A 55570-nucleotide genomic window follows, 5' to 3' on the forward strand; every position below is an offset into this window, starting at 1 on the left:
ACCTGTGGAACGTGGTCGACTGGGACGAGGTCGCCGCGCGCTTCGCCGACGCCCGCGCCGGTTACAACGGCCTCCGTCTCCCCAACGCCTGACGGGCCGAACCACCGCGCCGACAGTTCTCGCCGGTCATTAGCCGTGGTCCGTTGAACAGCCACAACTGCCCGAAAGACGCGCGGCACCCAGGACTCGGTGGTGAGTGCTCCGACAAGCCCACTGCCGACGCTTCGGGGCCTTCCTCCGGGAGGGCCCCGAAGTCATTTCCGGCCTGAAGTCATTTCCGGCCCGAAGTCGTTTCCGGCCCCGCAGACGACCGGGCCCCGGTCTCCCGAAGGAGGCCGGGGCCCGACCCGTTCCCGAACTGACTACCGCTCCCACCACGAAGCGGATGATTTAGGTTAGCCTAACCTCCGCGATCGGGCAACCTCTCCGCCCACCGAACCAGCACCGCGCTGACGCCATGCCAGCACCGCGGCCCCGCCGAGCGCAGCGGCCAACGACGCCAGACCGCCCAGCAGGATCGGCCAGCGTGGCCCGAACGCCTCGGCGATCCACCCGGAAGCCAGCCCACCCAGCGGTTTTCCACCCAGGAACAGCAGCATGTACAGGCCCATTACGCGGCCGCGCATGGTCGGCTCCACGGCCAGCTGGACGGTCGAGTTCGCACCGGTGGTGAACGTCATGACGGCGACCCCGACCGGGATCAGCGCCACCGCGAACAGCTCGTAGGTCGGCATCAGCGACGCCGCCGCCTCCAGCACGCCGAACACCGCGGCACCCAGCAGCATCAGCCTCAGCCGCGGCACTCCGCGCCCACTTCGGCGGGCCGCCAGCGCCGCCCCGGTCAACGTCCCGATCGCGAGCATGGTGATCAGCAGGCCGTAACCGTCGGCGTCCCGCTCGAAGGTGTTGCGCGCGATCACCGCGAACGTGCTCTCGAAGTTCATGCCGAAGGTGCCGAGGCAGAACACCAGCACCATCACCACGATCAGATCCGGACGCCCGCGCACGTAGCGCAGCCCGGCGCGCAGTTGGCCACGTTCCTTCGGCGGCGGCTTGACCCGGTGCAGTGCCGCTTGATCCATCAGCGCCAGCCCGGCGACCACTGCGACGGAGCTCAACCCGTTGGCCAGGAACACCCAGCCGGTGCCGATCGCGGTGATCAACACCCCGGCGATGGCCGGGCCGACGATGCGGGCCAGGTTGAAGGTCATCGAGTTCAGCGCGACGGCGTTGGTGAGCTGCGCTTGCCCGACCATCTCGACGACGAACGACTGCCGCACCGGTGCGTCCACCGCCGCGAAGCACCCGAGCACGAAGCACAGCACGAAGACGTGCCAGAGCTGCACGAGGCCGGTGACGTTTAGCAGCCCGAGCACCAGCCCACACGCGCCCAGCGCGCTCTGGGTGCCGATGAGCATGCGCCGCTTGTCGAAGCGGTCCGCGACGACTCCGGCCCACAGTGTCAGCAGCAGCGTCGGGATGAACTGCAGGGCGACCGCCAAGCCGAGCGCGGCGGGGCTGCCGCCGGAGAGTTCCAGCACCAACCAGTCCTGCGCCGCGCGCTGCATCCACGTGCCGGTCAGCGACACGACCTGGCCGGAGGCGTAGTAGCGGTAATTTCGCTCCCGCAGGGAGCGGAACATGCCGCCACCGGAGTCGGTGGCGGCGGCGGATCCGTCCGATGTGGACGACGATGTGAGGTTGCCCGGATCCTCGCTCGGGTCCGCTTCCGCGCGCGATGCGGATCGGTCAACCACGCTCGTACTTACCGCCTCTCACTGACGTTTCGTCATCGGCTGGCCAGTCGGTCGATGATCTCGGCCGCCTGGGACAGCACCCGGCGCTCCTCTTCGGACAGGTCCACGAGCTGCTGGTCCAGCCAGCGCTCCCGGACCGAGACCTCTTCGTCTATGCGGGCCCGACCGGCCTCGGTAAGCTCCACGATGGCCTGCCGGCCATCGGTCGGGTGGGCTCGACGGGCGACCAGCCCGGCGTCTTCCAGGGCGGCGATCACTCTGGTCATAGACGGCGGCTGGACACCCTCCTTCGCTGCCAGCTCGCCCGGCGTCATCGCACCGGTCTTGTGCAGGCAGGACAGCGCCGACAGCTGGGACAGCGTGATCTTCGAGTCGGCGCTCTGCGCGCGCAGCCGCCGATTCAGGCGAACGACCGCGAGGCGCAGACGACTCGCCAGGGTGCGCTCTCGCTCCGCAATATCGGACACGTCGTTAGTCTACCAAACTATTTCGGGGAATCGGACAAAGTGATCACGCGGATCAGTGGCCGCCCACAATAGCCAGGTCGCGCCCCCGAAGCCTGGATCGCAACCCAATCGACGCACTACTGCGATCGGAGCATCCTAGCGCTGCCGAAGTCCGGCGGACGCGGGTTCCGCCTGGTCAGGAGGTGTGAGCACTTTGTGCTGCCATAGCGCGCAATAACGGCACAAAGCGCTCACCGGCGCGAACGCCGAGCGGAGCGGGCAGATCAGATGCCGAAGAGCGCGCGGAACGGACCGGAGCAGAAGTAGAGCACGAACGCCGCCGAGACGACCCACATCAGCGGGTGCACGGTGCGGACGCGGCCGGTGAACACCTGCAGCAGCACGTAGCTGATGAAACCCGCGCCGATGCCGTTGGCGATCGAGTAGGTGAACGGCATCACCACGATCGTCAGGAACGCGGGCAGCGCGATGCTGAAGTCCGACAAGTCGATCTGCCGGATCTGGGTCAGCATCATCGCCCCGACCACCACCAGCGCCGGAGCCGCCGCCTCCACCGGGATGACCTGGTAGAGCGGGGTGAAGAACATCGCCGCCAGGAACAGCAGGCCGGTGATCACGTTCGCCAGCCCGGTCCGCGCCCCCTCCGCGATGCCGGACGCGGACTCCACGAACACGGTGTTGGAGCTAGCCGAGCCCAAGCCGCCCGCGACCGCGCCGATGCCCTCGACGGCCAGTGCCTTGCCAATGCCCGGCAGGTTGCCGTCTTTGTCGGCGAGCCCGCCTTCCTTGCCGAGCCCGGTCATGGTGCCCATGGCGTCGAAGAAGTTCGCCAGCACCAGCGTGAACACCAGCATCGCGGCGGCCAGCGCGGGCAGCCGTGTCCACGCGCCGAAGGAGACGTCGCCGACCAGCGACAGGTCCGGCAGCCCGACGACCTGCCCCGGGATCGCCGGGTAACCGAGGTTCCAGCCGTAGGGGTTGGTGCCCTTCGACGGGCCCGCGTGGAAGACGGACTCGACGATGATCCCCAGCACTGTGGTGACGGCCACGCTGATCAGGATCGAGCCCCGCACCTTGCGCGCCACCAGCACCGAGGTCAGCACCAGGCCGAAGACGAACACCGCGGTCGGCCAAGAGGCGATCGAACCGTCGATGCCCAGCCCCACCGGCACCGTCGTGTTGGCCGCGTCCGGCAGCCGCCGTACGAACCCTGAGTCGACCAGGCCGACGAAGGTGATGAACACGCCGACGCCGACCGCGATCGCGGCCTTGAGCGCGGGTGGCACCGCGTTGAACACCGCTGTCCGGAAGCCGGTGGCGACCAGGATCAGGATGATGATGCCGTCCACCACCACCAGGCCCATGGCCTCCGGCCACGTCACCTGCGGCGCGATGGTCACCGCCAGCAGCGTGTTGATGCCGAGCCCGGCGGCGATCGCGAACGGGTAGTTGGCGACGAGTCCGAAAAGGATCGTCATCACACCCGCGACCAGCGCGGTGGTCGCGGCGACCTGCGAGACCGGCAGGATATTGCCGAGCACGTCGCGCTTGGCGCCGGCATCCTCGGCGGAGTAGCTGCCGAGGATCAGCGGGTTGAGCACGATGATGTACGCGACCGTGACGAAGGTGACCACGCCACCGCGAACTTCGCGACCGACGCTGGACCCGCGTTCGGTGATCTTGAAGTACCCGTCCAGCAGCGACTTCTTGGAAACGTCTTGATCCACCATCAGTACTTCCCGATCACCGCGCCTTCGCGCGCGCCGATCACCGCGCCTGCGCGCGCGTTTATTACCGGGAGTAGCCTGCCTGACGTGGCAATGGACAGCGAATCCGCCCCCTCCGCGCCGGGTCACCGGCCGGTCCCGCCGCTGCCGCGGCGACTGGCGGACCCGACCCCGGTGGTGCTGTTCGGCACGGCGCTGTGGTTCGCCGGAGCGGTCCTGTTCGGCATCCGTGACTGGACCGGCGGCCCCTGGGAGATCCAGTTCTGGACCTGCCTGGCAGGCGGCGTGCTCGGCATCATCGGCTACGGGGTGTTCCGCTGGCAGCGCTCGGCGGCGCGGCGCGGCTCTCGAGGGGCCTGGAAGGGCCTGTCCGGGCTCGACGGCTGAGCCTGCACCATTCGTGCTCCGAACGGCCCCGCAACCGGTTAGTCTGCACAGTCGTCACCAGATCCGACGCGCAACTCTGACCTAACGCGGGAGCGCAGTACCAGTGCCCAAGCTCGACGTCGACCGACTCGAATTCGCGATCCTGGCCGAACGCGCCGGACTCACCCGAATCCCGATGATCGCGTCGTACAGCAACTACGGGACAACCGTCAAAGACATACCGCGCGAGTTCGACGCAGCCGAACAGCGGGTCCGCGACCGCGGCCTGATCAACCCGGGCGGCGTGAACGACCGCGTCATGGAACTGCTGGGCACCTACGCGCACACGACGGTCGAGTACGACCTGCGGTTTTCGTCCAAGAAGGGCAGCGAGCTGCGCGCGGCGGTGTCCAAAGCGAACAAGACGGCGGTGCGCACGGTCGTCGACTGCGACCGGATCATCCTGGAGCCGGTGCACCCCAACGACCTGATCCCGGCCCTGGTGTCGGTGCTACCGGAGCACCCGCCGGCCCGGATCCGTCCGCCGCTGAGCGTCGACCTGGCGGAGATGCGCGCGGCGATGACCGAGGTGCGCCGCCGCGGCGACGAGAACACGCAAGCGATCGAGCTGAGCCTGCGCGCCCGCGGCGTGAACGTGGCGAGCTTCCGCAAGATGACGCAGCTGCTGGACGGACCACGCCTCGGCCTCGGTGAGATCGGCATCACGATCTGGGGCGACCGCCGCAGGGAGCGCCGCGGGGACCAGACGCTCCGCATCATCGACCTGGAGCAAGGTCGCACAGCGGTCTACAACAGCGGAACGCAGCGGATGTTCGCGGGGGCGGACATGAGCACGTTCACGCGAGTGCTCGGCGAGCTGACGACGAAGACCCAGCGCGAGGCGGCCTGGTAGCGACGAAGGTCACGCTCACCACTAGCGACTATCAGGCTCCCAGATGGGACGTCAAGTTAGGGGTGTGGAGGCCGGTTATCGGGTCCGGGGCCGTATTTGCGTAGAAGCCCTCGTGCTGGGCGGAGCAGCCGCCAGCCGGTGATCATGTTGAGGGTTGAGAGCAGACATGGCACCACCAGCAGCACCAGGTAGGCGACGACCGGCGGGCTGTAGTCGAGCTGCATGTGGGCTGGCCAGCGTTTCGATGCGTTGACGGTGCCGGTGAAGATAAAGACGGAGATGCCCGTCGTAACGACAGTGCCGCTCCACAGCGTGACGAGCACTCGGCGCGCATTGGTGGCGAAGGTCGCGTTCAGGTACCCATCGTTCACGAAGGAGCGGCCCGTGGTCAGGGTCATGCCGGAGAAGAAATAGAAGAATGCGGCGAGGCCGCCCATGACGACGGTGAAAAGCGTCGTTCCTACCGTAGCCGCGGGGAGCCAGTAGCGGCTCCAGACGATCAGGATTCCGATGATGATGCTCAAAGGCATCGACAACGATCCGATCAGGGTGCAGGTTAACCGGATCTTTCGCGCGAGTCGCGGCGGCAGCACCATGAACAGGTGGTGACGAGGGGAGACGGGGCGGTAGTGATACTGCCGTGGTGGTGGTCCGCCAGCGTTCATTGGTTGACTCGCCAATCTGAGCCGTCACCGTCGCTGACGCTGCCATCGGAGAGCTCGCGGTCCGAGCGCGACCAGGTCTTGCCCACATCGTGGATCTTCTGCTTGAGGGCGGCTGGGGCACCGCCAGGGTCGGCCGTGCCATCCTCAGCGCCGGGAGGTGGATCAGCATCAGGTGCCGGATCGTCCAGCTCCCCAGGGGCCTCGAACTCCGACAGTGGGTCGTACTCGAACTCCCAATCCTCCGCCCCACGCCTGCCGTAGCTCATCCGACCGTCCTCGCCAGATTACCGAGTGCCGCGCCAGTCTGCCCGCGAACCGCGACCCCCGTGCAAGAGGCTCGGCCAGGGCGAACGTCCCGGGCGCGAGGCGGCGGCCTGCAGCAACCAAGGTCACTCCGCCAAAAGGACCAATCAGGCAACGAGTTGGGAACCGATCTCGACTGAGGATCGTCACACCCGTGCACGGATGAGCGCAGACCTGGCAAGCTAAACGTGACGTGTACCTGTGTCAGGGGACAAAGGGGGTAGTGAGAGGTGTCATTCTTCGAGGGGGTCGGCAACGCCGTCGTCACGGCGGGGCAGAAGGTTGCGCGGTCAGCGACGATTCACACCGCGATCAACTCTGGCGGCACTGCGAAGGCAGCGTCGTTCCAGGTCGACATCGAGCAGATTCCGGGGCTGATCGCGTCGTACAAGGACGCGCAGGACAAGCTGGATGAGATCTTGGAAAAGGCTCAGCAGCTGACGGCGATCGCACCTCCGGGCGACGACGAGGTGAGCGAGCGTCTAGCGTCGGCATTGGGCGATATGGCAGGCCACAACGAAGGTTGCCTTTCGTGGGCCGTCGACGATGCGAAGAAGCGCCTGCAGGTGCAGATCGAGCAGCTCCAAGCCGCGTCGCGCGACTACCAGAACATTGACGAAGACTCCCGTATTCGCCAGGTTTAAGGAAGATCTCACGTGCAACGCCGCGCCACTCTGACGGCCCTGTCCCTGTTCGCAACCTTGGGCGTTTCGGCTTGTTCGCCCGAAGGGACAGGATTTCAGCCGTCCCCACCTCAGACCAAGCCGCCAACGGCAACCACGTCGGCGGTGCCAAAGGTTGAGAACCCGAAAAATCTCAAGGCTGTTTCCGACGCATGCAGTCTGCTGACACCTGACCAGTTGTCGCAGCTCGGGGGCGGCGGTGAACCCAAAGGCAGTATCTCCGAGTACGGCGAAACTCAGTGCTCTTGGCGCAACGACAACTTCCGAACCAACGTTGCGATCAACACCAAGCACGGAGGCTTGGCAAAGATCACGGAAAACTCGGGCTCCAGGGACAACTTCAAACCAACGCAGGTCGATGGTTACCAGGGCGCGCGTGTCGATGAGCAGAGCACTCTGTGCCGCGTCGAGCTTGCGATCGCCGACGACCAGTCCATCGAGATCAACTTCAGCCTCCGGGGCGGCGACACTCCCGAGATGAAGGACCCCTGCGGCTACGCCGAGAAGATCACCAGTGAAGTCCTGAAGAACATCCCGGACGCCTGATCGCGTCCGCGTACCACGACGACGATTACTAACAAGGGGGTGTGACCGTGGTTTTACCGATCATCGTGGGTGGCTATCTGCTCACACGTGAATCGGACCGTGGTAACACGGACGAGATCATGCAGAAGGTGGGCTTCAACCACCCGGAGAAGTACCGGCAGCTCCATGAGGGCAAGGGCGCCAACGATCTGTCTAAGTCCGTCCGCGACTGGAAGGGCGAGATCGCCGACCTGTTTGATCAGGTTGCCAGTGACCTCGACACTGCCAACACCAAGGCGGGCCTTGCCTGGGCCGGCCAGGCAGCCGAAGAGCATGGCAACAAGCTCAGCCCGATGACGAGTTACATCCGCGACGCGAAGGAAGTTTCGACGTCGGTTGGCGACTCGGCTGAGCAGCAGGTCCACAACTTCGGCACCGTCAAGAACAGCATGCCCGAGCCGGTGGAGGTCACTGCGACCGACAACCTACTTGAGAAGGGCGGCGCTTGGCTGATCGGTGGCGAGACGGACCTGCAGAAGCAGGAGCGCGAGGCCACTGAGAAGGCTCAGGAAGCCAAGCAGCACTACGACAACTACAGCCAGAGCACCACGAACGTCTCGCAGAACCTCGCGTTCTACCCGAAGGCCCCGGAGATGGCGTACGACCAGGGCGGGGACAGCACTGGTACGAACCCGGCGGTCGGCAGGATGCCGAACAGTTCCAGCATCCCCGGTGGCGGCGGCACGCCGGGCGGCGGCGGTGGCGGCGGCAGCTGGGTCAGCGGCACCGGTGGCAGCGGTCACAGCGGCACCGGCACCGGCACCGGCACCGGCACCGGCACCGGCACCGGCGACTACAGCACGACTCCGTCGCAGAGCACTTCGCAGTGGTCTTCTCCGCCTGTTCCCAATGGTCCGGGCTTGCCCGTGAACACCGGCCCCGGTATGGGTCCGAACACCGGCGGTCCCGGGTTCGGGATGATGCCCGGCGGACCCGGCCTCGGCGGCGGCTCCGGCGCTGGAGCTGGGGCTGGTCGTGGGCTCGGTGCCGGTGGCGCTGGCGGCCGTGCGGGTCTGGGTGCTGGTGGGCGCGCCGGCCTCGGAGGTCTCGGCTCTGGTGCTGGCGGTGCCGGTGGTGCTGGCGCGGCCGGTCGTGGTGGCGCGGGTGGCATGGGCGCCGGTGCTGCTGGCCGCGGCCGGGGCAAGGAGAGCGAGGAAGACATGGAGCACGAGGACAAGTACTGGGTTGACACGGATGAGGCTTGGGAAGACCTGGGCCTCCCCAGGGTCGCCCCGCCGGTCTTCGGCGAGTGACCAACACCCGCTGAAGTCGACTGAAGCAAACTGGCCGCGCACCGAATCCGGTGCGCGGTCAGCGCTTTTAGCTGTTACCGCACTGCGAAGATCGGCGTTGGAGCAGCGCCGGGGCCCATGTACGCGCCGTAAACCACGCCCTTGCACCAATGCAGGTTGTAATTGAATATCAAGGTGTTCAGATCCGGAAACAGCCCGCTGATCGGTTTGGGGCTTCCGCCGTTGAGCGGAATCTCGAACACCTGCGACGGATTCTCATACGTGTGCTCGTTGATCGCGAGCACACTGTGGTCCGTAACGGCGAACGGTCTGCCCGTGATCTTCGGCCCGAGGGTGACATCCCAGTGCTGCTGGCCGGTTTTCAGGTCCACCGCGACGATCTTGTTGGTTTCCCGGTACGCGGTGACCGAGGTTGACCACGTCTCTCCGATCAGCATTCCATCCTTGATCATGATCGGATACCCATGGCGGGCCGAGTTTTCCACGCTTGAGTCAACGGGATTGACGTTGAGCCGTCCAGCGGGCAGGTTCGCCGGAATCTCGGCCACCTGGCGTCCCGTGTCGTCGAAGACGAGCAGGCTCCCCGGGTCTTCCACGCTGGAGTTGACCGACACGATCGGCGGATCGGCCGCGATCACGCTAACACGGCTATCCGTTTCGACCCGGGTCCTGCCCTTCACGCTCCCGGTCGAGGGGTCGAGAAAAAGCAGCTCGCGGGACTCCTCGCCGAGCGGGCAGTAGATCGGATACACCAACGTTCGCTCGCTGATGGCGGGCCCCCAAAGTTTGCAGTAGCGGCCCGGCTCCTGGTCGTACCGCCAGACTTCTTTCCCATCGGCCAGGCTCATGCCGTAGACGACGTCATGCAGCGCGAACACAACCAGGTCACCGACGATTTCCGGGTCGGTGAAGTTCGTGGCGCCTCGGTTCTCGACTACTGGCAGGTCGAACTGCCGCTTGATGGCGCCGGTCTTGACGTCGACGACGGCGATCGTCGAGCAGCCGGTGCCGCCGTAGGTGTCTTTCTTGTACGGGCCATAGGCGATCACGCCGAGGCCGTTTTTGACTTCGTGGCTCATGCCGCAGAACCGGCTCAGCTTGGCATCGTCCCCGGGCCGCAGCGGCGGTTCCATGTCCCAGGCTTTTTCGCCGGTGTCGGCGTGGAACGCGTCGAGCCAGTCTTCGTGCATCACCGCGACGATGCCGTCAGAAGCCCAGCTGTTGAAGGGCTTATCCTCCATCACCGGGCGCGCTTTCCAGAGCAGCGCCGCCGACGGCCGCTGGTCCTCGCCCCTCGGTCCGTATCTGGCGCGCAACGCCAACCAGCCGGTTACTCCGCCGCCGACCAGAACCACGACGAGCCCGACGATCAGGAACGGAACCCATGTCCGGCGCTTCTTGGGCGGCATCGGCGCTGGCCCGGCCGGGTACTGCGGCGGGTACGGCTGCTGTGGGTAGGATTGTCGGCCGTGGTTTTCGGGCCAGCCTTGATAATTCACTCGGACATGCTCCCCTCGCATGAACGTGCTCTCGCAGAACTCGGAGCACTCCCCCAAACGGCCAGCGATCAGGCCGGACGGCATTATGCAGGACCTAGATGTCGGAAAAGCGGCTTTCAGCCGACGGTCACCGGACGGACCTCGACTCGTCCACTTCGGACCTCTGTCGCGCAGACGGAGCAGGTGAGGCGCTGGTCTCTGCCGCCTATGTCCTCGGGAGCCGTCATGACGCCGCACACCGCGATCAGATCCGGCCCATCGCGCCGCGGGTCATCGTCCGGAATCACGTGGTTCTGGTAGCCGAAGGCGGCCCAGCGTCCGATCTTGACGTTCGACTCGTCTTCTGAATGCGTCATCGCGTTCTTCCCGAAGCACAGGTGGTCGGTGACCGGGCGCGCGGGGAGGGACATTCGCGCCCGGTCACCGGGGAAGGGCTGGTGCGGCGGAGGTCGGGGAAGGACACCACACCAACCCGGTCTGGGTGATTTTTTCGAATCAGGTGCGGAGGTGGTGCCGCCCGGTCGGCGCATCGCAGTCGCCGGGCTCGTCCGGGTCTGCGGTGGGGAATCCCGGTTGTATGTGGGGATGTTCTTGTTCCGCGCGGTGTTCTTCTGTCGCGGCGCGGGTTTCGGCTTCGATGTCGGCTATGAGGTGCCAGACCGTGTAAGCGCCTTCGCCGCCTCCGGCGTGCTGGCCCGTTGAGAAAGCGATGACTCTCGCGGGCAACTGGGTGGCGAGCATGGCAACGATCAGCATGTTGAACAGGACGAACGTGCTGAATTGAATCCAGAACATGGTGAGGTTCCTTCCGAAGTGCGGGCGGGTCGATTTCGCGCGAAATCGCTTGTCCCTGGGGTGTTACAGGCGGGTGGTGAGGGTGTGCCAGCAGCGCATGCAGGTGTCCTCGCGGATCCAGTCCACTTCGGACCGATCGTGCAGCTCCGCCGCATCCGCTTCTGCTCCGCAAAACGCCCTTACTCGGTCCAGGTCGGGGGCTTTCGTTGCTGCGATGGGAAACGCGTGACGACCACCGGTGACGGGGCGCCAGACGTAGGTCAAGTAGTCAGCCATGGGGGTTCCTTCCGGGTTTCTGCGTCAATGAGACCGTCCCAAAACATTCCAAGCAATCTTGTTCACCGAATTGTGTAATGGCGCTGTCTCAGCGCCTGAAATAGCGTGGTCATATGACAACTGCACGTTCTCGCGGACTCGGCGCCGAAGTACGCAATCTGCGCAAGAACGCTGGCCTGCGACTTGAGGAATTGGCCGAACTCTGCGGCTGGTCAAGGGCAACGTTCGGACGGATCGAATCGGGTGACAAGATTCCGACCGACACTGAGATAGCCATCATCCTGGGGACCCTTGGCATCAAAGGCGATGAACGAAAGCGCCTGCTGGAGCTGGCTCATGATGCGCACCAGCCGAACTGGTGGGAGATCGGCTACAGCGGGCTGCCGTCTCAGCTGGCTTCACTGCTCGAATTCGAACGCGTCGCCACCAGGATCACGAACGTTGCACTCGGGTTCGTCCCCGGGCTGCTGCAAACGGCCGACTACGCGCGAGCAGTCATCCGCAACGGCGGACTGTCCGAAAGTGAAGTGGAGTCACGAGTATCGCTGCGACTTGGCCGACAGAGCATCCTGACTCGGTCAAAGCCAGTCACGCTGCACGCTCTCATCGATGAGTCGATACTTCACCGCCCGGTGGGCGGAGGCGCTGTGATGGCAGAACAGCTTCGCCACGTTGCGCGCATGAGTGAGCGGACACACATCATCGTCCAGATCGTCCCCTACGCCGCAGGTGAGCATCACGGGATGAACGGAAGCAACCTGATCCTTGAGTTCCAACGGCAGCGACCGATAGTTCATCTGGAGCATCGCCGCTCTGGAGTCTTCATCGATGATGCCGCGGACACCTTCCTCTACCTCGAAGCCGCATCTACTGTTGAGAAAGCGGCTTTGAGCCCAGCAGATTCTGCAGACCTCATCTTGGCTTGCGCGAACGCGCTGGAAGGACACGATCGAGATGCTCTTTGAGTGGCGGAAGTCCAGCTACAGCGGCGTCGAATCCGACTGCGTCGAGGTCGGATGGCGGAAGTCCAGCTATAGCGGCGAGGAAAGCGACTGCGTTGAGGTCGGGTCAGGGCCCGACCTGGTCGGGGTTCGGGACACGAAGGATCGGAATGGTGGGACCTTGGTGTTCGGGCAGCCGACCTGGGGGCGGTTCTTAGCCGCCGTGAAGGCTGAGCGGTTCCGTTGAGCCGCTCAGCGCAGGAGGGTTGCCGCTTCCGGGTCGGCTAGCAGGGCCATCAGGGCGAACCTCTCGTTCCAGGCTCCCGATGCCCAGGCGAGGGCTCGGGCTAGGCCGTCCGGGGTTCGCTCCACGTGGAGCTTTCCTGTGCTTTCGACCCACCAGTGGACGCGATGTTCTCCGGTCGAGGACCTGACTTTCAGCACGTCGTGGATGGTTACCTCGCCCGTTGGCAACGTGATTCCGAGGAGTTCGCAGGCAGCCCGGACGCGTGCCACCTCCGGCCAGCGCTGGAGGCGGCCCGGGCCCACCACCTGCATCGTGTTCTCCTCGGACGCCAGCGGCAGGTCCAGGAGTTCCGCCAGCGCCTCCGCGTCGAACTGGTCCGGGCTGCCGCCCGCGATCACCAGCGGCGCTTCCAGCACTCCCAGCATCCACGGCTCGTCGAGCACCACCGCTCGCCCGGTGCTGACCACCGCACCGGAGACCGAACGCACCATCTCCGGCGGGTCGAACTCGCCCGCGTCCACGACGCCGCCCGCAACCGCGTCCGCCAGCGCTTGGTGCGCGCGCAGCGCCGTTCCGGCGCGCACCGCGCGGTCCGGGTCACCGAGTCGTTCCAGCAGGTCTTCGACGTCGTCGGCGTCCTCGATGACGAGCTCGCTGCGCACACCCGCGATGCGCAGGTGCTCGTCGTCGAGCTCGACATCGGGCACCACGTCGTACAAGCCCGCGAGTTCTTCTGCCACAGCGAGGCGCCAGTGCTTGGGCGGGTGTCCTTCGAGCAGCGCGTAGCGCGCGATCCACCAGGCCGAGTAGCTGCGCGGTTCGCGCAGTGCCCGCAGGGTGTCCGGGTTTCGCACCAGCAACCGGATCGCCGCCGGCCAGGCGTCGTCGGCGACCAGGTCGAGGTCGCGGATGCCCATGAACCTGGCGGGCGGCCAGTTCTCGGGCTGCGCGGCTTGCTGCTCCGCCCACCAGTGGTGCGAGTCGGGGAAGTCGTCATCCGCTTCGACCGGGTCTTCCTCGACGTGCACCGCGAAGCCGTCCAGCACGCCGATCGACCGCAGCAGGTCCGCCGGCCGGTCGGCCGCGAAGTCCTCGTCCAGCACCGCGAGCGGCGCGTCCTCGCCTATGTACTCGGGGTCGATGACGTCCAGCAGCGCCGCATCGGGCAGCAGGAGTTCGTCCGCCCGGCGGAAGTCACCATCCGCGTCGGGCAGCGCCAACGCGCCCAGCCAGTCGCGCGGCTGCGCGCTCGCGACCAGCCGCAACACCGCCTCCGCCAAGGGCTGCACGTCCGCCCCGGACCGCGCGTCGGAGACGCTGCTGCGCACCGCCTCCTCCAGCGACGGGGCGTCGAGCAGCTCCGCCGGGCCGGCCGGGTGCGCGCCGAGCTTCTCCAGCAGCGGATGCGTCGCTTCGGGGTGCGCGATGCGCAGACCCGAGATGTCCAGTGTGGACAGCAGCGCCGCCGGGTCTGGGTCCGCATCTCGGTGGCTCAGCAGGACATCCCGCACACCGGTGACCGTGCGACCGTCCGCCAGCGGTACCGGCAGCGCGGAGAACTCCTCGCGTGCCAAGGGATCCGCGCCTTCGATCGGGGTTAGCGCGTCGTAGAGGCGGTGCCACCAGTGCGGCGGGCGCTTCAGACCCGTGACCGCATCGACGATCTCCGCCGCGGCGAGCCGCCGGATCTCCAGCACGTGCAGCGACCTGCGGTGGTGGGCGTCGGCCAGATCCGCCGTGAGCAGGCCGGGAACCACGTCCCTGAGCAGCTCCACGAGCTCCGGCGAGACATATTCGAGAACCCGGGATTCCAGCGGCGCCAACAGTTTCCCGCTAGCGGCGGGCAGCCACGCCGCGACGCGCAGCCGGTCGTTCACGCCCTGCCGCAGTTTGTCGTCCACATCGGACAGCGGGAAGCCCGGAAGCGGCACCAGCGCCGTGCGGTGCTCTGCGGCGATCTTGCCGACCAGCGTGGGATAGCACTCGGCCGCGAACGTCAGCACCGCGTCCGTGGCGGCCGATGCCGCAACCCGGCGCCGGTCTGGCTCCATCGGCACACTTGCCAGCAGCCGCGCGGGCAACGATAGCCGCTCTTCGGTCGGGGTCGGGGCGTGCAGCACGTCCTCGGCCAGCGCGATCGGCGTGCCGTACTCGTCCAGCGGAACCGCCCAGGTCACGTGCCACTCCGTGGCATGCCGGGCCTCGACGCCCAGACCCGCCAGCGCCATCTCGCTCAACCTGCCTGCTGCGCGGTGCACGAGCCACCGGTCGCTGCGCATCGGGCCGTGCACGACGAACCGGTCATCGGCTTCGTCGTCGCGCCGCCATGTCTTCTCGCCGACCCGGATCTCGGTCAACCTAGGCAACGAGATCAGCAGATCGGGGACCTGGTCGGTCAACGCCTCCAGCAGCGCGTCCGCGTCCACCTCGGGGCGCAGCGGCAGCCGCACCTCGGTGTCGAAACCCGTCGGCGGCTCGTCGGCGATCGCCCACGGCAGCCGCAGGATCGGCACCACTCCCTCACGCGCCGCCAACTCCTCGGCCGGGCCCGGCAGCTCCGCCGCCGCTGCCCTGGTCCGCTCCGCGGAAAACGTCACCCCGCCGGACGTCGACACGATCCGCGGTTCATCCGACACCGCCAGCACCGCGGCGAACCCGACCCCGAACCGGCCGACCGACACGCCCTCGCGCTTGGCCGACGCGCGCAGCGAAGCCAGACCCGCCACACCGTCCGCGGTCAGCGGCGCACCCGTGTTGGCCACCCGCAGTTCGCGGCCGACGAACTCGACCCGCAGCACACCACCGGTGCCCGCCGCGTCCGCCGCGTTCTGGGCCAACTCGACCAGCAGCCGGTCGCGGTAACCGCCGAGCCGGAGGTCCTCCTCGGCGTTGGCGTCCTCTCGGAACCTGGTTGGCGAAGCCTCCCAGGACTGCAGCACGGCCTGCCGGAGCTCGGCCACGCCGAAGGGGTCCGCTCCGCTCACCCGCGCGGCTCGAAGTCCAGGGTGGCGTCGTCGTAGACGACCTCGGCCACCGGCACCGTCGACGAGGTGTCCACCTCGACCTCGGAATGCGCGCCACAACCGAATTCGACGCTGACCACGCGGCCGTCCGCGGGCGCGAGCTCGTTGGCGCAGACGCCGAACGCACCGCCCATCGAACCCGCCAGCTTCAGGAAGAAACCGCAGGTACCGCAGGCCCCCGGGGCCGACCGGGCGATCTCGGAGCGCGGCCCGAAGTCGCCGCTGTACCAGCGGTCGGCGGCCTCCAGCCGCCCCTCCAGGCTCAGCACCCGCTTGCGGCCGAGGCCCACCTCGTGGGCGACCTCCTCCACCGCCGGGTCGTCGCTGGCCAGGTAGCCGGGCGACAGCCGCGGGTCGTCCACGGGGGTCGGCAGCAGGTCACCCGCGCCGAGGTCACCTGGGCGCACCCGCTGGTGCCACGGCACCCAGTCCGGCGCGGTCAACGCGTCCGGACCCGGCAGCAGCACGACCTCGCTGACCGTCACCGGCTCGCCTGGCCCGACGCTGGCGACGGTGACCGCCCAGCGCCACCCGACGTAGCCCGGGTAGTTCGACTCGAAGTAGTGCGTGACCGCGTGCGGGCCCTCCGGCTCGACACCGACGTGCGCCCCAACCGGGGCCGCAGCCTCGGTGTCCAGGGTCAGCACCGGCGAGCCGATCGGGTCGTCCCCGGGCCGCGCCTCGTCCTCCGCCGCAGCTCGGGCGACGTCCTCCGCGGCGGCGAGCTCCGGGTTCGGCGGCACGGGCGCAGGCAGCCCGGCGTCCTGGAACGGGGCACCCGCGCCTGGGCTGGTCATCGGAGCAGGCATAGGCGTCACATGCTCGATTGTGCCGTACGTGGTCGTCGCCGCCGTCGGCCGTGTCAGGCTTTCGGGGTGCGACTCCTCCTGACTCGTCGTGTGTTGTGCGGCGGGGTGCTCACAATCGGGCTGGGTCTGGTGGCGTGCGCGCCGCAGGTACCAGCGCAGCACGACGGCCAGGACAACCGCGAGCAAACCGATCAGGGCGTTGGGCACGCCGGAAGCCTGCCACACCTTCGAGCGGAGGTGATCTCCGTGCTCCCGCACGACCGCTCCTCATTCACTCAGGGCCTCGAACTCACCGCCGGCACCCTCTACGAAGGGACCGGCCTGCACGGCGAGTCGCTGTTGCGCGCCACCGACCTCCCTACCGGCGAGGTGCGCCGCGAAACCCGACTCCCGGCCGAACTCTTCGGTGAGGGCATCACCGTCACGGGTGACCGTATCTGGCAGCTCACCTGGCAGGAAGGGGTTGCGCTGGAGCGCGATCGGGAGTCACTGGCGGAGCTGCGCCGAGTGGAGTACTCCGGCGAGGGCTGGGGCCTGTGCTTCGACGGGGCGCGGCTGGTGATGAGCGACGGCAGCGACCGGTTGACCTTCCGGGACCCGGTGACCTTCGCCCCGATCGGCGGGGTCGACGTGCGGCTCGGGGGGTCCGCGGCCGACGAGCTGAACGAACTGGAGTGCGTCGGCGGGCAGGTCTGGGCGAACGTGTGGGGCAGCGACGAGATCCTGCGCATCGACCCGTCGAACGGGCAGGTGACCGCCGTGGTGGACGCGTCCGGGCTGCTGAGCCCCCGGCAGCGGGCGGGCACCGATGTGCTCAACGGCATCGCCGCCGTGCCCGGCACCGACGAGTTCCTGCTCACCGGGAAGTACTGGCCGTCGATTTTCCGAGTTCGCTTCGTACCGGAGTGATCATTAGTACGGTCGGCGCATTGGATGATCAAGGGGGCTTCGCGCCGCTTCACGTGCTCTGCGTGCTCGGCACCGGCATGGACTTCGACGTGATCTAGCGAGTCGTCGGCGCCGTGAGCGGACCGCAGTTCTCGCTGGACCGGGAGTTCTCGGTGCAGGAGCACGATCCGCGGATGCCCGACGCGTTCGACGCCCGCCTGGCGGGATTGACCTTCACCGATGCCGACTGGGACGCGGTCGACGAACACGATTCGGTCGCCTACGTGCTCGCGAAGGGCGGGCAGGAACACGCCCCATAGCCGGTGCACGGCGTCGGGGCTGTATCCGCGGGGCATCGGCCGTGCGCGTTTTGGGTGCTCTCTATGGCTGCTCTATGGCTCCGAAACGTACTCACGGGGCTCCGGAGTTGCTTTGAACCACCCGGACGGGGGTGGTTTTGGGCGTTGGTGTCGCTCGATGGTGTCTGGGTGTATCTGACGGGCGGGTTCCTTCCTCTTTAACCGTGGGACCGCCGAAATCCGGCGGAGGCCCGATCGGCCGGAGGCGGGTGAGGCAGGATGAACGGCATGTGTTTGCGACGCCATGACCAGCGGTCGGACGCCTCGCGCGGCCGATCGGGCTGGGCCGCCGGGCGGCGCCGCAAGCGCGGTTGGTACGCCGAAGGCGGCCGGGAGGCCGAGCACGGATCGGCGCAGCGCACCGATCCGAACCACGAGCAGCGCGCCGAGCACCGGTTCGAGGCGTCGAGCAGGGGCGAGCGGCGGGGTTCCGGTGCGAGTTCCCGGCAAGGCGAGCGGCGGTACCCGTGGGAGGAGGATCCGGATTACGAGCGCCCGCGCAGCAGCGCCCGGGGGTTGCCGCCGCTGCCCGGAGACGACCCCGGCCGCGCGCAAGACCCCGAACAGCCCGGACCGGAGAAGCCCCGCGGTACCGCGCCGCCCCAGAAGCTGACCGTCACCCGTGTCGCCGCGTGGCGCAGCCGGGACCTGACGCAACGCGCGATGCGGGTGTTCTTCTCGCTCGCGCACGCCGATGGCGCCGACCGGTCCGGGCTCGCGAAGTTCACCTATGCCGTGATGGGCAACTACGCGGTGGACGCCGCGATGGCGGTCGCGCTGGCCAACACGCTTTTCTTCTCCGCCGCCACCGGCGAGAGCAAGGACAAGGTCGCGCTCTACCTGCTGATCACGGTCGCTCCGTTCGCGGTGATCGCCCCGGTGATCGGGCCGGCGCTGGACCGGCTGCAGCAGGGCCGCCGCATCGCGCTCGCCGCGTCGTTCGCGGTCCGGGTGCTGCTTTCGGCCGTGATGGCGCTGAACTTCAACAGCTGGTTGCTGTACCCGGCGGCGCTGGGCTGCATGGTCCTGTCGAAGTCTTTCGGGGTGCTCAAGGCGGCGATGACACCGCGGGTGCTGCCGTCGCAGATCACGCTGACCAAGGCCAACTCCCGGCTGACCGCGTTCGGCATGGCCGCGGGCGGGATCTTCGGGGCGATCGCCTCCGGCTTCGCCTGGCTGCTGGGTTCAGAGGGCGCGCTGTGGTTCATGGCCGCGATGGCCGTCGGCGGCGTGTGGCTGTGCCTGCGGATTCCCGGCTGGGTGGAGCGCACCGAGGGCGAGGTCGCGACGTCGATCGGCGCGCACCCGGAGCAGACCAAGAAGGTCCCGCTGAGCGGGCACGTGATCGTGGCGCTGTGGGGCAACGGCGGCATCCGGGTGCTGACCGGGTTCCTGACGCTCTTCGCGGCGTTCGTGATCAAGCAGGGCACCGAGCACGGGCCGTTCATGCAACTGGTGCTGCTCGGCCTGGTAGGCGGCGCGGCCGGGGTCGGCAGCTTCCTCGGCAATGGGCTCGGTTCGAAGATGCACTTCGGCAAGCCGGACCGGTTGATCATCGCCTGCCTGGGCAGCGCGCTGGCCGTCGCCGTGTGCGCGGCCGTGCTGGCCGGGCTGCCGCTCGCGGTGGTGGTCGGCCTGGTGGGTGCGACGGCGAGCGCGCTGGCCAAGGTCGGCCTGGATGCGGTGATCCAGCACGACATGCCGGAGGCTTCGCGGGCCTCGGCGTTCGGCCGGTCGGAGACGATCTTGCAGCTCAGTTGGGTCTTCGGCGGCGCGCTGGGCGTCTTGCTGCCACCGGTCTACTGGATCGGGTTCGCCGTCGTCTCCGCTGTGCTGGCGCTGGTGCTGACGCAGACGATCGTCGCCGGACGCGACGGCACGCTGCTGCCCCGCATCCGGCGCCGGGCCGCACCGGTCACCGCACGATCCAGGGCCAAGTCGTAGGCTCGAACCGTGCATCGTGGACTGAAGCCGCTGCTGCCGGCGGCGGGCATCGCGCTCATCGCCGGTTGTGCCGCACCCAGCGAACCGCAGGTCACCTTCTACTCGCACGGGAACTCGGTGGCTGTCAACCCCGCCCAGCTCTGCGACGCGACGGGCCAGAACTGCGTGACGCCGTCGGAAAACACCGTCGGCAACCTGCGCGTACCGGACAACGATCCGCTGCAGATCTCGGTGCCCGGCGAGGTCGCCGCCACGCCGTGGCAGGTGGTGTTCATCTACCGCGGCACGAACGGCAAGGAGCTGGACGGCCGTAGCGCGGTCTTCCGCCCCAACGAGCGCCACGCCTACACGCTGCAGGCGCCGCCGGACGGCACCCGGCTGGAGCACGTGGAGGTCCAGCAATTCTCGGCGGTGCTGACCCAGGGCACGGACGGCGGTGTCGACTTCGGCATCGGCGGCACCTGGATCCTGAACGCCCACGCGTGACGGCGCGGCTGCCCTCCGGAGTCGTGGCCGTGACCGGCGGCGTGCACGACCCTGTCGTCGTTGGTGACCACGACCGCGAACCCGGGCGCGCCGGTGGATTCCAGCGCGTTTGTCAGGTACTCGTCGATGGCGGGCGCGGTCGGCTCTGGCGCGGCGTGCGCGGTGGCCGGGCCGAGCGAGATCCCGAGCGTCACCGCGAGCGCGATGATCTTGGCTTGCACGCAGGTGAATCTAGGAATCCAGGCACCCTCGCCGGATCTGCCGACCGACCACGACGAACACCCGCCGAAGGGCATAAAGAAGCCGGGCGCACCGCGATGCGCCCGGCCTCCGCGACGTTCGTCAGTTGCCTGGATCGAGCTCGCGGGCGACCGCGCGCACGACCTCGCCGATGCGCTTGGCCACCTTGCGGTCCGGGTAGCGACCGCGGCGCAGGTCGGGCTGGACCTTCAGCTCCAGGAGCTTGATCATGTCCTCGACCATGCCGTGCAGTTCGTCGACGGGGCGGCGGCGCGCCTCCGCCACCGACGGCAGTGGGTCCAGCAGCTGCACCTTGAGAGCCTGCGGACCGCGGCGCCCCTGCGCCATGTCGAAGTCGACGCGCTGGCCGGTTTTGAGCGCGTCCACGCCGGACGGCAGCGCGGAGGACCGCACGTAAACGTCCTCCCCACCGTCCTGGGTCAGGAAGCCGAAGCCTTTCTCCGCGTCGAACCACTTGACCCTGCCGGTAGGCACTGTCCTCACCGTTCCCTGTCGAATGCGCTGGCCCGGTCTCCGGGTCCTCGGTCGTCCTTGTCTTCTCCGCCGAGCGGGACCGAACGACCCCGGCACGACGAAAGCGCCCCGAATACGCCACACAGTTGGGCGCGCCGGGACGCGTCACGCCAAGCGTACCGCGTAACCAGCCGATAACACTCGGCCTTATTGACCAAGGCCCGCTGCGGCACCCGGCTCAGTCCGTGAATACGCTGCTCAGCATGGCTAGTGCAACGTCCAGATCCGCAGTGCTCCCGGTCTCGATGGCCCTGTTCGGGCTGGGCCTACTGGCGATCATCATGATCTTCGGGCTGGCCGCCGCCGGCTACCAGAACCTGCCGATCTTGCTGAACCTCGCCACCCTGCTGTGCCCGGCTGGCCTGATCCTCGGCGTGGTTGCGACCATTTTCCGCAACCGCAGGCGCTGAATCCGCCATGCGGGACCACGCCTGGCACATGGGTCCCGGCGCAAGGGTCCCGAGTCGGCGATTCTGCGCGAAATCGCCTCCTACTCCTCCAGGCGCCTCAGCACGACCGGGCGTGCTGCGCGAGCCACTCCGGGAACTCTGTGAGGTCGCGCAGCGCGACGTCGGCACCGGCTTCCACCAGCTGGTCGACGCCGTAGGGGCCGGTGGCCACGCCGACGGCGACCGCTCCCGCGGTCTTCGCGCCAACGATGTCGCCGAGGTGGTCGCCGACGTAGATCGTCGCGCCCTCCTCTCGCAGAACCTCGCCCTTCGCCGCAGCGAAGACGTCGCCGGCGAGCAGGTCGACGTCCCAGCCGAACGCCTTGAGGTGCAAGGCCGCATTCGGCTCGTACTTCCCGGTGATCACCAGCGTGCGCCCGCCTGCCTTGCGGACCGCGTCCAGCGCTCGCGCGGCACCCGGCATCGGCTCGGTCACCCCGACCACCACCGACGGGTAGATCTCGCGGAAGTGGTTCACCAGCCGCTCGACCATCGGCTCGTCGAAGCCGTATCCGCGCATCGTGTCGGCCAGCGGCGGCCCCAGGTGCGCGGCGAAGGCCTCGCCGTCCAGTGACAACGCGAACTCCGCGTTCAGTGCTTCGATGGCGCGCACCATCCCGGGGCGCGGGTCGATCAGAGTCATGTCCAGGTCGAAACCGACGGTCGGGGCGCTGTGCTGTTCTGCCACGCGCGTCACCCTACGTGCGAGCGGACTCGCCGCCCGACTCCGAAACCCTTGACCCGAAACTATGCAGTACCGAAAACCATGTCGTAATATTTCTCACATTCCGGCGAGCTGGAGTCGTTCAATGACGAGCACCACCGCGCACCCCGCCCATCGCGAAGGCTTCCACACCCTTCGGGCCAGCGGACTGAACTGGGACTCGCTGCCGCTGCGCCTGTTCAACAAGGGCAACTCCAATTTCTGGAACCCCGCCGACATCGACTTCAGCAAGGACACCGAGGACTGGCAGCGGCTCAACGAGTACGAGCAACGCAGTGTGGCCGGCCTCTGCGCGCAGTTCATCGCCGGCGAAGAGGCCGTGACCCAGGACCTCCAGCCGTTCGTGGCCGCGATGGCCGCCGAGGGTCGGTTCGGCGACGAGATGTACCTGACCCAGTTCGTTTTCGAAGAGGCCAAGCACACCCAGGTGTTCCGCCTTTGGATGGACGCGATCGAACTCACCGAAGACCTGCACGGGCTCGTCGAGGCGAACCCCGGCTACCGCGAGATCTTCTACCGGGCACTGCCCGAGTCGCTGCACGCGCTGCACGACGACCCCAGCCCGGAGAACCAGGTACGCGCGTCGGTCACCTACAACCACGTCGTGGAGGGCACGCTGGCCCTGACCGGCTACTACGCCTGGCACAAGATCTGCGTCAGCCGCGGCATCCTGCCCGGCATGCAGGAGGCCATCCGGCGCATCGGCGACGACGAGCGCCGCCACATGGCGTGGGGCACGTTCACCTGCCGCCGCCACGTCGCCGCCGACGAGCGCAACTGGGACGTGGTGCAGGACCAGATGGGCCGGCTACTGCCGCACGCCATCACCCAGGTCCAGTGGAAGCCGGAGGACGCGCCCGAGGTGCTGCCCTTCGACCTGGACATGGATGAACTCACGGCTTACGCCTCGGACCGCGCGACCCGTCGCCTCGGCGCGATTTCCAGCGCCCGCGGCGTGCCGCTGGCCCAGATCGACGTCGACGCTTCCCCGGAGCAGCTGGAGAACCAGTTCGGCGCCGAAGACGCCGCCGAACTCGCCAAGCTCGACGGCAAGGGCTGATTCCCGGACTGCAGTGCACCTTCTCACGTCTGCGCCAAACGGCGACTTGGGCGCGGACCGGTGCCTAGCGGCGGCGGGCTCGGGAGGCGGCGTTTTCCTGCGAGAACACCACATCCGGGCGTCTGTGTCGCGCGAACCGCAATCCGTGCGGCCGGTTCGCCCGGTGCGAGGCGCCCGTCACCTCCAACTTCTCGGCAGCTGCTCAGGGGGTGAGGCGGGCCAGCGCCCGAGCAGCTTCGGCCTCGGTGTGTCGGCGGCGATGTCGGCGGCGGGCTGGGTCCTGCACACCAGCGCAGCAGCCTGCCCCGCGTAGAGGGTCATGCCTTCGATGTCGCCTTGCACACCGACTAGCGCAGCGAGGTCGGCGCAGCGGTGCACCTCCTGCCCGTCCAGCCAGGTGCCGAGGACGTGCCGGAGCGTTCTGCACCAACAACAACATTGACACCAGCACTGCACAAGCAGGTTGACCCGACGGCGAACGCCTGGGCGGGGGGTGGCAAATCAGGACATCCCCGAGTTCGGCAGCAGCCGCCGGGTGTTTCGACCACCCTCGTGTCGGCTGACTCACCTTCGACTGCGTCAAGCTGGCCACGATGGACGCATCGGGCACGAAACTGTTCGCCTGCACGCCACCGACGCCCCCACTGCTGCCGAGCTCACCACGAACAGCGGTGACCGTCGTCGGATTCGGGATTCCTTTGGCCGGGCAGACGAGATGACGACGCCGCATGCGGTTGCATAGGGTTCAAATGTGCGTGCCTTCGTCGTGGACTCCTTTACCGACAGCGCGTTCTCCGGAAACCCCGCCGGGGTCGTTTCCGTTGGACGCTCCTGCCGAGGTCGAGTGGATGCAGGCGGTCGCCGCCGAGCTGCAGCACTCCGAGACCGCGTTCGCCGTGGTCGGTGGGCCGGGCGACGAGCCGAAACCGCTGCGCTGGTTCACCCCCATAACCGAGGTGCCGCTGTGCGGGCACGCCACCCTCGCCACCGCGCACGTGCTCGGCGGCGACCAGCGCTTCGACACCCGCAGCGGAGTGCTCACCTGTACCGCGCAGGCCGACGGCTGGATCGAGATGGACTTCCCCGTCGACCGCGCCGAGCCGGTGGAGCCACCCGAGGCGCTTGCCGCCGGGCTGCCCGGCATCACCATCGAAGAGGCCGCTCAGGGCGAGACCAAGGTGCTCACGCTCGCCGCGTCCGCCGCCGAAGTCCGCGCGGTGCGGCCGGATTTCGAGGCGTTGGCGGAAATCCAGTCGGCCGGGGTGATCGTCACCGCGCCCGGCGACAGGCCCGGAATCGACTTCGTCAGCCGCGTGTTCTCCCCGCAGGTCGGCATCCCGGAGGACCCGGTAACCGGTTCGGCGCACTGCCTGCTGGCGAACTGGTGGGCGGTGCAGCTCGGGCGCGACGAGCACGACACGACGTTCGTCGGCGAGCAGGCATCCCGGCGTGGCGGCATCGTCGAGATGGCCCTGCGCGGGCACCGCGTCGGACTCCGAGGCCGGGCCGTCACGGTCCTACGCGGCGAACTCCTCGCCTGAACCGCACCGTTGCACCTGGTCAAGGGCTTGAGCACCTTGGGCTGCCATCGGGGCTGCTTCCAGACTCGTCCTGGTGGCGGTGCGGGTGGCACAGGGGTTCGGCGGGGCGGGCGCCGGGCTGGCACCGTATAGGCATGCGGTTGTTGCTGAACATCATCTGGTTGGTGCTGTGCGGGTTCTGGATGGCGGTGGGCTACGCGTTCGCCGGGGTCCTGCTGGCGATCACCATCATCGGCATCCCGTTCGCCATCGCGTCCTTCCGGATGGCCAACTTCGCGCTGTGGCCGTTCGGCCGGCGGCTGGTGGACGAGCCGGCCTCGGGTGCGTTCGCCGCCATCGGCAACATCATCTGGCTGTTGCTGGCCGGCTGGTGGCTGGCGCTCGGGCACATCTTCACCGGCCTCGCCCTCTGCGTCACGATCATCGGCATCCCGCTGGGCATCGCGAACTTCAAGCTCGTGCCCGTCTCGCTGATGCCGCTGGGCAAGCGCATCGTCGACGCCGACGATCCGTACGCGTTCATGCGCGTCCGGTGACGTCCGGCGCATGGACGTCCCCCGACCATCCGGGCGCAGTCCCACGAACGTCAGCGGCGGGCCGGCGACTCGGGTATGCGGGTGATCATGGACCGGGCACCCGCGTCCGCTGAGGCCGCGGGTGCCCGCCGCCTCAGGCCTTGAACGGGTCCAGGACGTGGCCGGTGAGGTCGGCAATCGAGTTGACCACCTTCGTCGGCCGGTACGGGAACAGCTCCGCGGTGTTCTCGTTGGAAATCCCGGACAGCACCAGGATCGTCTGCAGACCAGACTCCAGCCCGGAGCGGACGTCGGTGTCCATCCGGTCCCCGATCATCAGGGTGCTCTCCGAATGCACGCCCAGGTGGCGCAGCGCCGACCGCATCATGAGCGGGTTCGGCTTGCCCACGTAGTAGGGCGCGCGGCCGGTCACCCGCTCGATCAGCGCGGCGACGGCACCGGTGGCAGGCAGCGTGCCCTCCCGGCTCGGCCCCTTCTCATCGGGGTTGGTGGCGATGAACCGCGAGCCCGCCTCGACCAGCCGGATCGCCTTGGTGATCGCCTCGAAGCTGTAGGTGCGGGTTTCGCCGAGGATGACGTAGTCCGGATCGCGGTCAGTCAGCACGTAGCCGATGTTGTGCAGCGCGGTGGTCAGCCCCGACTCGCCGACCACGTAGGCCGAGCCGCCGGGCCGCTGCTTCTCCAGGAACTGCGCGGTCGCCAGCGCGGAGGTCCAGATCGCACCCTCGGGGACGTCGAGCCCGGTTCGCTGCAGGCGGGCGCGCAGGTCACGCGGGGTGTAGATCGAGTTGTTGGTGAAGACCATGAACGGGATGTCGTTGTCGCGCAGGGCCGTTAGGAAGGTGTCCGCGCCCGGCACCATGTGCTCTTCGTGCACGAGCACGCCGTCCATGTCCATCAGGTACGTCCAGGGGGATCGCTCAGTCACGCCCCCGATGATCCACCGGAGGTGGGGTGGATGGCTACTTCGGCGGCCTTCACCACGAACCAGACCTCGTCGTCCGGGGTGAGCCGCAGATCGGCGACGGCCGCTGGGGTCACGTCGGCGGCCAACGAGCAGTCCCGCGCCACGCCGCGCACCCGAACGACGTCGCCGCGCGGTTCGAGCGCCGCCAACCGCACCGGGATCGCGTTGCGCGGGCTGCCGTTCGGTCGCTCGCGGTGCACGGCGACGGCCGACGGTGCGAACACCGCAGCGGCGGATTCGCCCTGCTCCAGCGCCTCGGCGATCCGGCCGCTGATCGCGCCGTCCACGAACGAGATGCCGTCCGCCGCGGCCACCCCGGGCACCAGGTTGAGCCCGGCCACCCGCGCCGTGAAGGCCTCCTTCGGCCGGGCCAGCACCTCGCGGGTCGGGCCCTGCTCGACGATGCAGCCGTCGAGTAGCACAAGCAGCCGGTCAGCCAGCACAACCGCGTCCAGCACGTCGTGGGTGACCAACACGGTCGGTTTCTCCTGCCGGCGCAGCACTTGGTGCAGCAGCCCGCGCATGGCTGGGGCCGCGTCGACGTCGAGCGCCGCCAACGGCTCGTCGAGCAGCAGCAGCTGCGGGTTGGCCGCCAGCGCCCGGGCCAGCGCCACGCGCTGCGCCTGACCGCCCGATAGCTGCCCCGGCTTGCGCGCCGCTAGGCCCGAAACATCCATTTCAGACAGCCAGCGGCCGGCGAGCTCCCGGGCCTCCGCTTTGCGGACGCCAGCCGCGCGCGGGCCGAAGGCTACGTTCTCCAGGGCCGTGAGGTTCGGGAACAACAGGGCGTTCTGCGCGAGCAGCCCGACGCCCCGGCGGTGCGTCGGCACGTTGATCCCGCGCTCGGTGTCCAGCCACGACGCGCCGTCCAGCTCGACCTGCCCCCGATGCGGCACCAGCTGCCCTGCCAGCACGGACAGCAGCGTGGACTTGCCCGCCCCGTTCGGCCCGAGCACGGCGAGGACCTCGCCGGGCGCCACCACGAACTCCGCGCGCAGCATGAAATCGGCGCGCCGGAACTCGATGTCGGCCCGCAATCCGCTCACAGCCGTCCTTCCACCGCCTTGGGCCGGGCCACCACGATGACCAGCAACGCGACCACCACCAGCAGCAACGACATCGCCACCGCAGCGTCCACATCGGAGGGAGCCGTGTTGTAGATGGCAAGCGGCAGGGTCCGGGTGGTGCCCTGCAAACTACCGGCGAAGGTGATCGTCGCACCGAACTCCCCCAACGCCCGTGCGAAGGTCAGCACCAGACTCGACCCCAGCGCGGGCAGCAGCAGCGGCACGGTGACCCGCCGGAACGTCAACCAGGGCCTGGCGCCGAGCGTCGCGGCGACCTGCTCGTAGCGCCCGCCCGCGGTCCGCAGCGCGCCTTCCAGACCGATCACGAGGAAAGGCATCGCGACGAACGTCTGCGCCAGCACCACGGCCGCCGTCGTGTACGGCAGGCGGATGCCCACGGTGTCGAGCAAATGCCCGAGCGGGCCGGTGCGCCCCAGCAGGTAAAGCAGCGCGAGGCCGCCGACGACCGGCGGAAGCACCAGCGGCAACAGCACGAACGCCCGCAACACGCGCAGTCCGCGCATCCGGGACCGCGCCAGCACCAGCGCCAGCGGTCCGCCCAGCACCAGGGACAGCCCGGTGGAGATCAGCCCGGTGATCATCGACAGCCGCAGGGCGTCGAGCGCGGCGGGGCTGAGCAGTAGCGCCGGCAGGCGTGCCGGGTCGACGCGGGGCAGCAGCCCCAGGACCGGCAGGACCACGAGCGCCAGCGCGAGCACCGCAGGCACCCAAAGCACCACCGGCACCTGGGTCGTCGGCAATTTCAAAGGAAATCTAAGGTCCGATTTCCATTGAAATTGCGGTGATCGCCTGGTCACGGGGTACCGAAACCGTGCTGGCCGAGGACCTCGCGGCCGACCGGACCGCGCACGAACGCCATGAACTCCGCGGCCAGCTGCTTCTCCGGCGCGGCCCCGATCGTCGCGATCGGATAGGTGTTGACCGCCTGCTGCGCCTCCGGGAAGTCAACCGCCTGCACCTGGGCCCCGGCCGCCTTCGTGTCGGTGACGTACACGAGCCCGGCATCCGCCTCCCCCGCAACGACCTTCTGCAGCACCGACTTCACGTCGTTCTCCTCGCTGGCCGGGTTCAGCCGCACGCCGGAAGCCTGCGCCACCTTCTGCGTGGCCGAGCCGCACGGCACCTGCGGCGCGCAGACCACGACGGTCCGGCCGGGCGCGGCGAGATCGGCGAGCGAGGCGATGTGGGCCGGGTTGCCCGGCGGGACCACGATCGTCAACTGGTTCGTCGCGAACGTTTCCGGCTGGCCGACCAGGTCGCGCACCTTGTCCATGTTCTTCGTGTCCGCCGAGGCGAAAACGTCCGCGGCGCGACCCTGGCTGATCTGCTCGGCCAGCGTCGACGAGCCCTGGTAGTCGAACTGCACCCGCACATCGGGGTGCTGCTGCGTGAACCGCGTGCCGAGCTCGTCGAAGGACTCGGTGAGGGATGCCGCAGCGAGCACTGTCACCATGCGCTGCGGCTGGGACTGCTGCCCGGCCTGCCCGCACCCGGCCAGCAGCACGAGCGCAACCAGCGCACCGACGATCATCCTGAGCTTCGCCATCATCCCTCTCCCGGTGTTTCCACCACGACGTTGGTCGACTTGACCACGGCAACCGCCAGCGCCCCGGGCACCAACCCGAGCTCGTGCACCGCCTCGGTGCTCATCAGCGAGACGATCCGGTGCGGGCCGCACTGGATCTCCACCTGCGACATGACCCGGTCCGAGACCACCTCGGTGACCAGCCCGACGAACCGGTTCCGCGCCGAGCGGCCGATGCCGGAGGGATCCGGCGTCGAGCGCGCCTGGGCACGGGCGAACTCGGCGAGCGCGGCGCCGTCGACGGTGCGCCGACCGGCGGAGTCCCGATTCGAGGGCAGCTGCCCGCCCTCGATCCACCGGCGCACCGTGTCGTCGCTGACGCCGAGCAGCCCGGCGGCCTCAGAAATCCGATAGTGCGGCACAGCCGAAACAATACTTCCGCAGATGCGGGAAAAACCAGGGAATATGACCGCTGATCAGGATCTTGCGCTGGGTTTGTGCCTTCCTCTGGCCGCGTCAGCTTCCCCGTCGAACTGCTAGGCGGATCCGCACAAAACCGCTCGCGCGTCGAAATACCCCGCCGCTACGCGCTAGGGTCGTGGGGTGACCGCGGTGGACTTAGGAATCCCGCTCGTGCGCCGCACGATCGATATGTCCGCACGTCCGGACACGCCCCAACTGGTGGACAGGTTCGGTCGCGTGGCCACCGATTTGCGCGTCTCCTTGATCGACAAGTGCAACCTGCGCTGCACCTACTGCATGCCCGCCGAGGGCTTGCCGTGGTTGAAGCGCGCGGAGTTGCTCGACACCGACGAGATGAACCGGCTGATCCGCATCGCCGTCGAGGAACTCGGCGTCAACACGGTGCGCTTCACCGGTGGCGAGCCGCTGCTGCGGCAGGACCTGGTGGACATCATCGCGGCGACCTCTGTCCTGCCCGGCCACCCGAAAACATCGCTGACCACCAACGGGATCAATCTCGGCGGCTACGCCGAACCCCTGGTGCGGGCCGGGCTGAACCGGGTCAACGTCTCACTGGACACCCTCGACCGCGACGTGTTCAAGCGGCTCACCCGCCGCGACCGCCTCGACGACGTGCTCGCCGGGCTCGCCGCGGCGAAGACGATGCGGCTGGAACCGGTCAAGGTCAACGCGGTGCTGATGCGTGGGATCAACGATCACGAGGCCTGCGACCTGCTGCGGTTCTGCATCGAACGTGGCTACCAACTGCGGTTCATCGAGCAGATGCCGCTCGACCCCCAGCACGACTGGGACCGCGAGCAGATGATCACCGCCGAGGAGATCCTGGACCGGCTCAGCGCCGAGTTCGACCTCACTCCGGACGTCGCCGAACGGGGCTCGGCCCCCGCTGAGCGCTGGCTGGTAGACGGCGGGCCAGCCACGGTCGGCGTGATCGCCTCGGTGACCAGGCCGTTCTGTTCGGCGTGCGACCGGACCCGGCTGACCGCCGACGGCCAGTTGCGCTCGTGCCTGTTCTCGACGACCGAGACGGACTTGCGCGGGCCGATGCGCGCCGGGGCGGACGACACCGAACTGATCCGGTTGTGGCAGGAGACGATGTGGGCGAAGGCCGCGGGGCACGGCATGGACTCGGGCGAGTTCGCCCAGCCGGCCCGGCCGATGAGCGCTATCGGAGGTTGAGCGGATGACGGCGCTGCCGGACCAGGCCAGGACCGTCGCGGTGCAGGTGAGGTACTTCGCAGGCGCCCGCGCGGCCGCCGGTGTCCCGGAGGAAACGGTGCGCGTCGCGCGGCCGGACGGTGCCGCGGTGACCGCTGCGGACGTCATCGCCGCCGCGCTGAACTTGCACGACGAGAAGCTGTCGAATGTGCTGCCGGCGTGCAGCTTCCTGCTCGACGGCGTCGCCGTCCGAGACCGCACCGTCGAGGTCTTCGACGACGCGACGCTGGACGTCCTCCCGCCGTTCGCGGGCGGCTGAACCGGACCTCCGAGTCCTTGCGGACCGACACTGAACATTACTGCGCGCGCGGGCGTGCGCGCGCACGCGAATACAACATGCGTCGGCGTGTCGTGCACACTCACTCAGGTGACATTTTGATATCGCTCTGAACCATGTCGATCTTGATTCCACAGCCGCGTCCTTCGACAGCCTTAACAGTCCCTGATCTAGCGACATAGATCACTACCCTGCGCACCGATACGAACCCCCCTCGCGATCGTCTCGACTGTGTCCCGGCACGCCCGGGCGAGAGCGGAGAGAAGCCGACGGCGCCGTGAACCACTGCGACGAGCGTTGCCCGGAGGAGGCAACGAGGTGACCCACGACTCACTGTCGGTGATCGATATCGTCCCGGAAACGACTTGATAACGACGCTCTGATCAGCGCAAATATCCCGGATCGAAGCACCTACCCCCACTGTTACTGTGATCAGCGTCACATGATCTCAGGTTTCCGATCTCCGTCTTGGTTACGTAGAGTCGCTCCTCGGTCGGCCCCGAACCGATCAGCAAGGAACGGAAGCTCGCAGCGCCGAACCCTGTCCGGCGGGCTTCAGACCCCGAAACGAAGAACACCGGACAGGGGCGGGGGACCCAACACCCGGGCTCCCCGAAGCCCTAGGGGTGAAGCCGGTTCCCCCCGAGCCGGCCGGGCTGCCTCTCAGCCCGAACCCGACAGCTCACCTCGCAGGCGCGGCAGGAGAGAGGAACATGGCTCGCTACAACGGCAAGCACCGGAAACCTTCGAATACCGGCCGCACCATCGCCCGCGTCGCCGTCGCCGGCGCTGTGGTCGCCACCCCGATCGCGATCGCAGCCCCAGCCAACGCGGCGTACGCCCCGAACTGGGACAGGCTTGCCCAGTGCGAGAGCAGCGGCAACTGGAGCATCAACACCGGCAACGGCTACTACGGCGGACTCCAGTTCAGCGCGTCGACCTGGACGGCCTTCGGCGGCACCCAGTACGCCGGCAGCGCCCACCAGGCGACCCGCGAGCAGCAGATCGCCGTCGCCGAGAAGGTCCTCGCCGCGCAGGGCCCCAACGCGTGGCCCGGCTGCACCGCCAAGCTCAACTGGACCACCGGCGGCACACAGGTCAGCGTCAAGACCACCACGCCCGTCAAGACCACCACGCCGAAGCAGACCGAGACCAAGGTCAAGCCCCAAACGGCCACCCCCAAGCCGGCGGTGAAGATCAGCGGCGCGGACTACACGGTCAAGATCGGCGACACCCTGAGCGCGATCGGCGAGAAGTTCGGCGTCACCTTCCAGGAAATCGCCAAGCGCAACTCGAACATCATCAGCGACCCGGACCTGATCTTCCCCGGTCAGCAGCTCGACATCAAATGATCTGGTCGACCGGCCAGTCCGGTCGGCGAGGAGTACGTGTCGTACCCCCGACACGGCACGTGCTCCGCACCTCTCGGAACCCCCACCGCAAACCCCCGGCGGCGGGGGTTCCGGCATTCCCGGGTCGCTCCTTTGCGGTGCGGGCGGCGGAACGTCAGAAGCCGCCTGCTCCGGGAGAATCCAAGGACCGTTCCGTGAGCTCGGCTCAACTCACCGCCTGCCGCGACGGACCGCGCCGGCGCCGCGTATTGGTCAGATGAGTTCTGAAAATGTGATTACGGGCAGTTGACCCATTCTTCGGTGTTGTCGTCGAAGACCTGGCGCTTCCAGATCGGCAGGCGCCGCTTCACCTCGTCGACCAGCTCCGAGCAGGCGCTGAACGCCTGCCTGCGGTGTTCCGCCGCCACCGCGCATCCGAGCGCCACATCGCCGATCTTGAGCAGGCCGATGCGATGCGACACCGCGATAACGTGAACCCCCTCGAACCGGGCCGCGATGTCCTGCGCGACCTCGGCGATCACGTCGGATGCGCTGGGGTGCCCGACGTATTCGAGCTCGCGTACGCCGCGCCCGCCGTCGTGGTTGCGGACCACCCCGCCGAAGGTCACCACTGCGCCTGCCGCGCTGTGCTCCACCGAGCGGGCCAGGTCCTCGATGTCGATCACCTGATCGGTCACATCGGCCCGCAGGACGTCCGCGACCACGCGGTTCGGCACCGCGTGGTCGCCGCCGTGCAGCTGGTCGACGGCGTGCTCCAGGACTCCGTCCAGCACGCCGAGCCCGTCCTTGACGCCGCCGCGCGAGCCCGGCAGGTTCACGATCAACGTTCGGCCGCTGACCCCGGCCAGCCCACGGGAAAGCACCGCCGTCGGGACCTCCGGCAGGCCTGCCGAGCGGATCGCCTCGGCCAGCCCCGGGATCGGGTAGTCGAGCACCGCCGCCGTGACCTCGGGTGTGCGGTCGGTCGGGCTGATGCCGGTGCCGCCGGTGGTGATCACGACGTCCGCGCCGTCGGCGACCGCGCGGCGCAGCTCCTCCCCCACCGGGTCGCCGTCGGGCGCCACGACGGGGTCGGGGGTCTCGTAGCCGCGCCCGCGCAGCCAATCGACGATCACCGGACCGGTGCGGTCGGGGTATACGCCGGCCGCGGCGCGGTTGGACGCGGCGATCACTCGCGCTGTCCTCGTCATGGAGACCTCCCGTGTGTTTCGCGCCCATCCGATTGGCCGCCGCAGGTGCCATCCTCCGCGACCGGCCGGCACCGCCTCAACCCCGCCCGGTCCGCAGTAGGCGGCACCGGCGCCGCTCCGCAATTTCACTTGAGTTTTTTTCATCCTGGCGGCTTCGCAGCCGCGACACCTGGAGTCCCACGACGCGAGGTCGTCGCATGCTCCGAAGGCACATAGCCCACCCTCGCGGCATGCACCGCCACGGGTTCTCGGCGGCCTTCTCGCGAGGACAGGCCGGACGCCGCGGTCATGCAAGTCCGGGAGCTCGGAGTCGAGAAGGCCGCCGAGGTTCCGCTACCCGCACCGCAACGCAAGAAGAGGCTGGAAACGCGCAATGGAAATCGCGGATACCTGGATCAGGCGTCGCGGGTCCAGGTGCCGGTCTTGCCGCCCTCCTTGCGCTCCACCTGGACTGCGTCGAGCACGGCGGCCGGGTCGACGGCCTTGATCATGTCGTGCAGCGTCAGCCCCGCCCCGGCGACCGCGGTCAGCGCCTCCATCTCGACGCCGGTGCGGTCGGTGGTCTTCACCGTCGCGGAGATCCGCACCTCGGCCTCGCCGAGCACGAGTTCGACCTTGGCGCCGGAGATCGCGATCGGGTGGCACAGCGGGATCAGGTCCGGGGTCCGCTTCGCGGCCATGATCCCGGCGATCCGGGCGGTGGCGATCGCGTCGCCCTTCGGCAGCCCGTCGCGGCGCAGCAGGGCGATCACCTCGGCAGTCGTGCGCACCACGCCGCTGGCGACAGCGGTGCGGGCGGTGGGCTGCTTTCCGGAGACGTCGACCATGCGAGCCGCGCCCGCCTCGTCGACATGCGTGAGCTCATCCTGCGCCATGCCCCGAGCCTAGACCTGCCGGGGGTTGCGGAAATCACCGCGGCACGGCTTCCCGGACTGCGCGTTCGGGCTGTTCACGCCGGCCGTGAGTCTTTTTGGTCGCCACAGCTGCCCAAGAAACTCACGGCCCCCGTTCGATCAATACTCGATGTCCTCGACCATGGACCAGGGCAGGGAGGAGCCGCCCTGCGAAGCCGGGTCGCCCTCCTTCGACGCGATCGCGGCCTTCTTCACCGCTTCCGCGACCGCCGGGGCCACCGCGGAGTCGAACACGCTCGGCACGATGAACGACGCGTTGATCCGCTCCCCGTCCACGACGTCGGCGATCGCGTTCGACGCCGCCAGCATCATCTCGTCGGTGATCTTGTGCGCGTGCGCGTCCAGCAGACCGCGGAATACGCCCGGGAAGGCCAGCACGTTGTTGATCTGGTTCGGGTAATCGCTGCGTCCGGTCGCGACGATGGTGGCGTGCTTCTGCGCCTCCAGCGGGTCGATCTCCGGGTCGGGGTTGGCGAGCGCGAACACGATCGCGTCGGAGTTCATGGACGCCACATCGTCCGAGCTGAGCAGGTTCGGCGCGGACACGCCGATGAACACGTCCGCCTCGCGGACCGCGTCGGACAGCGTGCCGCTGCGGCCGTCCTTGTTGGTGGACGCGCCGATGGACCGCAGGTTCGGGTCGCTGTCGCCGCGACCGGCGTGGACGATGCCGTTGATGTCGACGGCGATGATGTCGGCCGGTTTCTTGTGCTGCAGCAGGCGGATAATGGCCGAACCGGCGGCGCCGACGCCGCACACCACGATGCGGCAGTCGGTGATGTCCTTGTTCACCACGCGCAGCGCGTTGCGCAGCGCGCCAAGCACCACGATCGCGGTGCCGTGCTGGTCGTCGTGGAAGACCGGGATGCTCAGCTTCTCCCGCAGCCGAGCCTCGATCTCGAAGCAACGCGGGGCTGCGATGTCCTCCAGGTTGATGCCGCCGTAGACCGGGGCGATCAGCTCGACGGCGCGGATGATCTCCTCGGTGTCCTGGGTGTCCAGGCAGACCGGCCAGGCGTTGACGCCGGCGAACTTCTTGAACAGCGCGGCCTTGCCCTCCATGACTGGCAACGCGGCCTCCGGGCCGATGTTGCCCAGCCCGAGCACGGCGGAACCGTCGGTGACCACCGCGACCGCGTTGCGCTTGATGGTCAGCCGGCGGGCGTCCTCGGGGTTGTCCGCGATAGCGGTGCACACCCGGGCCACGCCAGGGGTGTACGCGCGGGAGAGGTCGTCGCGGTTGTTGAGCGCGACCCGCGAGTTGACCTCGATCTTGCCGCCGAGGTGCACCAGGAAGGTCCGGTCGGAGATCTTGCGCACCCGGACGCCGGGCAGGGCGCCGAGAACCTCGGCGAGGTCGTTGGCGTGGTCGGCCGACAGCGCGTTGCAGGTGATGTCGACGACGATGCGGTCGGCGTGCGACTCGACGACGTCGAACGCCGTGATGACGCCGCCCGCACGACCGATCGCGCTCGTCAGGTCACCCGCAGCGGTCGTCGACGGCGGGGCCTCGACGCGAACGGTGATCGAATAACCCGGGCCTGGAACCGGCATGGCACACCCCTGTCGAGCTGATCGGCTATGGACTTGGCGGGTGCGGTACCCGGCGGCCCGCGGGCCGCCAGAGCAGATCGCCATCCGGGATGCAAGCCCTTCGGACCCGCTAAGCGACCAGAACTTCACCCAGCACGAAAAAGCCTAAAACTTTCCCGACTGTGAGCGACGTCCGGTCCCGTTACCGACCGGTTCCCCTTGACAGGAGGGTCACTTGTTGATTCGGGTGACCGGGTGGACGTAGGCAACGGCGTCCTGCCCGAGCGGGAAGGCAGTGTCCCCGAACGGCGACAACGCGCCCTGCTTGTCGGCCAGGAACTCGCTTACCGGGTGATCGCCGTCCGAGGCCTTCGGCCAAGACGGGTCAATGCGGTCCTTTTTGGTCTTGCCGGCCACGTCGTTCCTCCTGTGCATTCCGGCTACGGTGCACTTCCAGTTTGCCGGATCCGGGCCCGGACCTCACCCAAAGGTGCGCAGCGCAACTAGTGCGGCACCAAGCAACGTTGATCGGGTATGGAGGGTATCGGGTATTGAGGCGGCCTGGATAGTGGGCTGCGAGCGCATGCTGGTCAATAGGCCGATCAAGGTCCGTAACCGCGGCATTAGGACCGACGCGCGGACCTCGATCCGGTGCGACGCATCTCTCACCAGGCGGGGGCGGAGAACGTCGGCGCAGCGCGGCTGCTGGGTATCGTGGAGAGGATGTCATCACTGGCGGATTGGCTGCGGGCACGCAGCGACGAACAGCTCGTCGCCCTGCTGCGCGCGCGACCCGACCTCGCGACCCCACCGCCGGCCGACCACTCGGTGCTCGCGACGCGCGTCGGAGTGCGCTCGTCTGTCACACGGGCCTGCGAGGACCTAGATTCCTTCGCTCACGCCACGCTCGAGGCGCTGGTGCTGCTCGACTCCGACGTCGCCCCGGTGCCGTTGGACGCCGTCGCCAGGCTTCTCGGCCGCGACGTCACGGTCGAACGCGTCCGCCGATCCGTTACGCAGCTGCGCGACCTCGCGCTGGCCTGGGGCGAGGACGCCGAGCTATCGGTGTCCACGGCGGCGCGGGAGGCTCTCCCGACCTTCCCCGCCGGGCTCGGGCGCCCCGCCGAGCACCTCACCGAGGCGGCAGCGAAGGCCGCGCTGGCCGACCTCGACGAGGAGGAGCGGCGGTTGGTCGGCAAGCTCGCCGAAGGCGCGCCGATCGGCCGCACCAAGGACGCCGCCAAGCAGGTCCCGCTGGAGCAGGCGGCCAACCCGGTGCAACGGCTGCTCGCCAAGGGGCTGCTGCTGCGGCGCGATGCCGAGACCGTCGAGCTGCCGCGCCAGCTCGCGTTGGCCGTGCGCGGCGACCACCCGATGGGCCAGGTGGAGCCCGAAGAGCCGATCCCGGACCTGACCACTGGCACCGGGCAGTCCAATGTAGACAAGACTGGTGGCGGCGCGGCGCTGGAGCTGCTGCGGCACGTCGAAGGGCTGCTCGCCGCCTGGGGCGAGGAACCACCGGACGTGCTGCGCTCCGGCGGCGTCGGCGTGCGCGACCTGCGCCGCACCGCCAAGACCATCGAAATCGACGAGAACCGACTGGGCCTTCTCGTGGAGGTCGCGGTCGCGGCCAACCTCCTCGCCAACAGCGAGGGCTCGGACCCCCAGTGGGTGCCCACCATCCAGTCCGACACCTGGCTGGCCTCCCCGCCCGAGCAGCGCTGGGCGACCCTGGCCCATGCCTGGCTGGACCTGACCCGGCTCCCGGGCCTCATCGGCGCCCGCGACGAGAAGGACCGGCTGCTCAACCCGCTGTCCGAAGACCTGCGCCGACCGCTCGCGCCGAAGGACCGCCGCCGCATCCTCGACTACCTAGACGAACTGCCGGGCGGACACGGCGCACGGCCCGACGACGTCGCCGCCGTGCTCGGCTGGCGCGCCCCGCGCCGCGGCGGACGGCTGCGCGACGACCTGGTGCGATGGACCCTCGTCGAGGCAACCGCCCTCGGCGTCGTCGCGCTGCACGCGCTGACCACCGCCGGACGCGTCCTGCTCGTCGACGGCGCCGCCGAAGCGGCCCGGCAACTCGCCGACGCGCTCCCCGAACCACTGGACCACGTCCTGGTGCAGGCCGACCTCACCGTCGTCGCGCCTGGCCGCCTCGGACCCGACCTCGCCAGCGAGATGAAACTCGTCGCGGACGTCGAATCCGCAGGCAGCGCAACGGTTTACCGGATCAGCGAAGGCAGCATCCGACGCGCGCTCGACGCCGGCCACACCGCCGACGACCTGCACTCGCTGTTGCGCACCCGCTCCCGCACCCCGATCCCGCAGTCGCTGACCTACCTCATCGACGACGTCGCCCGCCGCCACGGACGGCTCCGCGCGGGCACCGCCGCAGCCTTCCTGCGCTGCGACGATCCGCTGCTGCTGGCCGAAATCCTGGCCAAACCCGAGAGCGAAGAACTCGAACTGCGCCGCATCGCCCCAACCGTTCTGGTCAGCCCCCTACCACTGGCCGACGTCGTCGCCGTCCTCCGCGTCGCCGGATTCGCCCCGGTGGCCGAAGGCCCCGATGGCAACGTGCTCGACCTCCGGGAGAGCGGTCGGCGAGTGCGCGGCAGAAGTCGCCCGGCGCAGCCGGTGGCAATCACCGCGCCGAGCCCGGAGCAGCTCGGCGAGCTCGTAGCGCAGCTGCGAGCCGGCGACCGGGCCGGGGCGGCGCGGCGCGGCAGCGCCGTGAGCCCCGAGCGCGGGCGGCCGAGCGCCGAGGCGACACTGCAGCTGCTGCGCGACGCGGCGCGGCAGCGCCGGAGCGTGTGGCTGGGGTTCGTCGACACGCACGGAGTGCGGAGCCAGCGCGTGGTGCGTCCGGTGAGCGTCGGCGGCGGAATCCTGCAGGGCTTCGACACCAGCAGCGAGGAGCTGGGCAACTTCCCGCTGCACCGGATCATGTCCGTCGCACTCGTCGAGGACTGACCGCCCGGCACCCGCAAATGAATCCCCGGCTGCACCACGGTTTTCAGCGCCACCGCAGGTCCGGGGCGGTGAGTCTGTTGGGCAGCTGCAGCAACCCGGCAAAACTCGCATCCGCGAGGGCCTGGCCAAGACGGCGAACCTGCGCCGGGATCCGCAGGCCGCGCTGGAAGTCACCAGCTCCGACGGCTGGGCGTGGGCCACGGCCGAGGGCACGGTGACGCTCACCGGCCCGGGAACCGATCCCCGCGGCCTTCGAAGTCGAGGCGTTGGTGGAGTACTACCGAATGGCCGCCGGGGAGCGCCCGGACTGGGACGAGTACCGGTCGGTGATCGTGCCCGACCGAAGGGTGCTGATAGCACTGGCGGTCGACCGCGTGTACGGCGCCAACATCCGCTGAAGCCGCGCGGCCCGCGAGCACTGGTTGAAGCGAACGGAGCATCCGTTCGCGCCGCCTACCGAAGCGAACAGGCCGTTGGCCGCCACCCGTTTTAGAGGCAGCGCTGGATCGCTCCCGTGGGGGCCGCCAGCAGGAGCTCCAGGCTGAACGAGGTCCCGAACAAGCCTCATACCCCCGAGAAACGCTCGCCGGCATCCAACGGCGGGAACCTTGCTTCCGCAGTTTTGCCGAGAAACGCAAGGCAGCGCTGGAATCCGGGGACCGGCCGCCGTGGGCCACCGCGGCCGGGGTCAGGGCAGGGTGCACCTACACCGCTACAAAGGGGCCTGGAAATCCGACCTCAATGCGCCGTGGCCATGCGTTGGCGCATTGCGTGTTCCACCAGGGCGATCAGGGCCTGCTTGGTGGACTCGCGGTTCCGGGCGTCCACCGTGATCATCGGAACCGAGGCGGAGATGGTCAGCGCCTCGCGGATGTCCTCCTGGCTGTGGTGCAACACGCCGTCGAAGGTGTTAACCGCGATGATGTACGGCAGGCCCCGGTCGTCGAAGAAGTCGATCGAGGCGAACGCGTCCGCCAGCCGCCGGGTGTCGACCAGCACCACCGCGCCGATCGCGCCCCGCACCAGGTCGTCCCACATGAACCAGAACCGGTGCTGGCCCGGGGTGCCGAACAGGTACAGGATCAGGTCCGAAGCCAGCGAGACCCGGCCGAAGTCCATCGCGACCGTGGTTGTGACTTTGTCCGGCGTCGCGCTGAGGTCGTCGACCCCGACGCTGGCCTCGGTCATGACCGCCTCGGTCGTCAACGGCACGATCTCGGAAACCGAGCCGACGAAAGTCGTCTTCCCGACCCCGAAACCACCGGCCACCACGATCTTCGTCGAGGTCTTCTGGCCGGCCGCATTCGATCGGGGATCAGAGCCTGCGAAGCCCACTGAGCACCCTTTCCAAGAACTCCATGGACGGCCGACCACCGACGACCATGCCACTGTCGTGAATCAGAACCAGACCGGTGTCGGCCATGTCGCCGATCAGCACCCGGACGACCCCCAGCGGGAGGCGCAGGTGCGCGGCCACCTCGGCCACCGAGCGGGCCTCCCGGCACAGCTCGGAGATCGAGCGGTGCTCGGCCCTGGTCTGGGTCGCCTGCGAGCGACCGCGTTCGCTGGTGGTCACCAGCGTTTCGATAGCAAGATCATAATCGGTGCGGGTGCGCCCGCGCGTGCGGGCGTAGGGCCGCACCAGGGAACCGCCGTCGAGGTTGTCGGACTCCTGCTGGTCGACGCTGGGGATCGCCGGCATCGATCCGGAGATCGACGGCATGGACTGGGAAATCGGCGGCATCGGCTGCGAGATCGACGGCATGGACTGGGAAATAGGCGAGATCGACGGCATCGACACCGACGGCGGGCCGCTGTCGTTCGGCCGGGGACCGGCGGCGACCTCGGGCACCGAGTTGTAGCTGGAGCCGAACAAGTCCGCGCCCGGGCCGCCGAACAGCGCCCGATCGTAGCCGCCCATCGACTCCGATCCCTGGCCGGCCGAACCGTCGTTGTCGACGAAGTCGTCCTGCCAGGACTCTGCGCTCAGCCGCTTGTTGTAGAGGCGGAACAGGTCTCCGTCCCAGCTGGGCTCGGAACCGGTGCTCATGGCGAACTCCCCTCAGCACTGCCCAGCCGGACTCACCGATGCCCCAAGCCCTGCAGCTGCGCCCGCAGTTCCGGGGTGAGCTGTCGTCCGACCCGCTCCACCAGCAAGGTCATCTCGTAGGCGACCAAGCCGATGTCGGCGTTCGGCGCGGCCAGCACCGCCAGGCAGGAACCATCGCTGATGGACATCAGGAACAGGTAGCCCTGCTCCATCTCCACGACGGTCTGCGTGACCTCGCCGGCTTCGAAACAGCGCGCGGCGCCCTGGGTGAGGCTGACCAGCCCGGAGGCCACCGCGGACAGTTGCTCGGCGCGGTCCCGCGGCAAACCCTGGGACCCGGCGAGCAGCAGGCCGTCGGCGGAGACCACGACCGAGTGCGCCACGCCGGGGACGCGACGCACGAAGTCGGTGATCAGCCAGCTGAAGCTGTTGCTGCTCGTCGGTTGCTGCACGGACCCGTTCACTCCTGCTCCTCGGGACGGCTCGGATTCGAGCGGGGTGGTTCAGTGGAAACCGGTTCGGCCTTGGAATGCCTACCCCGTGTGACGCCCTGCTGGAAGTTCGCCATCCGCCCGCGGACGGCGTCTGCCGAGCGGGTGGCAGCGGGCTTGCGGCGGGGGGGCTGGGGGGCGCGCGGGGCGGCCGAGCCGGGCACCAAGTTCGTCTTGGGCACGCGCTTGGGCAGACCAGCCGCGGTAGTCTCCTGGATCTGCTGGGTCTGCAGCAGCGCCTCGGCGGCCCGCCAGCCGTCGTCGGCCGCGCCCCAGCCGGGATCCGGTGTCGTGGTGCGCGGCACCTCGTCGACGACGGGCTCTTCCGGGATGCGCGGTTGTTCGGTCAGTCGCCTCGGCTCGATCAGCACGTCGGTCGCCGGGGTGACCGGCACGACCGGGGCATCGTCCACATCGGACTCGCGGAACCACTGCGAAAGCACGGCTTCGTAGATCGGCAGTCGTTGCGTCGGCGCATCGTCCATGTCCCAGGAGGCCTCCTTCGGCTCGTCGTCGGCGAACGCCGGCGGTTGGCCTTCGGTGCCCTCAACCGGGCCTTCCCCTTGCTCCCAGGCCTCCGGCACCGGCTCCTGCCGGGTTCCGTTGTCAGCGGCGCCCTCGGAGTCCGCGGTGCCGAAGAGGCCACCGCCCGACCCGGATCCATTCAGTCCAAAGCCGTTGTTCGCGGGCTCATCCGGCCCGGCCAGGAACTCCATCGAGGCAGTCTTCTCGGCCTCGAACGGGCTGCGGAACAGGTCCGCCGATCCGACGGGGTCACCCGGTGCTCCGCACTGCCCGTCGAATTCTTCCGAGAACCGGTTCTCGGTGTTCTCCTCGCTCGGCCACTCCTCGGCGCGGACCTCGTCGTCCGCGGGCGCCCTCGACGCATCCTCCCACTCCGGGACGTCTGTGGCGCCGAACGAATCGCCGCTGGAAACGGTCACCGAGTACTGGGCCGACAGCTCGGTGTCCTCGAGTTCCGGTTCTTCCTGCTGGGGTTGCGGGGTGAACGCGGTGGCCTGCTCGATGCCGGCCCTCGACGGCAGCGGTGGGCGCTCGGTTGGCTGGTCGACACCGCGGTCGGGGCTCACGGCGGCGCGACCGCCGAACGCCGCGGCCAGGCCGAGGTGCGTGCCGGTCTCGCTGTACGCTTCGCGCCGTTCCTCGGCGAGCGCGGCGCGCGGCACGTCGGGCATCGGCCGCGGGCCGTCCGGCGTCAGCTGGAGGACGAACTCGCCGGCCAGGTGCACCGTCGCGGTGACGCCGCCTTCCAAGTTGTCGTTGTTGTGCAGCTCGACCCGGATGTCGTGGCGCCGGGCCAACTGCCCGACCACGAACAGACCCATCCGGCGGGACACGGCGACGTCGATCTCCGGTGGCCGGGTGAGCCGATCGTTGATCTCGTCGATCTCGCTGGCGTCGATGCCCACGCCGCGGTCCCGGATTTCGATGACGAGTTCCTGCCTGCGGTAGGCGGTGCGCACGGTGACCTCGGTGTCCGGGTTGGAGAAGACCGTCGCGTTCTCCAGCAGCTCGGCAACCAGGTGCACGAAGTCGTTGACGACCCGGCCCTGGATGGCCAGGTCGGGCGCGTCGACCACGGCGACCCGCGCGTACTGCTCCACTTCGGACACGGCCGCGCCGAGGACCTCGTTGAGCGGCACCGGCCGCATCATCCGGCGGGTCAGATCGGTGCCGCCGAGGATGAGCAGGTTCTCGTTGTTTCGGCGCATGCGGGTAGCCAGGTGGTCCAGCTCGAACAAGCTGCTCAGCTGGTCGGGGTCCTGCTCGTCCTGCTCCAGCCGGTCGATGAGGGCCAGCTGCCGCTGCACCAGGGTCTGGCTGCGGCGCGCCAGGTTGACGAACAGGTCGTTGACGTTGTTGCGCAGCAGCGCCTGCTCGGCAGCCAGCCGCAGCGCCTGCTGGTGCACAGCGTCGAAGGTGCGGGCCACCTGCCCGATCTCCTCGTCGGAGTGCACCGGCACCGGCTGCACCGTGATCTGGTTGGCGCTGCCCGGGTTCTCGTTGACCTTGCTGATTGCTTCCGGGAGGCTCTTCTGCGCGATTTCCAGAGCCCCGTAGCGGAGGATGCGCAGCGGGCGCAGCATCGAACGCGCGATGTAGGCTGCGACACCGAAGGCGACCACCAGCAGCAGCAACAGCAGCGCGGAGTCGCGGATCAGCGACCACCAGGCGGAGTCGGCGAGTTCCTGGGCGTCGTCGTGGAAGTCGGTGAGCACCGATTCCTCCACCGAGCGGACCAGGTCGGTGCGCTTGCCCGACTGGGTGCCCCACTCGAGGGGGTTGATGTGCACCGCTTCCTTGCGGTCTGCCGCGATCAGCGCGGTCTGCTCGATCTGCTCCGAATCGTCCACCTCGGCACCGGCGACGCGCGCCGCGAAGAGGGCGCGCTGCTCTGGGGTGGCGGCGTTCTCGAACTCCGTGAAAGCGGCTTCGTAGCGCGCGTTGGCGGCGCGGACCGCGTCGGCCTGCCCGGTGAGGAAACCGTTGAGAATCCCCGCGCTGAGCAGGATCGAGCGCTGTTGGGCGAGTTGCTCCTTGGCCCGGCCGAGCGCTTCGGCGGCCCGGGCGGTCTGGCTTACCTGCGTGTTGACCGCGGAGGTGGCGACCATCCGGTTGATCTGCAGCAGCTCTTCGAGCACCGAGTTGTAGGCGACCAGTGTCTGCGGGCCGGTGAAGCGATTGTTGATGGTGGCGCGCAGGCCGCTGAGGCTGCCGAGGCGGTGCACTGCGCGCTCGTAGGCGTCGCGGACCTCCGGCGAGAAGCTCGCGACCTGATGGTCGAAGCCCTGCAGCTGCCGCACCGCCGCGTCGACCCGCTGGCCCTGCGCGACGTAGTCGGTGCCCGCGCTGCCGCCGTTGGCTGTGGTGAAGACGATCGCGAAGTCGCGTTCGCGCTGCAGCTCGTGGGTCAGGTTCGCGGCCTGCTCGCCGAGTTCGACCTGCTCGACGATGGTTTTCAGCCTCGACTGGGTGGCGAGGCCGTCGTAGAGCCGGATTCCGCCGACGCCGAGCGCGGCCAGGGTCGGGACGAGCAGGACGGCAGCCATCTTGTACCGGAGGCGCCAGTTGCGCAGCCACCACGTCTTGGACCGACCGGCAACCGGTTCGGTGGCCGCGCCGGTTCCGGTAGCGGGGTCGTTGTTGAGCATCCCTGTTTCCTGCGCTGCGGCGGACATGTGCGACACCGCCACGGCTAGTTGCCTCTCCAGGCCGCGGCAGTGCTGATCATCGTGTTGGGAACGTGCCCGCGATCCGACGCGGCGGCGCCAGGTGCCCACGAGCGGGTCGACGATCCCACGACTCGCACCGTGCCCCCGCAGACCCTGACGCTGTCAGCCGGGCTTGCCATCACACTCCCTGGTCACAACATGCATCCCCCGAAGCAGAGGCCAAGTCACCTCGACGGGCGAGACTATACTTAACTGGGCGTCACAAGTCAGGCCCCCAAGGCCAGAGTTCACCACCCCATAGGGTGGTATGAAAACACTGGGCCATCCGTGTGACATGTGCCTAGTTACAGCTAGTTGTCGGGTTTTGTTCAACGTTCTACAGTTCAGGGGCACCCGCACCCCACCGCACCACGGAAGACGCAGAACTTCACACAAGGGTTGAGACGCCCCGGCGCGTGTGGCCGATGAGGGCCCTCCCCGATCGTGGTTCATTTCACAGTGCACCAGCGCATCTCCCGTACCGCTCGCGGGGTGCACCCGCGCCGTCATCGGCACGGCTGCGCCACCGACACCCCCCGCAGCCCACCGTTGCACGTCGCACCCAATGCAAGGAGGAACAGATGAGCCCCGTCCTCGCCCACAGCTGCCTGCCCCGCAGGAGCCTGTTCAAGCTCGCAGGTGGTGCCGTCACCGCCGGTGCGCTGCTGGGCACGAGCGGCTGCGGGCTCCTCGGTGGCTCGCAGGCGGAAAGCGGCGGCAACGGCCAGGTGGAGAAGGCGAACCTGCGCGTCGGCGCGCTGCCGATCAACGATCTGGCCCCACTGCACCTGGCCGTCCGCAACGGCTACTTCCAGCAGGAGGGCCTGACCGTCGAGATCGTCAACGCCCCGGACGGCAGCGCCGCGCTGAACAGCACCATCGGCGGCGACTTCGACATCACCTACAGCAGCTACGTGCCGTTCTTCGCCGCCCAGGCCAGCGGTGCGGCGCAGCTGAAGATCGTCGCGGACTGCGCGGCGGCCGCGCCGAACACCACGGTGATCATGACCTCGCCGAACTCCGGGGTGCGCACCCCGCAGGACCTCGCAGGCAAGACGATCGCCGTCAGTGGCCCCAACACCATCACCGAACTGCTGGTCAAAGCCACCCTGAACACCTGCGGCGTGAACTACTCCAAGGTGAAGCTCTCGCCGACCCCGTTCATCACCATGCCCGCCGCGCTGCAACAGCGCCGGGTCGACGCAGCGATCGTCACCGAGCCGTTCCTCACCCTGGCCGCCCGCGACAGCGGCGCGGTGCCGGTGGTCGACACCGACACCGGACCGCTGGAGGACCTGCCGCTGACCGGCTACGGGGCGACCGCGAAGTTCTGCGAGGAGCACCCCAAGACCATCGCGGCGTTCCAGCGGGTGATGGATCGCGCCGTCGCCGAGGCGCAGGACCGCAGCAAGATCGAGCCGCTGCTGCCGGAGTTCGCCAAGATCGACGATGAAACTGCGGCGATCATCACGCTGCTGAAGTTCAACTCCCGGGCCGACGCTACCCGGTTGCAGCGGGTGCCACGCCTGATGAAGGACTTCGGGTTCATCAAAACCGACATCGACGTCGCGAGCATGATCGCGGCCCCGCCGCAGGCCTGACGTTTCCGCATATCACGAGGCCGTGAGCCCCTCAGGTCGCCATACCTGGAGGACTCGCGGTCCCGGTCGGGCATGACCCCGGGGCGTTGGTCCAGACGACGTTCGCGTTCCCTCGAATTGTCCAGCGGAATCCGACTCTGCGTCACAGTCCTGTTCGAACACTGGTCCGCGTGGCGTGAATCACGCAGTTCATCCGTGGTACGAGTGGCAGCGAGCTAATTACACCTGGTTGTCGCGTGAGATCCGAGCTTCTACAGTTCGGGGGCACCAAACCTCGCCACCGCACTGGGAGAAAAGACGCAGCGCCGCCGAGTCCCCGCACCACCGGCCCGGAGTCGTTGCGCACCCCGCTAACCTCCCGGGTCAACACCGCGATGACGCCGTCAACGCGCAGGCACAACCCGCGACGGCCGCCATCGCCGACCCGCACTCCGCTCCCGGCGCACGGCACAACGGAAAACGCGCACCCGATGCCAGGAGGATCCACATGAGTCCCCTTCCCCGCGCCCTTCCCCGCCGAGATCTGTTGAAACTGGCCGGCGGGATGGTCACGGCAGGTGCTCTGATGGGCACCAGCGGTTGCGGACTCCTAGGTGGATCGGAGGACAAGCAGGGCGGCAACGCCCAGGTCGAGAAGGCGAACCTGCGGATCGGCGGGCTGCCCACCAGCGAACTCGCACCGCTGCACCTGGCGGTGCGAGGCGGCTACTTCCAGCGCGAGGGCCTCACCGTCGAGATCATCAACGCGCCAGACGGCGGCACCGCGCTGACCAGCACCATCGGCGGCGACTACGACATCACCTTCAGCAGCTACGTGCCCATCTTCTCCGCCCAGGCCAAAGGCGGCACCAAGCTGAAGATCGTCGCGGACTGCGCGTCGAGCACACCGAACACTTGCATGATCATGGCTTCGCCGGGCTCCAGGGTGCACAGCCCGCAGGACCTCGCGGGGAAGAAGATCGCGATCAGCGGCGCCGGCACCATCTCCGAGCTGATGGTCAAGGCCTCGATGAAGGCCAACAGCGTGGACTACAGCAAGGTCCAGTGGATGCCGCTGGGCTTCCCCAACATGCCCAACGCGCTGAAGACCGACCAGGTCGACGCGGCGTTCGTCGTCGAACCGTTCCTGACGCTGTCCGCCCGCGACGCGGGCGCCATCCCGGTGGTGGACACCGCGACCGGTCCGCTGGAGGACCTGCCGCTGGGCGGCTACGTCTCGACCGCCAAGTTCGCCGACGAGAACCCGAAGACCGTGGCCGCTTTCCAGCGGGCAATGGACAGCGCGGTGGCCGAGGCCCAGGACCGCAGCAAGATCGAGCCCCTGCTGCCGCAATTCGCCAAGATCGACAATGAGACCGCGGCGATCATCACCCTGCTGAAGATGAACTCCCGCGCCGACGCAACCCGCCTCCAGCGGATTCCACGTCTGATGCTGGAATTCGGCTACATCCACAACGACATCGACGTGGCGAGCATGATCGTTGCTCCGCCGCAGAGCTGACTCGGGAAAATGACCAGAACACTCCGGGGATTGGTTGGTCTGCTGGGCTTCCTCATCGTGTGGGAAGCCTTCGGCCGGTCAGGAATCGTCCCCCAGCAATACTTCCCACCACCGTCCACAGTGCTCGCCCAGTTCGTCGAACTGCTCGGCGACCGCTCCTTCCTGCTCGACCTGATCGCCACCGTACTGGCGTGGGCGATCGCGCTGGGCATCTCGATCGCCATCGCGGTGCCCGCAGGGCTGCTGCTCGGCAGCGTCCGCTGGATCCGGGTGGCCACCCGGGCGATCATCGAGTTCCTCCGGCCGATCCCTTCGGTGGCATTGATCCCGCTGGCGATCGTGCTGGTCGGAGCGGGTCCGGAAACCAAGATCATGCTCGCGGTGTACGCCTCGGTGTGGCCGATCCTGTTCAACACCATCTACGCGCTGGACGAGATCGACCCGGTCATGGTGGATACCGCGCGCTCCTTCGGGTTGGGCAGCGGTCGGGTGATGTTCACCGTGGCGCTGCCCAACGCGGCGCCGTTCGTACTCACCGGCATCCGGATGTCCGCTGCGGTGGCGCTGATCCTGGTGGTCAGCACCGAGTTCCTGGCCGGCGGTGCCAGCGGCCTCGGCACCTTCGTGCTCGACGCGAGCACCGGCGCGGGCCGGATGGACTTGGTGCTGGCGGGCACGCTGGTCGCCGGGATCGTCGGCTACCTCATCAATGAGGCGCTGGAACTGGTACACGAGCGCGGCTTCCGGTGGAGCGCGGTCGATCGGGAGGCGGCGTGATCAGGATGCGCGGATTCCTACAGCGCTGGGTGGTCTTCGTCATCGCGATCGTGGTGTGGGAACTGCTCACCCGCGTCGCGCAGAGCGCGTTCTTCCCGCCCCCGACGCAGATCGTCGGCACCGCGGTGGATAAGTGGTTCACCGGACCGGCTTCGTCGCTGTTGCTGACCGACGAGGCTTTCTCGGACATGCTGGCCAGCCTCGGCCGGATCGCAGTGGGCTGGCTCATCGCGGTGGTGCTCGGCGTAGCGCTCGGCGCCCTCCTCGGCCGGTCCAGCACCGCGCTGGACTACTTCGGACCGCTGATGGCGTTCATGCGCGCCATCCCGCCGCCGGTGCTGGTGCCGGTCTTCCTCGTGCTGCTGGGCATCGGCACGCAGATGCAGATCACCGTGATCGTCTTCGGCGTGATGTGGCCGATCCTGCTGAACACCGTCGACGGCGTCCGCTCCGTGGACCAGGTCAAGGTGGACACCGCCCGGTCGTTGCGCATCCCCCGCTCGCACTGGGTGTTCGGCGTGGTGCTACCCGCGGCGACGCCGAAGATCTTCGCTGGACTGCGGGTGAGCCTGTCGCTGGCGCTGGTGCTGATGGTCGTCTCCGAACTCGTCGGCTCCACCAACGGCATCGGCTACCGGCTGGTCTTCGACCAGCGGCAGTTCGACTTCCCCGCCATGTGGGCGGGCATCGTGGCGCTGGGCATCCTCGGATACGTCCTCAACACCCTGCTGCTCGTGGTGGAGCGCCGCGCGCTGAGCTGGCAACCATCGCAGGCGCACCAAGTAGTCGGAGGCTGAATTCCAATGACCGAAACCAAGACCATGCTCGAAGTCTCCGGGCTCGGACACCGCTACGGCGGCGGAGGAGGAGGTCACCAGGCCATCGCCGACCTGACGTTCCAGGTGCGCACCGGTGAACTGGCCTGCATCGTCGGCCCGTCCGGCTGCGGCAAGTCGACCATGCTGCGCGCCATCTCCGGGCTGATCAAGCCCACCGCCGGTGACGTCCGGCTGGGCGGCGCCCCCGTGAACGGCGTGCCGACCGACCTGGCCGTGGTGTTCCAGGACTACAGCCGATCGCTGTTCCCCTGGCTCTCGGTGCGGTCCAACGTCGAATTCCCGTTGCGCTCCAGGGGTTTGAGCAAGGCCGAGCGGCGCAGCCGGGCCGACGAGGTGCTGGAGTGGGTGGGTCTGGGCGTCGCCGCGAAGAAGTACCCGTGGCAGCTCTCCGGCGGCATGCAGCAGCGGGTGTCGATCGCCCGCGCGCTGGCCTGCCGGCCGTCGCTGCTGCTGATGGACGAGCCATTCGCCTCGGTGGACGCCCAGACCCGCTTCGAGCTGGAGGACCTGCTGCTTAGGGTCCGCAAGCAGTTCGACAGCACGGTCCTGCTGGTCACCCACGACATCGACGAGAGCATCTATCTGGCGGACCGGGTGTTCGTGCTGTCGAAGTCCCCGGCGTCGATCGTGGCGGATCTGGAGGTCCCGCTCGGCGACGAGCGGGACCAGATCACCACCCGCGAGTCGGAGACCTTCGTCCACCTCCGCAGCGAGGTGGCCCGCCTCCTAGACGTCCGCAGCGCCCAAGCTTCCGCGGCGTCGCCGGAGGCCGCGGCGACGGCGAGCACCGAGGAGTCCACTGTGGACGACTCGCCGAAGTCCGCCGCGAAGCATTGGTCGGAGACCGAGAAGGCCGACGCCCACCAATGAACGCTTTCCACCTGAAGGGCACCTGCTGATCCTCGCCATATTCACCACCCAGTTGCCTGCGAGAACCATCGCGTTCTCCCGGGCCAGCACGCCGGAAGCGGCCGGGTTGGTGTGATGTCCTCTCCGACCTCCGCCGCACCGGCCCTTCCCCGGTGACCGGGCGTCAACGCCCCTTACCACGCGCCCGGTCACCGGCAGCACCACCGGGTTCAGCGCTGCGCTCCCCAAGCCCGCCAACGGCTTCGGCGCCTGCAACCCGCGCGAACTGCGAGCGGATCACGTCGAGCTCCTCGGCGGAGAACACAACGAGCCTCGAACAGCCGCTACAGCACCCCACCGCACTCACGGGGCCTGGCCAGGCCTAACACCGGTCAGTACAGGTAGCGCTGGCCCGGGTCGACCTTGACGTGCAGGAGGGTCGGTCCGGCCTGGCCCGCGAACTCCTCCGCGAGGGCCGCGTCGAGCTCCACCGGGGACTGGACCAGCTTGGTCCGGCAACCCAGGCTGGCGGCCAGCGCGGCGAAGTCGATGCCGCCGAGATCCACGCCTGGCAGCTTGCTGCCGCCCGCCGCCTCGCCCAGCACCGCCACCGCGGCATACCGCGAGTTGTCCATGATCACGAAAGTGACGGGCGCCTGCTCCCGGACCGCGGTCCACACCGACTGGATCCCATACATGCTGGAACCGTCGCCGATCAGCGCGACCGTGCGCCGCGTCGGGTCCGCCATCGCCACCCCGACGGCCGCGCCGATGCCGTAGCCGAGCGCGCCGGAGAAACCGGTGAAGAACCCGCCGTCGGTGGACCGGATCGGGAAGTGCTCGTGCAGGTCGTTGCGGTGGCTGGGGGTTTCCTCCACCACAGCCGCGTCCGCGGGCAGCGCCCCGGCGATCGTGTCGAAGATGTAGGCGGCGGTCATAGGCGTGGACGCGGCCGGTTTCGGCGGCCGCTGGTAGGTCGTCGGCGCGTTCCGCTGCTGCGCCTCGACTTTCTCGTTGACTTGCCGCACAGAATGCGCCAGCGTGCCCAGCACGCCGCGTCCCTCCCGGGCCCGGCCGAGCACCTGCGGGTCGTCGTGCACCAGGAAGAGCTCGGGCAGCTCGACTTCGCTCTCGCCGCGGTACACGTGGTAGGTGAACGCTGGCGCGCCCCACACCACGACGAGGTCGTACCCGGCAAGCTCAGCGGTCAGCAACCGCTGCTCGGGCTGCAGGAATCCGGCGAACTGCGAGTGGTCCTCGGGGAACGAGCAGCGCGGCGACATCGGCGCCACGTAAACAGCCGCCTGCGCCTTCTCCGCCAGCTCGACGAGGTCCGCGACCACGCCGTCGGCGTCCACCGCCGGGCCGACGACGAACGCTGGGCGCTCGCAGCTGCGCAGCGCCTCGGTGAGGTCGGCGACGGCGGCCGGGTCCGGGGCGCAACCGGGGGTGCGCGGCCGGGCCGTCACCGACACGCCAGGCTCGTCCCAGTCGTCGGCCGGGATCGACACGAAGACCGGGCCGTAAGGCGGGGTCGTCGCCAGCTGGTAGGCGCACACGAGGGCCGCCGGGACGTCCGCTGCGCGGGCCGGCTCGTAACTCCACTTCACATACGGCTTGGGGAAGTCGGCGGCGTCGGTGGCACCGAGGAACGGCTCGTCGAACATCAGGGTGCGGGTCTGCTGCCCGGCCGTCACGATCATCGGCGTCCGGTTGCGGTACGCGGTGAAGATCGCGCCGAGCGCGTGCCCCACGCCGCCGGCGGAGTGCAGGTTGACCAGCACCGGCTCCCGGCGGGACTGCGCGTAACCGTCGGCCATCGCGACGACCACGGACTCCTGCAGGCCGAGCACGTAGTGGAAATCGTCGGGCCACCCGGTCAGGAACGGCACCTCGGTCGTACCCGGGTTGCCGAACACCGTGGTCAGCCCAAGTTCCCGCATCAGGCCCCGGGTGATGTCACGGACCGTGTGGCCCTCGCTGCGCATCGAAGCCCTCCCTCATCGTGCGAGCACCCCCGTTCACCTGCGGGGTTGCCCAGACACGACATCACATCGAGGGCAGTGGAACCAGATCACGTTGGTCACTGAGCGGAAGGCGCGGTGCACACCGTTCGCGCCGGATCGGGATAGATCGCGGTCCGGCTCGTCCCGGACGGGCAAACCGCCGCGCCGCCGGTGTTCGATGTCACCCCGGTGACCCGCTCGTTCGCGCCCGGTTCGTCGCAGCGCACCTTGGTCTCGATACCGGCCACCGGGACGCGCAGGCAGTCGCCGACCGCCACGTCCGGCACCAGGCACAACCGCACCCCGCTGGTGCGCCGGGTGTCCCGGCTCGTCGTCGCGTACTCCGGCGGGCACGCCGCCGAGCCCGCGGTGACCACGCCGATCAGGAAGTCCGACTCGGCGCTGCCGCAGTCGACGCCCCGCCAGCTGGGCTCCGCGGTGTTGGCGTCGGTGATGGCCACGCAATCCCCGGCCTCGGGTTGATCGGCGCTGAAGGTGACGTACGCGACGATGGCGATGGCGATCCCGATGCCCAGCGCAACGATGTAGACGACACTGCCGATCACCTTCCCCGCCTGGCTGCGCGGCGGATGGCTCATGGGTCCCTCCGGAAACGATCTAGGTCGCGCAAACCTAGTCGAGACGACGAGCCAGCCATGGCCGGTCAGCGGAAATGGCCCGATTTAGCGCAAGCCGGGGTCGTGAGTGCAACCGGGCGCGGGGCCCGCGCGCGCACTCACGACCGCTCAGGCGCCCTGGGCGTCGCCGAAGCAGACGGTGCGGTTCGCGAAGACGTAGTAGCCCTCACCCTGCGCACAGGCGGTCTTCGGGTCGGTGCTGTTGGCGACCTCGGTCACCTGGTCCTCCGCCGTGCTGCAGTCGATCTTCAGCGGCAGGACGTCGACGGAGTCGTTGAACGCCGTGAGGCAGTCGCCCGCCTTGACGTCCAAGACGATGCAGTAGGTCTTGCTGCCGGTGACGTTGCTGTAGTTGTCCCCGCACACCGAGTGGTCGGTGCCGCGCTGGACGTCGACGATCTCGTAGTCCGAGTCCGCGGAACCGCAGGTCGCGGCGTTCATGTCGCCGCCCTTCTCGCTGAGCAGGTCGATGCAGTTGCCGACCGCGAACTGGCTGCTGGAGCTGGTGCTCGTGCTGCCGGTGCCGGTCGGACTGCTGCTGGTCGTGCTGCCGGCGTTGTGGCTGGTGTTGCTGCCGCCGTTGCTGTTCACGACCACCAGGATGATCGTCACCACAATGCCGATGACCACCACCGCACCGGCGCCGGCCAGGGCGACGATGAGCCCGGTGCGGCTCTTCTTCGGCGGCATCGGGGGCTGGTTACCCGCGACGTGGCGCCAGAAGTCGTCCGAGCCGTTGTGCGGCGGGTACTGACCCGACGGGTACGACCCCGAGGGGTGCTGGCCCGACTGCGCACCGTACGGTCCGGACTGCGCACCGTAGGGATCCTGCGGTGGATAACTCACTGCTCCTCCGTTTTTTGTGCTCGCAACGAGCAATTTAGCCGAGACACCCCCACCAACAGTGCCCGAACAGGTGATCGCGGCAGTGGTGGAGCACGCCGCGGAAGCACGCGATCACCGTTGGCAGCACGCCCGCGCCGCCGCGCCGGTTGCCCGGTACTTTCCAAATTTCTTCCCAGAAACGCGGCCGAGACTCGGCGACGTGCGATCGAAACGACGCAGGACACGGGCGGGCGACGCGCAGTGGTGGCTCCTGGCCCTGCTGGCGCTCAACGCGATGTGGGTAGTCGACCTCTTCGTGCTCGGCGGCGAGGCGGACGTGCTAACCGGTCCGCAGGGCTTGGTGCTGGCGCTGGGCCGGCTGACCGGCCTCGGCGGTGCGTTGGTGCTGGTGCTGCAGCTGGTGCTCATCGCACGGGTGCCCTGGCTGGAACGACGGCTGGGTATGGACCGGCTAACGAGCTGGCACCGGTGGACGGGCTGCTGGGTCCTCTGGCTGGTGCTCGCGCACGTCGTGCTGATCACGGTCGGGTACGCCGAGCAGGACAACAGCCCGGTGATCCCGGAGTTCGCATCGCTGGTGCTCGAAACCCGGGACGTGCTGCTGGCCGCGGCGGGCACGCTCCTGCTCGTCGTGGTCGGCGCCACCTCCGCGCGGGCCGCTCGACGGCGGATGCGGTACGAGACCTGGCACCTCCTGCACCTCGGCGCCTACCTGGCCGTCGTGCTCGGATTCCTGCACCAGGTGACGATCGGCAACGACTTCGCCGAAAACCCGATCGGCCGGGCCTACTGGTGGACCCTCTACGGCGCGGCCCTCGGCGCGGTGTTGCTATTCCGGTTCCTGCTGCCGATCTGGCGGATGGTGCGGCACGGCACCCGAGTGCTGGCGGTGGTCCCGGAAGGCCCGGACGTGGTGTCGGTCCACATTGGCGGTCGTCGGCTGGACCGGCTGCCCGCACGGGCCGGCCAGTTCTTCCTGTGGCGGTTCGTCGCCAAAGGCCTTTGGACGCAAGCCCATCCATACTCGCTGTCGGCCATGCCGAACGGGAAGACGCTGCGCATCACGGTGAAAGCGCTCGGCGACGGCAGCGCCGCGCTGAGGAACCTGCGCGTGGGAACGCGGGTGCTGGCCGAGGGCCCCTACGGCGCGTTCACCGCCGAGCGGTGCACCCGTCGCGGTGTCCTGCTGATCGGCGGCGGGGTCGGGGTAACGCCGATCCGCGCGCTGCTGGAGGAATTCTCCCGCACCCGCCACGACATCGTGGTCCTCTACCGCATCCGAGACCGGCAGGACGCGGTGCTGGTCCCGGAATTGCAGTGGCTGGCGCAGCTGGTCGGGGCACAGCTGCACATCGTGATCGGTCCCGCGACCGCAGTCGGCCGCCATGGGCCGATCATGGGCCCGGAGCACATCGCCGCCCTGGTGCCCGGGGTCCGGGACCGCGACGTCTTCCTCTGCGGTCCGCCCGGCATGACCGACGCGGTCCTCGGCGCCCTGCGCGTCCTCGAAGTACCGCGGGACCGATGCCACACCGAACGATTCGCCTTCGCGGCCTGAGGAGTGATGACATGCGGCGTCTCGTCGTGATCCTGGCCCTCGCGATCGCGGGTTCGCTCCCGCTGCTGCGCTACCAGCCCGACAGCGGCGCGGCGATGCGCCCGGCGCCGGCCCCGCAGCCCGGCGCACCCTCGAGACCACCCCTGCCAGTGACCACTCCCCCTGGACCGGGGAAGTCCGTCGACGGCTCGCTGGTGCAGACCGAGTACGGGCCCTACCAGGTGCGTGTGGTGTTCACCGGCACCGAGATCACCGACGTCCAGCTGATCGCCGAGCCTGCCGACCGGCGCAGCAGGCGGATCGCCGGCAGTGCCGCTCCGACGCTGCGGCAGGAGGCGCTGCAGGCGCAGAGCGCGAAGCTCGACACGGTGTCCGGTGCCACCACCACCAGCGAGGCCTACGCCGAGTCCCTGCAGGCCGCGATCGACTCTCAGGGCGGGTAGCCGTGGCGAGCGGAACGGGTTCCCGCATCCGGCGCGTGGAGCACATCATGGGCCTGCCGATCTCGATGGACATGCGGTCGGCCCCGCCACCGGCGCTCGACGCCGCGTCGCGGGCCTTCGACTGGCTGCGGGAAGTGGACCG

Annotated in this window: 56 protein-coding genes, 2 pseudogenes and 1 riboswitch (1 of these 59 cut by a window edge); of the genes and pseudogenes, 28 read left to right on the forward strand and 30 right to left on the reverse strand. The window is 68.6% G+C overall.

Going from position 1 to position 55570, the window contains the following annotated elements:
- Window positions 1–395: 395 nt before the first annotated feature.
- From ACWDKQ_RS13290 to ACWDKQ_RS13300, 3 genes are all read right to left on the reverse strand, one after another.
- Window positions 396–1757 (reverse strand): MFS transporter, encoded by a 1362-nt coding sequence (locus tag ACWDKQ_RS13290; protein WP_450139005.1) that lies wholly within the window; start codon window positions 1755–1757, stop codon window positions 396–398.
- A 32-nt stretch (window positions 1758–1789) separates the two neighbouring features.
- Complete coding sequence (locus ACWDKQ_RS13295; protein WP_450139006.1) at window positions 1790–2224, reverse strand: MarR family winged helix-turn-helix transcriptional regulator; 435 nt, start codon at window positions 2222–2224, stop codon at window positions 1790–1792.
- A 263-nt stretch (window positions 2225–2487) separates the two neighbouring features.
- On the reverse strand, window positions 2488–3954 hold the full coding sequence (locus tag ACWDKQ_RS13300; protein WP_450139007.1) for an NCS2 family permease: 1467 nt from the start codon (window positions 3952–3954) through the stop codon (window positions 2488–2490).
- Between the two features lie 90 nt (window positions 3955–4044).
- Between ACWDKQ_RS13300 and ACWDKQ_RS13305 the strand changes: the two genes are divergently transcribed.
- Window positions 4045–4338, forward strand: coding sequence for a DUF2530 domain-containing protein (locus ACWDKQ_RS13305; RefSeq protein ID WP_450139008.1), 294 nt, complete (start codon window positions 4045–4047; stop codon window positions 4336–4338).
- Window positions 4339–4441: 103 nt separating this feature from the next.
- Window positions 4442–5230 (forward strand): ESX secretion-associated protein EspG, encoded by a 789-nt coding sequence (locus ACWDKQ_RS13310; protein ID WP_450139009.1) that lies wholly within the window; start codon window positions 4442–4444, stop codon window positions 5228–5230.
- 56 nt (window positions 5231–5286) lie between these two features.
- Here ACWDKQ_RS13310 and ACWDKQ_RS13315 read toward each other — a convergent pair whose 3' ends face one another.
- Entirely contained in the window at window positions 5287–5895 is a 609-nt protein-coding gene (locus tag ACWDKQ_RS13315) for a hypothetical protein (RefSeq protein WP_450139010.1), read from the reverse strand.
- Window positions 5892–6161, reverse strand: coding sequence for a hypothetical protein (locus ACWDKQ_RS13320; protein WP_450139011.1), 270 nt, complete (start codon window positions 6159–6161; stop codon window positions 5892–5894). Before ACWDKQ_RS13320 ends, ACWDKQ_RS13315 begins: the two co-directional genes overlap by 4 nt.
- A gap of 267 nt (window positions 6162–6428) precedes the next feature.
- Here ACWDKQ_RS13320 and ACWDKQ_RS13325 point away from each other — a divergent pair, with 267 nt between their 5' ends.
- The 3 genes from ACWDKQ_RS13325 to ACWDKQ_RS13335 are packed head-to-tail and all read left to right on the forward strand — an operon-like array spanning window position 6429 to window position 8719.
- A complete protein-coding gene (locus tag ACWDKQ_RS13325) occupies window positions 6429–6842 on the forward strand; it encodes a hypothetical protein (RefSeq protein WP_450139012.1) in 414 nt (137 codons plus the stop codon).
- 12 nt (window positions 6843–6854) lie between these two features.
- Window positions 6855–7427 carry a DUF3558 domain-containing protein gene (locus ACWDKQ_RS13330; RefSeq protein WP_450139013.1) on the forward strand — a complete coding sequence of 191 codons (573 nt, stop codon included), beginning with the start codon at window positions 6855–6857 and terminating at the stop codon, window positions 7425–7427.
- Between the two features lie 47 nt (window positions 7428–7474).
- Window positions 7475–8719, forward strand: a complete 1245-nt coding sequence (locus tag ACWDKQ_RS13335; protein WP_450139014.1) for a PPE domain-containing protein — start codon at window positions 7475–7477, stop codon at window positions 8717–8719.
- A gap of 74 nt (window positions 8720–8793) precedes the next feature.
- On the opposite strand, the gene ACWDKQ_RS13340 is transcribed toward ACWDKQ_RS13335, so the two are convergent.
- The 4 genes from ACWDKQ_RS13340 to ACWDKQ_RS13355 form a co-directional block, all read right to left on the reverse strand.
- Complete coding sequence (locus tag ACWDKQ_RS13340) at window positions 8794–10218, reverse strand: outer membrane protein assembly factor BamB family protein (RefSeq protein ID WP_450139015.1); 1425 nt, start codon at window positions 10216–10218, stop codon at window positions 8794–8796.
- Between the two features lie 116 nt (window positions 10219–10334).
- Window positions 10335–10574 carry a hypothetical protein gene (locus ACWDKQ_RS13345; RefSeq protein ID WP_450139016.1) on the reverse strand — a complete coding sequence of 80 codons (240 nt, stop codon included), beginning with the start codon at window positions 10572–10574 and terminating at the stop codon, window positions 10335–10337.
- Window positions 10575–10713: 139 nt separating this feature from the next.
- Window positions 10714–11013: a hypothetical protein gene (locus ACWDKQ_RS13350; protein WP_450139017.1), complete on the reverse strand. Its 300-nt coding sequence runs from the start codon at window positions 11011–11013 to the stop codon at window positions 10714–10716.
- A gap of 63 nt (window positions 11014–11076) precedes the next feature.
- Complete coding sequence (locus ACWDKQ_RS13355) at window positions 11077–11289, reverse strand: hypothetical protein (protein WP_450139018.1); 213 nt, start codon at window positions 11287–11289, stop codon at window positions 11077–11079.
- A gap of 113 nt (window positions 11290–11402) precedes the next feature.
- Between ACWDKQ_RS13355 and ACWDKQ_RS13360 the strand changes: the two genes are divergently transcribed.
- Entirely contained in the window at window positions 11403–12254 is an 852-nt protein-coding gene (locus ACWDKQ_RS13360) for a helix-turn-helix domain-containing protein (RefSeq protein WP_450139019.1), read from the forward strand.
- Complete coding sequence (locus ACWDKQ_RS13365; protein WP_450139020.1) at window positions 12244–12477, forward strand: DUF397 domain-containing protein; 234 nt, start codon at window positions 12244–12246, stop codon at window positions 12475–12477. Before ACWDKQ_RS13360 ends, ACWDKQ_RS13365 begins: the two co-directional genes overlap by 11 nt.
- A 5-nt stretch (window positions 12478–12482) precedes the next feature.
- On the opposite strand, the gene ACWDKQ_RS13370 is transcribed toward ACWDKQ_RS13365, so the two are convergent.
- Window positions 12483–15461 carry a sacsin N-terminal ATP-binding-like domain-containing protein gene (locus tag ACWDKQ_RS13370; RefSeq protein WP_450139021.1) on the reverse strand — a complete coding sequence of 993 codons (2979 nt, stop codon included), beginning with the start codon at window positions 15459–15461 and terminating at the stop codon, window positions 12483–12485.
- Window positions 15458–16516, reverse strand: coding sequence for a DUF3027 domain-containing protein (locus ACWDKQ_RS13375; protein ID WP_450139022.1), 1059 nt, complete (start codon window positions 16514–16516; stop codon window positions 15458–15460). The genes ACWDKQ_RS13370 and ACWDKQ_RS13375 overlap by 4 nt, the downstream gene beginning before the upstream one ends.
- On the opposite strand from ACWDKQ_RS13375, the gene ACWDKQ_RS13380 reads away from it, so the two are divergent.
- The 4 genes from ACWDKQ_RS13380 to ACWDKQ_RS13395 all read left to right on the forward strand — a co-directional run bounded on the left by ACWDKQ_RS13380 (window position 16400) and on the right by ACWDKQ_RS13395 (window position 19986).
- Complete coding sequence (locus ACWDKQ_RS13380; RefSeq protein ID WP_450139023.1) at window positions 16400–17218, forward strand: glutaminyl-peptide cyclotransferase; 819 nt, start codon at window positions 16400–16402, stop codon at window positions 17216–17218. The two genes, ACWDKQ_RS13375 and ACWDKQ_RS13380, sit on opposite strands and share 117 nt — an antisense overlap.
- A 113-nt stretch (window positions 17219–17331) precedes the next feature.
- On the forward strand, window positions 17332–17517 hold the full coding sequence (locus tag ACWDKQ_RS13385) for a hypothetical protein (RefSeq protein WP_450139024.1): 186 nt from the start codon (window positions 17332–17334) through the stop codon (window positions 17515–17517).
- A 267-nt stretch (window positions 17518–17784) separates the two neighbouring features.
- Window positions 17785–19500 carry an MFS transporter gene (locus ACWDKQ_RS13390; protein WP_450139025.1) on the forward strand — a complete coding sequence of 572 codons (1716 nt, stop codon included), beginning with the start codon at window positions 17785–17787 and terminating at the stop codon, window positions 19498–19500.
- Between the two features lie 9 nt (window positions 19501–19509).
- The gene (locus ACWDKQ_RS13395) at window positions 19510–19986 is read left to right on the forward strand and encodes a DUF2771 family protein (RefSeq protein WP_450139026.1); all 477 of its coding nucleotides are present in this window, start codon (window positions 19510–19512) and stop codon (window positions 19984–19986) included.
- Between the two features lie 342 nt (window positions 19987–20328).
- Here the strand turns inward: ACWDKQ_RS13395 and ACWDKQ_RS13400 are convergent, their stop codons facing one another.
- Window positions 20329–20721 carry a cold-shock protein gene (locus ACWDKQ_RS13400; protein ID WP_450139027.1) on the reverse strand — a complete coding sequence of 131 codons (393 nt, stop codon included), beginning with the start codon at window positions 20719–20721 and terminating at the stop codon, window positions 20329–20331.
- A 242-nt stretch (window positions 20722–20963) separates the two neighbouring features.
- On the opposite strand from ACWDKQ_RS13400, the gene ACWDKQ_RS13405 reads away from it, so the two are divergent.
- Complete coding sequence (locus tag ACWDKQ_RS13405; RefSeq protein WP_450139028.1) at window positions 20964–21170, forward strand: hypothetical protein; 207 nt, start codon at window positions 20964–20966, stop codon at window positions 21168–21170.
- A 97-nt stretch (window positions 21171–21267) separates the two neighbouring features.
- Here the strand turns inward: ACWDKQ_RS13405 and ACWDKQ_RS13410 are convergent, their stop codons facing one another.
- The gene (locus tag ACWDKQ_RS13410) at window positions 21268–21897 is read right to left on the reverse strand and encodes an HAD family hydrolase (RefSeq protein WP_450139029.1); all 630 of its coding nucleotides are present in this window, start codon (window positions 21895–21897) and stop codon (window positions 21268–21270) included.
- A 121-nt stretch (window positions 21898–22018) separates the two neighbouring features.
- Here ACWDKQ_RS13410 and ACWDKQ_RS13415 point away from each other — a divergent pair, with 121 nt between their 5' ends.
- Window positions 22019–22993: a R2-like ligand-binding oxidase gene (locus ACWDKQ_RS13415; protein WP_450139030.1), complete on the forward strand. Its 975-nt coding sequence runs from the start codon at window positions 22019–22021 to the stop codon at window positions 22991–22993.
- A 177-nt stretch (window positions 22994–23170) separates the two neighbouring features.
- On the opposite strand, the gene ACWDKQ_RS13420 is transcribed toward ACWDKQ_RS13415, so the two are convergent.
- Complete coding sequence (locus ACWDKQ_RS13420; protein WP_450139031.1) at window positions 23171–23371, reverse strand: hypothetical protein; 201 nt, start codon at window positions 23369–23371, stop codon at window positions 23171–23173.
- A 373-nt stretch (window positions 23372–23744) separates the two neighbouring features.
- Between ACWDKQ_RS13420 and ACWDKQ_RS13425 the strand changes: the two are divergent.
- Window positions 23745–24534, forward strand: a pseudogene (locus ACWDKQ_RS13425) (PhzF family phenazine biosynthesis protein).
- Between the two features lie 134 nt (window positions 24535–24668).
- Complete coding sequence (locus tag ACWDKQ_RS13430; protein ID WP_450139032.1) at window positions 24669–25070, forward strand: YccF domain-containing protein; 402 nt, start codon at window positions 24669–24671, stop codon at window positions 25068–25070.
- 133 nt (window positions 25071–25203) lie between these two features.
- On the opposite strand, the gene ACWDKQ_RS13435 is transcribed toward ACWDKQ_RS13430, so the two are convergent.
- The 5 genes from ACWDKQ_RS13435 to ACWDKQ_RS13455 all read right to left on the reverse strand — a co-directional run bounded on the left by ACWDKQ_RS13435 (window position 25204) and on the right by ACWDKQ_RS13455 (window position 29072).
- Window positions 25204–25998, reverse strand: a complete 795-nt coding sequence (locus tag ACWDKQ_RS13435) for an HAD-IIA family hydrolase (RefSeq protein WP_450139033.1) — start codon at window positions 25996–25998, stop codon at window positions 25204–25206.
- Window positions 25995–27038 (reverse strand): sulfate/molybdate ABC transporter ATP-binding protein, encoded by a 1044-nt coding sequence (locus tag ACWDKQ_RS13440; RefSeq protein ID WP_450139061.1) that lies wholly within the window; start codon window positions 27036–27038, stop codon window positions 25995–25997. The genes ACWDKQ_RS13435 and ACWDKQ_RS13440 overlap by 4 nt, the downstream gene beginning before the upstream one ends.
- Before the next feature lie 41 nt (window positions 27039–27079).
- The gene (locus ACWDKQ_RS13445) at window positions 27080–27850 is read right to left on the reverse strand and encodes an ABC transporter permease (protein ID WP_450139062.1); all 771 of its coding nucleotides are present in this window, start codon (window positions 27848–27850) and stop codon (window positions 27080–27082) included.
- A gap of 68 nt (window positions 27851–27918) precedes the next feature.
- Window positions 27919–28674 (reverse strand): molybdate ABC transporter substrate-binding protein, encoded by a 756-nt coding sequence (gene modA / locus ACWDKQ_RS13450; RefSeq protein ID WP_450139034.1) that lies wholly within the window; start codon window positions 28672–28674, stop codon window positions 27919–27921.
- On the reverse strand, window positions 28671–29072 hold the full coding sequence (locus tag ACWDKQ_RS13455) for a TOBE domain-containing protein (RefSeq protein ID WP_450139035.1): 402 nt from the start codon (window positions 29070–29072) through the stop codon (window positions 28671–28673). The genes modA and ACWDKQ_RS13455 overlap by 4 nt, the downstream gene beginning before the upstream one ends.
- Window positions 29073–29262: 190 nt before the next feature.
- Here ACWDKQ_RS13455 and moaA point away from each other — a divergent pair, with 190 nt between their 5' ends.
- From moaA to ACWDKQ_RS13470, 3 genes are all read left to right on the forward strand, one after another.
- Window positions 29263–30312 (forward strand): GTP 3',8-cyclase MoaA, encoded by a 1050-nt coding sequence (moaA, locus tag ACWDKQ_RS13460; protein WP_450139036.1) that lies wholly within the window; start codon window positions 29263–29265, stop codon window positions 30310–30312.
- Between the two features lie 4 nt (window positions 30313–30316).
- Window positions 30317–30610, forward strand: a complete 294-nt coding sequence (locus tag ACWDKQ_RS13465) for a MoaD/ThiS family protein (RefSeq protein ID WP_450139037.1) — start codon at window positions 30317–30319, stop codon at window positions 30608–30610.
- Between the two features lie 583 nt (window positions 30611–31193).
- Window positions 31194–31340: riboswitch (cyclic di-AMP (ydaO/yuaA leader) on the forward strand.
- Window position 31341: 1 nt separating this feature from the next.
- Window positions 31342–31980: a transglycosylase family protein gene (locus ACWDKQ_RS13470; protein ID WP_450139038.1), complete on the forward strand. Its 639-nt coding sequence runs from the start codon at window positions 31342–31344 to the stop codon at window positions 31978–31980.
- A gap of 275 nt (window positions 31981–32255) precedes the next feature.
- Here the strand turns inward: ACWDKQ_RS13470 and ACWDKQ_RS13475 are convergent, their stop codons facing one another.
- The 4 genes from ACWDKQ_RS13475 to ACWDKQ_RS13490 all read right to left on the reverse strand — a co-directional run bounded on the left by ACWDKQ_RS13475 (window position 32256) and on the right by ACWDKQ_RS13490 (window position 36034).
- Window positions 32256–33170, reverse strand: coding sequence for a molybdenum cofactor biosynthesis protein MoaE (locus ACWDKQ_RS13475; protein ID WP_450139039.1), 915 nt, complete (start codon window positions 33168–33170; stop codon window positions 32256–32258).
- 395 nt (window positions 33171–33565) lie between these two features.
- The gene (moaC, locus tag ACWDKQ_RS13480; protein ID WP_450139040.1) at window positions 33566–34045 is read right to left on the reverse strand and encodes a cyclic pyranopterin monophosphate synthase MoaC; all 480 of its coding nucleotides are present in this window, start codon (window positions 34043–34045) and stop codon (window positions 33566–33568) included.
- A 138-nt stretch (window positions 34046–34183) separates the two neighbouring features.
- Window positions 34184–35638, reverse strand: coding sequence for a malic enzyme-like NAD(P)-binding protein (locus ACWDKQ_RS13485; RefSeq protein WP_450139041.1), 1455 nt, complete (start codon window positions 35636–35638; stop codon window positions 34184–34186).
- Between the two features lie 210 nt (window positions 35639–35848).
- Window positions 35849–36034: a hypothetical protein gene (locus ACWDKQ_RS13490; RefSeq protein ID WP_450139042.1), complete on the reverse strand. Its 186-nt coding sequence runs from the start codon at window positions 36032–36034 to the stop codon at window positions 35849–35851.
- Window positions 36035–36340: 306 nt separating this feature from the next.
- Between ACWDKQ_RS13490 and ACWDKQ_RS13495 the strand changes: the two genes are divergently transcribed.
- Together ACWDKQ_RS13495 and ACWDKQ_RS13500 are read left to right on the forward strand one after the other, a co-directional pair.
- The gene (locus ACWDKQ_RS13495; RefSeq protein ID WP_450139063.1) at window positions 36341–38596 is read left to right on the forward strand and encodes a helicase-associated domain-containing protein; all 2256 of its coding nucleotides are present in this window, start codon (window positions 36341–36343) and stop codon (window positions 38594–38596) included.
- 115 nt (window positions 38597–38711) lie between these two features.
- Window positions 38712–38994: pseudogene (locus tag ACWDKQ_RS13500) on the forward strand (PPOX class F420-dependent oxidoreductase); the annotation flags it as partial.
- A 340-nt stretch (window positions 38995–39334) separates the two neighbouring features.
- Here the strand turns inward: ACWDKQ_RS13500 and ACWDKQ_RS13505 are convergent.
- The 4 genes from ACWDKQ_RS13505 to ACWDKQ_RS13520 are packed head-to-tail and all read right to left on the reverse strand — an operon-like array spanning window position 39335 to window position 44337.
- Window positions 39335–39931 (reverse strand): GTP-binding protein, encoded by a 597-nt coding sequence (locus ACWDKQ_RS13505; RefSeq protein ID WP_450139043.1) that lies wholly within the window; start codon window positions 39929–39931, stop codon window positions 39335–39337.
- Window positions 39912–40646, reverse strand: a complete 735-nt coding sequence (locus tag ACWDKQ_RS13510; protein WP_450139044.1) for a DUF742 domain-containing protein — start codon at window positions 40644–40646, stop codon at window positions 39912–39914. The genes ACWDKQ_RS13505 and ACWDKQ_RS13510 overlap by 20 nt, the downstream gene beginning before the upstream one ends.
- 32 nt (window positions 40647–40678) lie before the next feature.
- Window positions 40679–41110, reverse strand: a complete 432-nt coding sequence (locus ACWDKQ_RS13515) for a roadblock/LC7 domain-containing protein (RefSeq protein ID WP_450139045.1) — start codon at window positions 41108–41110, stop codon at window positions 40679–40681.
- Window positions 41107–44337, reverse strand: coding sequence for a nitrate- and nitrite sensing domain-containing protein (locus ACWDKQ_RS13520; RefSeq protein ID WP_450139046.1), 3231 nt, complete (start codon window positions 44335–44337; stop codon window positions 41107–41109). The genes ACWDKQ_RS13515 and ACWDKQ_RS13520 overlap by 4 nt, the downstream gene beginning before the upstream one ends.
- Before the next feature lie 614 nt (window positions 44338–44951).
- On the opposite strand from ACWDKQ_RS13520, the gene ACWDKQ_RS13525 reads away from it, so the two are divergent.
- The 5 genes from ACWDKQ_RS13525 (at window position 44952) to ACWDKQ_RS13545 (ending at window position 49958) form a co-directional block, all read left to right on the forward strand.
- The gene (locus ACWDKQ_RS13525; RefSeq protein ID WP_450139047.1) at window positions 44952–45971 is read left to right on the forward strand and encodes an ABC transporter substrate-binding protein; all 1020 of its coding nucleotides are present in this window, start codon (window positions 44952–44954) and stop codon (window positions 45969–45971) included.
- A gap of 487 nt (window positions 45972–46458) precedes the next feature.
- Window positions 46459–47472 carry an ABC transporter substrate-binding protein gene (locus ACWDKQ_RS13530; protein ID WP_450139048.1) on the forward strand — a complete coding sequence of 338 codons (1014 nt, stop codon included), beginning with the start codon at window positions 46459–46461 and terminating at the stop codon, window positions 47470–47472.
- 9 nt (window positions 47473–47481) lie between these two features.
- A complete protein-coding gene (locus tag ACWDKQ_RS13535) occupies window positions 47482–48249 on the forward strand; it encodes an ABC transporter permease (protein WP_450139049.1) in 768 nt (255 codons plus the stop codon).
- 5 nt (window positions 48250–48254) lie between these two features.
- Window positions 48255–49046, forward strand: coding sequence for an ABC transporter permease (locus ACWDKQ_RS13540; protein WP_450139064.1), 792 nt, complete (start codon window positions 48255–48257; stop codon window positions 49044–49046).
- A 6-nt stretch (window positions 49047–49052) separates the two neighbouring features.
- On the forward strand, window positions 49053–49958 hold the full coding sequence (locus ACWDKQ_RS13545; RefSeq protein WP_450139050.1) for an ABC transporter ATP-binding protein: 906 nt from the start codon (window positions 49053–49055) through the stop codon (window positions 49956–49958).
- Window positions 49959–50329: 371 nt separating this feature from the next.
- Here the strand turns inward: ACWDKQ_RS13545 and mdlC are convergent, their stop codons facing one another.
- The 3 genes from mdlC to ACWDKQ_RS13560 all read right to left on the reverse strand — a co-directional run bounded on the left by mdlC (window position 50330) and on the right by ACWDKQ_RS13560 (window position 53427).
- On the reverse strand, window positions 50330–51925 hold the full coding sequence (gene mdlC, locus ACWDKQ_RS13550) for a benzoylformate decarboxylase (RefSeq protein WP_450139051.1): 1596 nt from the start codon (window positions 51923–51925) through the stop codon (window positions 50330–50332).
- A 95-nt stretch (window positions 51926–52020) separates the two neighbouring features.
- Window positions 52021–52542, reverse strand: coding sequence for an LppU/SCO3897 family protein (locus ACWDKQ_RS13555; protein ID WP_450139052.1), 522 nt, complete (start codon window positions 52540–52542; stop codon window positions 52021–52023).
- A gap of 147 nt (window positions 52543–52689) precedes the next feature.
- Window positions 52690–53427: a hypothetical protein gene (locus tag ACWDKQ_RS13560; RefSeq protein ID WP_450139053.1), complete on the reverse strand. Its 738-nt coding sequence runs from the start codon at window positions 53425–53427 to the stop codon at window positions 52690–52692.
- Between the two features lie 199 nt (window positions 53428–53626).
- Here ACWDKQ_RS13560 and ACWDKQ_RS13565 point away from each other — a divergent pair, with 199 nt between their 5' ends.
- The 3 genes in view from ACWDKQ_RS13565 to ACWDKQ_RS13575 are tightly spaced (at most 11 nt apart) and all read left to right on the forward strand, a layout consistent with a single transcriptional unit that may run on beyond the window.
- Window positions 53627–54985, forward strand: coding sequence for a ferredoxin reductase family protein (locus ACWDKQ_RS13565; RefSeq protein WP_450139054.1), 1359 nt, complete (start codon window positions 53627–53629; stop codon window positions 54983–54985).
- Window positions 54986–54996: 11 nt separating this feature from the next.
- On the forward strand, window positions 54997–55428 hold the full coding sequence (locus tag ACWDKQ_RS13570) for an FMN-binding protein (protein WP_450139055.1): 432 nt from the start codon (window positions 54997–54999) through the stop codon (window positions 55426–55428).
- Between the two features lie 2 nt (window positions 55429–55430).
- Window positions 55431–55570, forward strand: partial view of an FAD:protein FMN transferase gene (locus ACWDKQ_RS13575; protein ID WP_450139056.1) — the beginning only. 712 nt of this gene lie beyond the right edge of the window; only the first 140 of its 852 coding nucleotides appear in the window; it begins with the start codon at window positions 55431–55433; the stop codon falls past the right edge of the window.

The organism is Saccharopolyspora sp. NPDC000995, assembly GCF_053599315.1.

Bases quoted from the DNA above. Each gene is read 5' to 3' on its own strand.
- ACWDKQ_RS13415 (WP_450139030.1), top strand. From the start codon at position 22,019: ATGACGAGCACCACCGCGCACCCCGCCCATCGCGAAGGCTTCCACACC.
- mdlC (WP_450139051.1), bottom strand. From the start codon at position 51,925: ATGCGCAGCGAGGGCCACACGGTCCGTGACATCACCCGGGGCCTGATG.
- ACWDKQ_RS13555 (WP_450139052.1), bottom strand. From the start codon at position 52,542: ATGAGCCATCCGCCGCGCAGCCAGGCGGGGAAGGTGATCGGCAGTGTC.
- ACWDKQ_RS13545 (WP_450139050.1), top strand. From the start codon at position 49,053: ATGACCGAAACCAAGACCATGCTCGAAGTCTCCGGGCTCGGACACCGC.
- ACWDKQ_RS13405 (WP_450139028.1), top strand. From the start codon at position 20,964: ATGGCTAGTGCAACGTCCAGATCCGCAGTGCTCCCGGTCTCGATGGCC.
- modA (WP_450139034.1), bottom strand. From the start codon at position 28,674: ATGATGGCGAAGCTCAGGATGATCGTCGGTGCGCTGGTTGCGCTCGTG.
- ACWDKQ_RS13540 (WP_450139064.1), top strand. From the start codon at position 48,255: ATGCGCGGATTCCTACAGCGCTGGGTGGTCTTCGTCATCGCGATCGTG.
- ACWDKQ_RS13510 (WP_450139044.1), bottom strand. From the start codon at position 40,646: ATGAGCACCGGTTCCGAGCCCAGCTGGGACGGAGACCTGTTCCGCCTC.
- ACWDKQ_RS13315 (WP_450139010.1), bottom strand. From the start codon at position 5,895: ATGAACGCTGGCGGACCACCACCACGGCAGTATCACTACCGCCCCGTC.
- ACWDKQ_RS13525 (WP_450139047.1), top strand. From the start codon at position 44,952: ATGAGCCCCGTCCTCGCCCACAGCTGCCTGCCCCGCAGGAGCCTGTTC.
- ACWDKQ_RS13365 (WP_450139020.1), top strand. From the start codon at position 12,244: ATGCTCTTTGAGTGGCGGAAGTCCAGCTACAGCGGCGTCGAATCCGAC.
- ACWDKQ_RS13390 (WP_450139025.1), top strand. From the start codon at position 17,785: ATGTGTTTGCGACGCCATGACCAGCGGTCGGACGCCTCGCGCGGCCGA.
- ACWDKQ_RS13350 (WP_450139017.1), bottom strand. From the start codon at position 11,013: ATGTTCTGGATTCAATTCAGCACGTTCGTCCTGTTCAACATGCTGATC.
- ACWDKQ_RS13530 (WP_450139048.1), top strand. From the start codon at position 46,459: ATGAGTCCCCTTCCCCGCGCCCTTCCCCGCCGAGATCTGTTGAAACTG.
- moaC (WP_450139040.1), bottom strand. From the start codon at position 34,045: ATGGCGCAGGATGAGCTCACGCATGTCGACGAGGCGGGCGCGGCTCGC.
- ACWDKQ_RS13470 (WP_450139038.1), top strand. From the start codon at position 31,342: ATGGCTCGCTACAACGGCAAGCACCGGAAACCTTCGAATACCGGCCGC.
- ACWDKQ_RS13465 (WP_450139037.1), top strand. From the start codon at position 30,317: ATGACGGCGCTGCCGGACCAGGCCAGGACCGTCGCGGTGCAGGTGAGG.
- ACWDKQ_RS13345 (WP_450139016.1), bottom strand. From the start codon at position 10,574: ATGACGCATTCAGAAGACGAGTCGAACGTCAAGATCGGACGCTGGGCC.
- ACWDKQ_RS13305 (WP_450139008.1), top strand. From the start codon at position 4,045: ATGGACAGCGAATCCGCCCCCTCCGCGCCGGGTCACCGGCCGGTCCCG.
- ACWDKQ_RS13355 (WP_450139018.1), bottom strand. From the start codon at position 11,289: ATGGCTGACTACTTGACCTACGTCTGGCGCCCCGTCACCGGTGGTCGT.
- ACWDKQ_RS13300 (WP_450139007.1), bottom strand. From the start codon at position 3,954: ATGGTGGATCAAGACGTTTCCAAGAAGTCGCTGCTGGACGGGTACTTC.
- ACWDKQ_RS13440 (WP_450139061.1), bottom strand. From the start codon at position 27,038: ATGCTGCGCGCGGAGTTCGTGGTGGCGCCCGGCGAGGTCCTCGCCGTG.
- ACWDKQ_RS13485 (WP_450139041.1), bottom strand. From the start codon at position 35,638: ATGCCGGTTCCAGGCCCGGGTTATTCGATCACCGTTCGCGTCGAGGCC.
- ACWDKQ_RS13360 (WP_450139019.1), top strand. From the start codon at position 11,403: ATGACAACTGCACGTTCTCGCGGACTCGGCGCCGAAGTACGCAATCTG.
- ACWDKQ_RS13430 (WP_450139032.1), top strand. From the start codon at position 24,669: ATGCGGTTGTTGCTGAACATCATCTGGTTGGTGCTGTGCGGGTTCTGG.
- ACWDKQ_RS13520 (WP_450139046.1), bottom strand. From the start codon at position 44,337: ATGTCCGCCGCAGCGCAGGAAACAGGGATGCTCAACAACGACCCCGCT.
- ACWDKQ_RS13570 (WP_450139055.1), top strand. From the start codon at position 54,997: ATGCGGCGTCTCGTCGTGATCCTGGCCCTCGCGATCGCGGGTTCGCTC.
- ACWDKQ_RS13495 (WP_450139063.1), top strand. From the start codon at position 36,341: ATGTCATCACTGGCGGATTGGCTGCGGGCACGCAGCGACGAACAGCTC.
- ACWDKQ_RS13535 (WP_450139049.1), top strand. From the start codon at position 47,482: ATGACCAGAACACTCCGGGGATTGGTTGGTCTGCTGGGCTTCCTCATC.
- ACWDKQ_RS13475 (WP_450139039.1), bottom strand. From the start codon at position 33,170: ATGACGAGGACAGCGCGAGTGATCGCCGCGTCCAACCGCGCCGCGGCC.
- ACWDKQ_RS13320 (WP_450139011.1), bottom strand. From the start codon at position 6,161: ATGAGCTACGGCAGGCGTGGGGCGGAGGATTGGGAGTTCGAGTACGAC.